The organism is Gluconobacter kanchanaburiensis NBRC 103587 (assembly GCF_007988905.1).
Taxonomy (GTDB): Bacteria; Pseudomonadota; Alphaproteobacteria; order Acetobacterales; family Acetobacteraceae; genus Gluconobacter; species Gluconobacter kanchanaburiensis.
Map to the genome: position 1 here is coordinate 1 of NZ_BJVA01000014.1, position 57671 is coordinate 57671.

50 protein-coding genes and 2 pseudogenes (1 of these 52 running past the window's edge) are annotated in these 57671 nt (G+C 56.9%); 20 read left to right on the top strand and 32 right to left on the bottom strand.

Annotation, left to right across the window (positions count from 1 at the left end):
• Positions 1 to 205: 205 nt before the first annotated feature.
• Positions 206 to 2557 carry a membrane-bound PQQ-dependent dehydrogenase, glucose/quinate/shikimate family gene (locus GKA01_RS10495; protein ID WP_208653410.1) on the bottom strand — a complete coding sequence of 784 codons (2352 nt, stop codon included), beginning with the start codon at positions 2555 to 2557 and terminating at the stop codon, positions 206 to 208.
• Positions 2558 to 2858: 301 nt separating this feature from the next.
• Between GKA01_RS10495 and GKA01_RS10500 the strand changes: the two genes are divergently transcribed.
• From GKA01_RS10500 to GKA01_RS10515, 3 genes are all read left to right on the top strand, one after another.
• Entirely contained in the window at positions 2859 to 3500 is a 642-nt protein-coding gene (locus tag GKA01_RS10500) for a TetR/AcrR family transcriptional regulator (RefSeq protein WP_146862615.1), read from the top strand.
• Between the two features lie 145 nt (positions 3501 to 3645).
• Complete coding sequence (locus GKA01_RS10505; protein ID WP_146862618.1) at positions 3646 to 5091, top strand: carbohydrate porin; 1446 nt, start codon at positions 3646 to 3648, stop codon at positions 5089 to 5091.
• 1878 nt (positions 5092 to 6969) lie between these two features.
• Positions 6970 to 7890: a LysR family transcriptional regulator gene (locus tag GKA01_RS10515; RefSeq protein ID WP_146862621.1), complete on the top strand. Its 921-nt coding sequence runs from the start codon at positions 6970 to 6972 to the stop codon at positions 7888 to 7890.
• A gap of 21 nt (positions 7891 to 7911) precedes the next feature.
• Here the strand turns inward: GKA01_RS10515 and GKA01_RS10520 are convergent, their stop codons facing one another.
• The 6 genes from GKA01_RS10520 to GKA01_RS10545 form a co-directional block, all read right to left on the bottom strand.
• Complete coding sequence (locus GKA01_RS10520) at positions 7912 to 8322, bottom strand: DoxX family protein (protein WP_146862624.1); 411 nt, start codon at positions 8320 to 8322, stop codon at positions 7912 to 7914.
• A 1142-nt stretch (positions 8323 to 9464) separates the two neighbouring features.
• Positions 9465 to 10052, bottom strand: coding sequence for a YceI family protein (locus GKA01_RS10525; protein WP_194265882.1), 588 nt, complete (start codon positions 10050 to 10052; stop codon positions 9465 to 9467).
• Between the two features lie 4 nt (positions 10053 to 10056).
• Positions 10057 to 10668: a cytochrome b gene (locus GKA01_RS10530; RefSeq protein WP_146862627.1), complete on the bottom strand. Its 612-nt coding sequence runs from the start codon at positions 10666 to 10668 to the stop codon at positions 10057 to 10059.
• A 4-nt stretch (positions 10669 to 10672) separates the two neighbouring features.
• Complete coding sequence (locus GKA01_RS10535; protein WP_141353504.1) at positions 10673 to 11290, bottom strand: YceI family protein; 618 nt, start codon at positions 11288 to 11290, stop codon at positions 10673 to 10675.
• Positions 11291 to 11434: 144 nt separating this feature from the next.
• On the bottom strand, positions 11435 to 13042 hold the full coding sequence (locus tag GKA01_RS10540; RefSeq protein ID WP_146862630.1) for a Na+/H+ antiporter: 1608 nt from the start codon (positions 13040 to 13042) through the stop codon (positions 11435 to 11437).
• A gap of 52 nt (positions 13043 to 13094) precedes the next feature.
• On the bottom strand, positions 13095 to 14003 hold the full coding sequence (locus GKA01_RS10545; protein WP_146862633.1) for a LysR family transcriptional regulator: 909 nt from the start codon (positions 14001 to 14003) through the stop codon (positions 13095 to 13097).
• 118 nt (positions 14004 to 14121) lie between these two features.
• On the opposite strand from GKA01_RS10545, the gene GKA01_RS10550 reads away from it, so the two are divergent.
• Complete coding sequence (locus tag GKA01_RS10550; RefSeq protein ID WP_141353510.1) at positions 14122 to 15210, top strand: alkene reductase; 1089 nt, start codon at positions 14122 to 14124, stop codon at positions 15208 to 15210.
• A 296-nt stretch (positions 15211 to 15506) separates the two neighbouring features.
• Here GKA01_RS10550 and GKA01_RS10560 read toward each other — a convergent pair.
• Positions 15507 to 16192 (bottom strand): annotated as a pseudogene (locus tag GKA01_RS10560) (IS5 family transposase).
• A 189-nt stretch (positions 16193 to 16381) separates the two neighbouring features.
• Between GKA01_RS10560 and GKA01_RS10565 the strand changes: the two are divergent.
• Positions 16382 to 17167 carry a meso-2,3-butanediol dehydrogenase gene (locus GKA01_RS10565; RefSeq protein WP_146862636.1) on the top strand — a complete coding sequence of 262 codons (786 nt, stop codon included), beginning with the start codon at positions 16382 to 16384 and terminating at the stop codon, positions 17165 to 17167.
• Between the two features lie 869 nt (positions 17168 to 18036).
• A pseudogene (locus GKA01_RS10580) lies at positions 18037 to 18232 on the top strand (transposase); the annotation flags it as partial.
• Positions 18233 to 18358: 126 nt separating this feature from the next.
• Here the strand turns inward: GKA01_RS10580 and acnA are convergent.
• Positions 18359 to 21052, bottom strand: coding sequence for an aconitate hydratase AcnA (gene acnA / locus GKA01_RS10585; protein WP_146862645.1), 2694 nt, complete (start codon positions 21050 to 21052; stop codon positions 18359 to 18361).
• A gap of 47 nt (positions 21053 to 21099) precedes the next feature.
• Positions 21100 to 22122 carry an isocitrate/isopropylmalate dehydrogenase family protein gene (locus GKA01_RS10590; RefSeq protein ID WP_146862648.1) on the bottom strand — a complete coding sequence of 341 codons (1023 nt, stop codon included), beginning with the start codon at positions 22120 to 22122 and terminating at the stop codon, positions 21100 to 21102.
• A 112-nt stretch (positions 22123 to 22234) separates the two neighbouring features.
• On the opposite strand from GKA01_RS10590, the gene GKA01_RS10595 reads away from it, so the two are divergent.
• Positions 22235 to 23161, top strand: a complete 927-nt coding sequence (locus GKA01_RS10595) for a LysR family transcriptional regulator (RefSeq protein WP_146862651.1) — start codon at positions 22235 to 22237, stop codon at positions 23159 to 23161.
• A gap of 9 nt (positions 23162 to 23170) precedes the next feature.
• Here GKA01_RS10595 and GKA01_RS10600 read toward each other — a convergent pair whose 3' ends face one another.
• Positions 23171 to 24262, bottom strand: a complete 1092-nt coding sequence (locus tag GKA01_RS10600; RefSeq protein ID WP_146862654.1) for an AI-2E family transporter — start codon at positions 24260 to 24262, stop codon at positions 23171 to 23173.
• A 70-nt stretch (positions 24263 to 24332) separates the two neighbouring features.
• Positions 24333 to 25250 carry a LysR family transcriptional regulator gene (locus tag GKA01_RS10605; protein ID WP_146862657.1) on the bottom strand — a complete coding sequence of 306 codons (918 nt, stop codon included), beginning with the start codon at positions 25248 to 25250 and terminating at the stop codon, positions 24333 to 24335.
• Positions 25251 to 25415: 165 nt separating this feature from the next.
• On the opposite strand from GKA01_RS10605, the gene GKA01_RS10610 reads away from it, so the two are divergent.
• Genes GKA01_RS10610 through GKA01_RS10620 form a run of 3 tightly spaced genes read left to right on the top strand, consistent with a single transcriptional unit; the run spans position 25416 to position 30275 of the window.
• A complete protein-coding gene (locus GKA01_RS10610; RefSeq protein ID WP_146862660.1) occupies positions 25416 to 27761 on the top strand; it encodes a TonB-dependent receptor in 2346 nt (781 codons plus the stop codon).
• Positions 27762 to 27812: 51 nt separating this feature from the next.
• Entirely contained in the window at positions 27813 to 29096 is a 1284-nt protein-coding gene (locus GKA01_RS10615) for an MFS transporter (protein WP_146862663.1), read from the top strand.
• Positions 29097 to 29138: 42 nt separating this feature from the next.
• Positions 29139 to 30275 (top strand): M20 family metallopeptidase, encoded by a 1137-nt coding sequence (locus tag GKA01_RS10620; protein ID WP_146862666.1) that lies wholly within the window; start codon positions 29139 to 29141, stop codon positions 30273 to 30275.
• A gap of 167 nt (positions 30276 to 30442) precedes the next feature.
• Here the strand turns inward: GKA01_RS10620 and GKA01_RS10625 are convergent, their stop codons facing one another.
• From GKA01_RS10625 to ahpC, 3 genes are all read right to left on the bottom strand, one after another.
• Positions 30443 to 31075, bottom strand: a complete 633-nt coding sequence (locus GKA01_RS10625) for a LysE family translocator (RefSeq protein WP_146862669.1) — start codon at positions 31073 to 31075, stop codon at positions 30443 to 30445.
• Between the two features lie 46 nt (positions 31076 to 31121).
• Positions 31122 to 32693 (bottom strand): alkyl hydroperoxide reductase subunit F, encoded by a 1572-nt coding sequence (ahpF, locus tag GKA01_RS10630; RefSeq protein WP_146862672.1) that lies wholly within the window; start codon positions 32691 to 32693, stop codon positions 31122 to 31124.
• Between the two features lie 124 nt (positions 32694 to 32817).
• A complete protein-coding gene (gene ahpC / locus GKA01_RS10635) occupies positions 32818 to 33381 on the bottom strand; it encodes an alkyl hydroperoxide reductase subunit C (RefSeq protein WP_141352581.1) in 564 nt (187 codons plus the stop codon).
• A gap of 246 nt (positions 33382 to 33627) precedes the next feature.
• Between ahpC and GKA01_RS10640 the strand changes: the two genes are divergently transcribed.
• Entirely contained in the window at positions 33628 to 34557 is a 930-nt protein-coding gene (locus tag GKA01_RS10640; protein ID WP_146862675.1) for a hydrogen peroxide-inducible genes activator, read from the top strand.
• Positions 34558 to 35029: 472 nt separating this feature from the next.
• Here GKA01_RS10640 and GKA01_RS10645 read toward each other — a convergent pair whose 3' ends face one another.
• The 3 genes from GKA01_RS10645 to GKA01_RS10655 form a co-directional block, all read right to left on the bottom strand.
• The gene (locus GKA01_RS10645) at positions 35030 to 35431 is read right to left on the bottom strand and encodes a hypothetical protein (protein WP_228120018.1); all 402 of its coding nucleotides are present in this window, start codon (positions 35429 to 35431) and stop codon (positions 35030 to 35032) included.
• Between the two features lie 191 nt (positions 35432 to 35622).
• Entirely contained in the window at positions 35623 to 36882 is a 1260-nt protein-coding gene (locus tag GKA01_RS10650; protein WP_146862758.1) for a cation:proton antiporter, read from the bottom strand.
• Positions 36883 to 36969: 87 nt separating this feature from the next.
• Complete coding sequence (locus tag GKA01_RS10655) at positions 36970 to 37362, bottom strand: hypothetical protein (RefSeq protein WP_146862681.1); 393 nt, start codon at positions 37360 to 37362, stop codon at positions 36970 to 36972.
• Positions 37363 to 37599: 237 nt separating this feature from the next.
• Here GKA01_RS10655 and GKA01_RS10660 point away from each other — a divergent pair, with 237 nt between their 5' ends.
• Positions 37600 to 37809 carry a hypothetical protein gene (locus GKA01_RS10660; protein WP_146862684.1) on the top strand — a complete coding sequence of 70 codons (210 nt, stop codon included), beginning with the start codon at positions 37600 to 37602 and terminating at the stop codon, positions 37807 to 37809.
• Positions 37810 to 37812: 3 nt separating this feature from the next.
• Here the strand turns inward: GKA01_RS10660 and GKA01_RS10665 are convergent, their stop codons facing one another.
• Genes GKA01_RS10665 through GKA01_RS10685 form a run of 5 tightly spaced genes read right to left on the bottom strand, consistent with a single transcriptional unit; the run spans position 37813 to position 42153 of the window.
• Positions 37813 to 38460 (bottom strand): glutathione S-transferase family protein, encoded by a 648-nt coding sequence (locus tag GKA01_RS10665; RefSeq protein ID WP_146862687.1) that lies wholly within the window; start codon positions 38458 to 38460, stop codon positions 37813 to 37815.
• Positions 38460 to 39545: a tRNA 2-thiouridine(34) synthase MnmA gene (mnmA, locus tag GKA01_RS10670; protein ID WP_146862690.1), complete on the bottom strand. Its 1086-nt coding sequence runs from the start codon at positions 39543 to 39545 to the stop codon at positions 38460 to 38462. The genes GKA01_RS10665 and mnmA overlap by 1 nt, the downstream gene beginning before the upstream one ends.
• A gap of 5 nt (positions 39546 to 39550) precedes the next feature.
• The gene (locus tag GKA01_RS10675) at positions 39551 to 39865 is read right to left on the bottom strand and encodes a ferredoxin family 2Fe-2S iron-sulfur cluster binding protein (RefSeq protein ID WP_146862694.1); all 315 of its coding nucleotides are present in this window, start codon (positions 39863 to 39865) and stop codon (positions 39551 to 39553) included.
• Between the two features lie 22 nt (positions 39866 to 39887).
• Positions 39888 to 41030 carry a cysteine desulfurase family protein gene (locus GKA01_RS10680; protein WP_146862696.1) on the bottom strand — a complete coding sequence of 381 codons (1143 nt, stop codon included), beginning with the start codon at positions 41028 to 41030 and terminating at the stop codon, positions 39888 to 39890.
• Positions 41031 to 41052: 22 nt separating this feature from the next.
• Positions 41053 to 42153, bottom strand: coding sequence for a cysteine desulfurase family protein (locus GKA01_RS10685; protein ID WP_228120017.1), 1101 nt, complete (start codon positions 42151 to 42153; stop codon positions 41053 to 41055).
• A 136-nt stretch (positions 42154 to 42289) separates the two neighbouring features.
• Between GKA01_RS10685 and GKA01_RS10690 the strand changes: the two genes are divergently transcribed.
• The 7 genes from GKA01_RS10690 (at position 42290) to GKA01_RS13645 (ending at position 47497) form a co-directional block, all read left to right on the top strand.
• Positions 42290 to 42955: an alpha/beta hydrolase gene (locus GKA01_RS10690; RefSeq protein ID WP_062511341.1), complete on the top strand. Its 666-nt coding sequence runs from the start codon at positions 42290 to 42292 to the stop codon at positions 42953 to 42955.
• A gap of 151 nt (positions 42956 to 43106) precedes the next feature.
• Complete coding sequence (gene tyrS, locus GKA01_RS10695; RefSeq protein WP_146862699.1) at positions 43107 to 44357, top strand: tyrosine--tRNA ligase; 1251 nt, start codon at positions 43107 to 43109, stop codon at positions 44355 to 44357.
• Between the two features lie 142 nt (positions 44358 to 44499).
• On the top strand, positions 44500 to 45051 hold the full coding sequence (locus GKA01_RS10700) for a hypothetical protein (protein WP_146862702.1): 552 nt from the start codon (positions 44500 to 44502) through the stop codon (positions 45049 to 45051).
• The gene (locus GKA01_RS10705) at positions 45051 to 46175 is read left to right on the top strand and encodes a sensor histidine kinase (RefSeq protein ID WP_146862705.1); all 1125 of its coding nucleotides are present in this window, start codon (positions 45051 to 45053) and stop codon (positions 46173 to 46175) included. The genes GKA01_RS10700 and GKA01_RS10705 overlap by 1 nt, the downstream gene beginning before the upstream one ends.
• Positions 46172 to 46777, top strand: a complete 606-nt coding sequence (locus GKA01_RS10710) for a response regulator transcription factor (RefSeq protein ID WP_146862708.1) — start codon at positions 46172 to 46174, stop codon at positions 46775 to 46777. Before GKA01_RS10705 ends, GKA01_RS10710 begins: the two co-directional genes overlap by 4 nt.
• 78 nt (positions 46778 to 46855) lie before the next feature.
• Positions 46856 to 47284, top strand: a complete 429-nt coding sequence (locus GKA01_RS13990; protein WP_146862711.1) for a J domain-containing protein — start codon at positions 46856 to 46858, stop codon at positions 47282 to 47284.
• Positions 47285 to 47350: 66 nt separating this feature from the next.
• Positions 47351 to 47497, top strand: coding sequence for a hypothetical protein (locus tag GKA01_RS13645; RefSeq protein WP_167506359.1), 147 nt, complete (start codon positions 47351 to 47353; stop codon positions 47495 to 47497).
• Here the strand turns inward: GKA01_RS13645 and GKA01_RS10720 are convergent.
• The 6 genes from GKA01_RS10720 to rpe form a co-directional block, all read right to left on the bottom strand.
• Positions 47482 to 48075, bottom strand: coding sequence for a LutC/YkgG family protein (locus GKA01_RS10720; protein ID WP_146862713.1), 594 nt, complete (start codon positions 48073 to 48075; stop codon positions 47482 to 47484). The two genes, GKA01_RS13645 and GKA01_RS10720, sit on opposite strands and share 16 nt — an antisense overlap.
• Complete coding sequence (locus GKA01_RS10725) at positions 48072 to 49595, bottom strand: lactate utilization protein B (RefSeq protein WP_146862716.1); 1524 nt, start codon at positions 49593 to 49595, stop codon at positions 48072 to 48074. Before GKA01_RS10725 ends, GKA01_RS10720 begins: the two co-directional genes overlap by 4 nt.
• Complete coding sequence (locus GKA01_RS10730; protein ID WP_146862719.1) at positions 49592 to 50335, bottom strand: (Fe-S)-binding protein; 744 nt, start codon at positions 50333 to 50335, stop codon at positions 49592 to 49594. Before GKA01_RS10730 ends, GKA01_RS10725 begins: the two co-directional genes overlap by 4 nt.
• A 323-nt stretch (positions 50336 to 50658) precedes the next feature.
• Positions 50659 to 51789, bottom strand: coding sequence for a glycosyltransferase family 4 protein (locus GKA01_RS10735; protein WP_146862722.1), 1131 nt, complete (start codon positions 51787 to 51789; stop codon positions 50659 to 50661).
• 25 nt (positions 51790 to 51814) lie between these two features.
• Positions 51815 to 53479 carry a heparinase II/III family protein gene (locus tag GKA01_RS10740; protein WP_146862725.1) on the bottom strand — a complete coding sequence of 555 codons (1665 nt, stop codon included), beginning with the start codon at positions 53477 to 53479 and terminating at the stop codon, positions 51815 to 51817.
• Positions 53479 to 54153, bottom strand: a complete 675-nt coding sequence (gene rpe, locus GKA01_RS10745; protein WP_146862728.1) for a ribulose-phosphate 3-epimerase — start codon at positions 54151 to 54153, stop codon at positions 53479 to 53481. Before rpe ends, GKA01_RS10740 begins: the two co-directional genes overlap by 1 nt.
• Positions 54154 to 54331: 178 nt before the next feature.
• Here rpe and GKA01_RS10750 point away from each other — a divergent pair, with 178 nt between their 5' ends.
• The gene (locus GKA01_RS10750; protein WP_146862731.1) at positions 54332 to 55591 is read left to right on the top strand and encodes an AGE family epimerase/isomerase; all 1260 of its coding nucleotides are present in this window, start codon (positions 54332 to 54334) and stop codon (positions 55589 to 55591) included.
• 4 nt (positions 55592 to 55595) lie between these two features.
• On the opposite strand, the gene GKA01_RS10755 is transcribed toward GKA01_RS10750, so the two are convergent.
• The 3 genes from GKA01_RS10755 to GKA01_RS10765 all read right to left on the bottom strand — a co-directional run.
• Entirely contained in the window at positions 55596 to 56186 is a 591-nt protein-coding gene (locus tag GKA01_RS10755; protein WP_194265881.1) for a YdcF family protein, read from the bottom strand.
• Entirely contained in the window at positions 56186 to 57424 is a 1239-nt protein-coding gene (locus GKA01_RS10760) for an MFS transporter (protein WP_208653411.1), read from the bottom strand. The genes GKA01_RS10755 and GKA01_RS10760 overlap by 1 nt, the downstream gene beginning before the upstream one ends.
• A gap of 137 nt (positions 57425 to 57561) precedes the next feature.
• Positions 57562 to 57671 carry the end of a methyl-accepting chemotaxis protein gene (locus tag GKA01_RS10765; protein ID WP_146862737.1) on the bottom strand. The gene runs 427 nt beyond the window's last position, so 110 of the gene's 537 nt are visible here — the last part of the coding sequence; its start codon lies off the right edge, out of view; it ends in the stop codon at positions 57562 to 57564.

The following is a 57671-nucleotide window of genomic DNA, read 5'->3' on the forward strand; positions in this document are numbered from 1 at the left end:
GGGGCCTGAGCCTAGTGATTCCTCTTCCCCAGCCTTTGGTAGCAATCCGCAAATGAGCGGTTTTGGGGCAATCTAACGCGCCTCAAGAGAAGTAACTTCTCTTGAGGCGTTCTCAACCGAACACAGTTTAATGTGTAGTACATGAGAGATATGGGACAAAATAACCATATTATCTACCTAAAGCGTCAACCTTAGGTATTTTTCGCTATTTTTGGTTCAACGAAAAGGCAATTACATAATCACCTCTATCCGGTGATTGTCGAGCTCCTCCAACAGAAACAACCACATACTGCCGGTGTGTTACTGGTGAGATGTACGACATGGGTCCACCCTGACTTCCAACCGGTAGGCGTGCTTTCCAAACTTCCTTTCCGGTCGAGCTATCAAACGCACGGAGATAGTAATCCTGCGTTCCCGCTATGAATACAAGACCACCCTTCGTCGCAAGAGTTCCCCCTAATGTAGGCATGCCAATAGGCATTTTCATATGCATTTTAACGCCAAATGGACCAGTATCCTGCACAGTTCCAACGGGGACCTGCCAAAGGATTTTATGCGTCTTCAAGCTCACTGCTGACAAAGTACCAAAAGGCGGCTTCTGGCAGGGAATTTGTAATGGTGACATGAAGCGATTCTTAACAACCGAATAGGGAGTGCCACCAAGAGGAACAGCTCCCATGCCAGCATTGACTGATTCACCACCATCAGACTCTTTTTGCGAATTGTGAGGATCAGTCCCACTTTTTGGCGCGTTTGGAACCATCCGCACCCATAGACCCAGACGCATATCATTTACAAAAATAAGATCATTATTAGGATCTGAGGAGATGCTGCCCCAGTTCATACCGCCCAATGAACCTGGAAAGCTTAGCGAGGTATCGGTACCTGGAGCAGTAAACAATCCTGTATATCGCATTGAGCGGAAATTAATCCGACATACGAGTTGATCAAATGGCGTTGCTCCCCACATATCAGATTCATGCAACGGACCGGCGCCAATCTGAGGCATTCCTACAGAGAAAGGCTGTGTAGCAGAATATTGTTCGTTCGGGATATCAGCTTTTGGAACTGGAATTTCTTTTACTGTAGTAATCGGTTTTCCAGTCAGACGATCTAAAACAAAAATTTGTCCGGATTTGGTTCCGAAAACGACTGCCGGTTTTTGTCCATCCTTAGTCGGAACATTGATAAGAGAAGGCTGCATGGGAATATCAAAATCCCATAGATCATTATGCACTGTCTGATATACCCAGCGCAGATGGCCCGTCGTGGCGTCTAGCGCAAGAATCGATGTAGCATATTTATGGTCTTCGGGAAGGCGGTTAGCGCCCCACAAATCCACCGAAGAACTACCCATCGGAATAAAAACCGTATTCATTGCGGCATCATAGGACATGGGAGCCCATGAGTTTGCTGAACTTCGACGGTAAGTCTCCCCCGGCGCCAGAACATGATTAGGATCGGGGTTGCGAGGATCAAAAGCCCAGCGCAGCGCACCCGTTATGACATCATAGCCCCGAATGACACCACCAGGCATGTCGGTTTTAACGTTATCCGCAACGCGTCCGCCAACGACAACGGTCGTGCCGGCTACGGTGGGAGCAGATGTGAGCTGATATTGAGGGTCGGGCGCATTACCCAGTCCTGCTAGAAGATTAACAGTTCCGTTATTTCCAAACTCTGTACAAAGTTTACCATTATCAGCATTTATCGCGATCAAACGACCATCTGGTGTGTTGGTAAAGAGCCGCTTCTGACATGAAACAGAAGGATCATAAGTAACAGGAGCAGGATCTGAGACCGCATTCAGTGTCGCAGGACGCTCCGCAGCCGCATCAAAATACCCCAACCCTCGGCAACGTTGCCAAACCTTTGACTGTGAATTTACCTTTGCTTCCCAGCGAGTTTTACCAGTATCAACGTCTACTGAAATGACATTGTTATGTGGAGTACACAGATATAGGCTTGTGTCTATCTGTAATGGAGTCTCCTGATCTTCCGCACCATTGCCACCCGGACTAATAGGGATATCACCAGTATGCATGACCCATGCTTGGTGCAGATGAGAAATATTATTCCGATTAATTTCAGAAAAGGGTGCGAAGCGCGTCCCTGCAGCCGTGCGACCGTAAGCCTCCCAATCACCATGACCATCCTGCGTACTCGCAAGAGGCAACTCTGCATCAGAACCTACCACCGGCGCATGAGGCATAAACATTTCTACAAACGCTACAGCGATACCCGCAAAGGTGATCCCCGATAGTCCATAAAACACCGGGCGCAAAGCGGTTTTACCGTTAAGCTGTCGAAGATATGGAACCAGGACTAGAAAAATAAGCAAAAAAACAGAAGGCACCATTAATCGTGAGAGTAATGGCCAAAAATCCCAACCGGCATCCCAGAAAGACCATAAAACAGTTGTCGCATAAAAGGTTATAAAAAGAGGAAAAGCCAGTATCTGACGGCGTACCAGGAAATATGCCGAAGACAGTAGCAACAGACCTTCAAGAACAAAATAAGGGCTGCCTCGCAAAGATAGTAGCCAAGCCCCCCCCAACAAAAAAATATAATCCTGTTATCGTCAAAATGGCACTAAGCAACCACGTTAGTGCCAGCCCAAGCCGGCTATCAGGCCTATCAATCCGATACATAGCACCCTCCTAATCGCAACAATACGCTGCTGCCATAAAAGTATTTTTACACTAACTAGATAGTCAGTTGATTCGTCGAATAAGCTAAACAGCACACCTAACCCAACCGTCAATTGCCTTTTAGTAGGTCAACTCCTCGTGATAAGCTCGCTTCAGCGCTTCGTAACGCAGAAAATTTCGGACAAACCACGAAAAATAGGAGTTTTTATGAGTGGCGACATAACGACATCACGCGATGCGGACCAGACAAGACAAAACATTCTTGAGGTAGCCCTTAAAGAATTTTCTGAATACGGCCTAACCGGAGCCCGCGTTGATAGGATTGCCAAAGGAACCCGCACTACAAAAGGTATGATTTACTATCATTTCGGTGACAAAGATGGCTTATATAAAGCGGTATTGGAAGAAATATACCCAAAACTTAGAAAATCAGAAGAAAAACTAGATAAATCAAATCTTAGCCCCATAGAAGAGCTCGAAAAAATAATAGATTTTACATTTGAATATCACAAGAATAACGAAAATTTTGTAAGAATGGTGATGATAGAAAACATAAACAACGGAGAAACCCTAAGAAAAACAGACGTAGATACTGGAGTAAGCCAGAATATTCTTATGGAATTAAGTTCAATACTAATTAGAGGTCAAAAAGAAAAAGTATTTAATAGAAATATTTCACCCATTGACCTGCATTTGTTATATACATCCTTCTGTTTTTATAGGGTCAGCAATCATCATACGGTGTCAACTGTACTTGGAATGAATATGTTAAGCTCATCGAATAGCATAAGGCATAAACGCTTAGTGAAAGATGTGATAATCGCGTATTTGTTATCATCGGAGCCATAATTGGGCGTTCGTAGTCACTTTCCCGTCATCCCTGCGCTAATCTCAAAAGCGTGATTTTTGTGGAATTTATTTTCATCCTATCGGCTTAAAAATCATACTGACTGACTAGTTGGTTATCATTCACGAGATTTAAGTTGAATAGTCGATGCCTCGCATTTACCTTGCCCCTCGTTATTCCGTAGCTCGCATAATCCTGTTTTGCGTGGTGATGTGCTCCTGGGGCGTCTTGTTCCCGGCAGATGCCGCTACGGAAAATAGCACATACACCCCCGCAGAGCCCCCTAACTCTGATCCGGGAAATGTTTTTGTAAAGCCTCCGAAGGCTCCTATTGAGCTATCAACCAATAAGTCTCCTTTCAGCAATAAAGCCTTGGGAGATCCTTTTGGCGCCCGTACATGGCTTCATAAAAAAGGAGTAGATTTAACATTAACTTATTTGACTGAAACACTAGCTAACGTTTCTGGCGGGCGGCGAAAAGGCATAGCCTATGATCATCAAATTACAATGGGTATTGATATTGATCTGCAAAAATTAATCGGCGCTAAAGGGCTTAGCTTCCGAATGCTTGGCGTACAACGCGCTGGACGTGATGTCGCCAAAAACTACGTTGGAGACCTAACATTGCTTGAGCCGCAGCAAAGCTTTGGTGTGGGTGGCAATGTTCTCTACCATCTTGTGCAGCTTTATTTGCAGCAGAAGCTCGCGAACGATCGTGTCACAATTACAGCTGGTTTTTATCCACCGAATATGAGTTTTGGTTCATTTCCACTTGGATGTTATGCACTCGACAACGTAACATGCTCGCACCCAACAGCTGTTTCGGTTTCGTCTCATTGGCGCTCTTGGCCATATGCAGAGCTCGGAACTCAAATAGAGTATGATCCAATAAAATCGGTTTATACCCGCGTGGGATTATTTCAAGACACAAAAAAAGACGGCGGGATTGCTGGATTTACAATTACTACGGCATCACTTGGGATCATGATCCCCATGGAAATCGGCTGGAATCCCCAATGGGGGCGAGATAAATTACCCGGACATTATAAGATCGGTGGCTATATTGATACATCAAACAATAAAGACCTCTATAGATCTGTTACTGGAGAACCAATCGTCCTTTCACATGCTCCAGCCCGCATAGAGCGCCAAAGAGGAGCCGCCTATATTGGTGGTGATCAAATGCTATTTCGATTTGGTCCGGGACCACGAGATGGTCTAATTGTGATGGGGATTGCGACTGACGCAACAGGGTCATCTCTGCCTTTCAGACACCAATATACCGCGGGATTGGTTGCTCAGCACTTCATCCCAGGCAGAGATGCGGATTATGCATCAATTTTCTTTTCAAATCTTCAAGTTAACCCCAACCTTACCAGAACGCAGGAACTTCAACAGGATCTCGGCATTAAATTACAAAATGGCGTTCACGCCGTAGAAACCAATATTCAGGTCTTAGAAATGGACTATTCCTTTAAATTATATTCTGGAATATCCATAGTTCCCGATTTGCAAATTATATTTCGTCCAGACGCTGGAAGTTATTACAACAATGCACTTGTAACCGGATTTAGAATTTTAGCGGACCTATGAACCTTTATGGATTTCTTCAAACGGGCTTCGAATAGTCGTCATATCAAAGATGGAAAGACTGTTTGAAAATCCTCTGATAAAATCGTCTCGCACCTGTTCTCAATGACACAAGCCATAATGGCGCACGGTAGTCAGGCTTATGATGTCAGGGACCAGTTCCCCGACATCATCTAAAGAAAGTTTTGTTGCATAAATGGTTTGTAGAGATTTTGATTTTTTGTTCAGTTTGTTAACTGCGCGTGATGAGCAAACCAAAGGCTAAACGTTACCACACGACAAACTGGTCCTCCCCCGGCTTCTTGCAGGAGATCCCTGAAGATGAAGGCGTCGTCAACCGTGGCGCGCAGACTGTCATACCTTTCAGAAACAACTCAAAGCTATGCCCCCCACATCAGTAGGAGGCATAGCCTGAAATGAAGCTCAGCAAGCTTGCGCGCATCTCGGACGGGCGAGCTGGAAGCGATAGAGCGAATATGCCGCGTCGAGACAAAAGGCTCTGTATCAAGCTTCTGGGACAGAGCCTAATAGATCGGAATTTCAATCGTCAACTCATCGAAATTTATATCCGCGCCGGCATTGTCACGTCATCACAGTAAATTACGCAATAAAACCGTACGTTTTCGAGAGCAGATCGGAACTAAGGACAGGACTTACCGCATGGATAACGTATTACAACCGAGAGGGCCCCGCATTGAACATTGGCGGGAGGTACGCCTGATGAAACGATCATGACTTACCGACGCCATTGTCGTCCGGGGGTAATTCCAGACCCAATAGCCAACAGAAACACCCTCAAAATGGCGGCATAACAATAACCAGCCATAGATTATTACGATAATAAAACCATCAAAAAGGATGGATCAAACCAAATATCCGACAATAAATTCCAGAATGTCCAAATTGATAATGTCTGCATGTGCCGTGTGCATGTCACGCGAATAATTCTGCAGGAGCTAATCCCGGAGAATGGCTGCACTCCTATAGCGGACCACCTACCCTGAAGAACGAAAGTCAGTACGGTTATGACCTTCAGGTCCTCGCTCTGATCCGTTTCTAAAAGCACTTTTATCCCGTCATAATGGGCCTTTGCACTTCCCATGTTCCCCTGACGCCACCAATTATGGATCGTGCCTTCTGAAACCTGTGCTCCCGGACGGTTGAAACCGTAGAACGGACTGGTCGGGACATTGAGGAAGAACTACGCGCGATTGGCAGTCATTGCGTCACGCAGGTCATTCAAAACCTCAATGCGCGTTTCTTCAACGCTGCGCTTTATTTTTAAGCATGAACAACTCTACGGCATTACTGAGCACAGTTTTGGCAACACGTTTCCGAGACTGCCCATACCTTGCGACATGGCGATCCACTTCGCCACCTTCCGTGAAAGGTCCGATATGAATAGCGCTTTTCAACTCCAGATATTCGATTAACAGAGCAATATCAGAAGCATAATGATCCATATCATGAGCGTGGCTACCCTAAGCCGAGCGTCCATGTCCGCGACGGTCATGCGCAATCACACGAAACCTTTTATTCAAGAAAAAGAGCATCTAAGCGTCTCAGTCATACGCACCAAGAGACCAGCCATTATGGAAAACAATTGGCTAAGCCTCTTTCGATCTCCAGTATTTGGAAAAAATCTGCATGCTGTCGGATGTAGTGACAAATAGCATGAATGTATTCCTTTACTGACTTCTGCCTTCAAAATTTCAGTGCCGGCACCATGTTCGGTACCTGATAGGAACTTTAAGGCGGAGAATAAGGAGCTTATATAGAAATAATAAAAATTAATTGTTTCCCGTTTTTATCTATTTCACATATGCCTTAATAAGATTCACTCGTTCCCGTGTAGCGAAATCTCTTCTGAGGACTGTTGATATGAGATTGCCGGATTTTGAAGCCTGGGCCATTTTTGCCAAAGTCTCTGAACGCGGGTCTTTCGTGCGAGCTGCCGAAGAGCTTCAGCTTTCCAAACCAACGATCTCCAAAGCCATCAATCGTCTGGAGCAGTCTCTGGGCATTGCATTATTCAATCGGAATTCCCGGCAGATGTCCGTAACGGAAACGGGCCGCATGCTGCTTGGACATGCCAACCGAATTCTTGCTGAAGCAGAAGCGGCCGAAAGCGAAGCCCGCGGAGGCACCCACCGTCCTTCAGGCCTGATCCGGGTCGCTGCTCCCATGGCGTTTGGAATCCGGCATCTCTCACCCGCGCTCCCAGCTTTTCTGGAGAAATATCCAGATATCGACATCACTGTCGATTTCAGCGATTCCCTCGTCGATCTCGTGGCTGAAGGTTATGATCTGGCTTTAAGGATTGCGTCTCTGGCCGATTCATCTCTGCGTGCCCGGCATCTTTGTGGAGTCCGCCTGCTTCTGGTCGCAACTCCAGAATATCTGGATCGTATCGGGCGCCCAACGCATCCACGTGATCTCGAAGGGCAGAAAAGCTTCGTTTATACGAATACCTCCGCTCCTGGTACACTGCGCCTCACCTCCATAGAAACCGATGAGGATTATGTGCTGTCGCAGGCTTCGCGCTTTAGGGCCGATAATGCAGAAGCATTTCTTCCGGCCTTGAAAGCGCATCTGGGGTTTGGCCTGTTTCCAGAATTCATGGTCTGGGACGGCCTACAGGACGGGCGTTTCGAACAGATCCTGCCGGACTGGGATGCCGCAAGTATTGCACTTTATCTCGTGACATCCAGTAGTACGCTCCGCCCCTTCCGTGTCAATGCCTTGATGGAGCATCTGGTCTCTACATTTGAACATCCGCCCTGGGCCAAAACGGGCACCTGAGGTCCGATCAAAAAAGTACTCTTATCGACGCAGGGCATCTACAGAGAAACGACCCGCTCCAGAACCAGCGAGGGAAAGAAGACCGCCTGCGATACTAAAGTTCTTGTAGAAATGAATCCACATATCATAACGAACCATACCATCAAACGCCCAGTAATGATGCCCGATAAACGCTGTAACGATTGTATAGATAGCTAGTATGATCGACAGCGGTTTTGTCAAGAAGCCGGCGACAAGTGCCAGACCGATACCCAGTTCGGTAACGATAGCGATGATGGCCGATAAAGTCGGGACCGGAGCACCCGTGCTGGCCATGTAGCCTACGGTGCCCTCAAAACCCATTAGTTTGCTCCATCCCATCAGGACAAACAAAAGAGCCAGAAGAATGCGTGAGGCGAGAAGAAGCTGATCGCGAGGGAAGAACGTGTTCATTGGTTTATCTTTCGTCTTTGGAAAGTATCTGACGTTCGGCTGGAAGCTTGCGCTTTTGCGTTCCGGGACCGTTGATGTCTGTTTTATCTCCGCCGCATAAACAAATAAATGGAAATGATAGAAACTATATGTTTCTTTTTTTTATCGTAATACGTATTTTCTGAGCGACAAATTTCTCAACAGAATCCAATCTGAAGACTCGTCCCGAGAACAATCGCATGATGATAAACACCGGCTGCGCCAGGGGCGGGCGATAACGTACTGGATGTCAGGCGTCGGAAACGTACCCGAAGCGAGATGCACACCATATTGAGCTTCCAGAACACCAGTATGGTTCTGGGCGTCCCGATGTTCCAGTGGCGCCCCTTTCGACAGAGTGAAAAGATTTCCCTATCAATTCAGGACGATATCCGAAGCCTATGCAGTACAGGCGTAAAAACTTGCCCTCAGATGAAGCGGCTTCTGACTCTTTCCCCAATGATGAGCCCAACCCGTCTCAACGGGAAGCAATCGCAGAAGATCGGCGCAGCATTGAAAAGCATCACAGCGCCCACCCGGCCTGCCATAGAGAGGGGTGCCGAAGCCATTCAAACCGGCCAGAAGTTCCCAGCCTGCATCAGCGTCAACAGATGTCTTCCCTGCATAATCCGCGCATTTCTGCATTCCGCCGGAAACATTTCCAACGGCCATGCCAAAGTAATTCATTCTCAGAACAATCCCTTAGCGTGCAAGAAATGGACGGATGCCCCACCAGTCGCCCGGAAGAGCCTCATCATGTTGTGCGCCGGGCGTGTGGCGGGAGTGGTCGATACTTACAGAACAGGCCATGCCGAATAAGCGATGGCCATTTTCTGGTCGGCTTGTGCAGATCGTTTCTAACGCTCTTCTTCAGCTTTTATCGACCGGAGAAAAGAAGAAGAAAACTTCCACTTTTACGCCGATATAGAGCTTTCTGGACGCTTTCGTTGGTAATGCAGTATCCAGCTATTCATAAAACGTGACGATACTCTCATCTGACGAACTCTCGGGCTTCACTTGGTCTTTCAAGGACGAAGCAACACGAGATGACAGACCTGTCAGCCCAATACCAAACGCAAATACCACGATCACCCATCTGGCTAAAACCGCTATTAAAGTCGTCATTATGGACGCGGTGATGACCCAGACGTCTGGTTTGCGATAACATCGATGTTTACACCCGCCTGAAGCGCAACCCACTGCCCAGTAGCCCACGGGCCCTGACCAACGCCGAAGGTGGAGCGGATCAGATCAAGATGGCCTTTGGCGTGAGCTGTCTGGCCATTGATATCGAGTGTGAAAGGCAGGGTTTCGGGCCTGCTGACACCACGGATCGTCAGCGTGCCCACAGCTTCGTACGCATTCCCACCTTTGGCCCGGAAGCTACGGGCTTCAAACGTCGCAGTCGGGAAACTGGCCACACTGAACCAGTCGCTTCCCGGCATAGCCCCATCACGCTGCTTGTCCGCTGTCGTGGCGCTGGCAGTATCGATCGTGATTTTTGCATGTCCTTCTTCAGGGTGAGCAGGGTCGAAAGAAATGGTTCCGTCGAATTTTCCGAAATGCCCCGTAAAAGCATTTCCGGTCTGCGTTCCCGAAAAACCGATCGTGCTGTGAGCAGAATCAATCGTCCAGTCTGCGGCGAAAACAGGTGTAGCGGCCAGAAAGCTCATGGCGAACGCTGAAAAGGCTGCTTTTTTAAGGAAAGCCATGATGTCAGTCTCCGTGTCTGGAAGCAGATTTCCTGCCAATGGCAGGAAGCATCTGTCGCATGATGTTATCGTTCAGAACGAAATGGTGACGAAGGGCAGCGGCGACATGCAGCCCAATCAACGCCAGCAGAAACCAGCCGCCCCAGTGATGAACCGCTTTCAGTGCGACTTCGACGGGGGCCTTGTTCTGCAACGTTGAAAGCACTGGCAGATCAGGCCAGAGGATAGTGCCGTACAGAAGAGTTGGGATCCCAAGAGTGGACACCGACACCATGGCCCATCCGCTGAGCGGCATGAACATTTGAAGGCTGTATAGAGCTGCATGCGTCAGATGGGCTGCCATGCGCTCGAACCCCTTCATGTCACCGGGAAGCTCTGGCGGCCTGTGCGTCAGGCGCCAAATAATCCGCAGGGCAATCAGGACCATGACCGTAATGCCGATCGACTTGTGAAGCTGGTACAGCTGAAAAACACGCATCGGATCGAGAGACAGGTGATCCATGACCAGCCCCATGACGATCAGGATCAGGATCCCCGCAGCGATCAACCAGTGAAGGATGATCGCCACGCCCGTATATCGCGTGATCCCGCGGCTCTGCTTTGCGGGCGCTGTCATGAACTCAGTCCTGCTTTTCGAAAGCGCCAGCAATCCGCAGCTGCACGGCATCGCTGACATACGGGACATACATCTTCACACCAAAATCGCTGCGCTTGATGGTACCTGTTGCTTCAAAACCGGCTGTATATTTCTTGTCAAGCGCATTCACACCTGCGCCGATGAAATGAACCTTGAGCGTCTCAGGTTTCGTCACACCATGAAGCGTCAGATTACCTGTGACAATGGCGTCAGCCTTGCCCGTACGGCGGACGGAGGTGGATTCAAACGTGGCGTTCGGATACTGCGCCGCGTTGAACCACTGGTCGCCCTTGAGTTCTTCGGTCAGCTTGGCGCTGGTCGTCTGAACTGACCCAACCGGAATGCTCACGGAAAGATGGGACGCAGCCGGATTTTTGTCATTGAGGTCCAACGTGCCGGAAACGTCCGAAAAGACGCCCTGATAATTGGTGAACCCAAAATGCAGAACGGAAAAGCCAACCTGCGTGTGGCCGGGCTCAACATTATAGGTGCCGGACTGAACTTGTTCAGGGGCAGTGACGACCTGAGCTGTTGCCGGATGCGGAACGACAGATGCAAATGTCAGGGCGGTAAGGGAAAGCAGAAAGAAGGAGGATTTCATGTCGGGTTCTCTGGTCAGAATGAAAAAGCAGGGACAGAGCAACAGGTTCTAAAAGAGCCTGTTGTGCATCCTTGTTGATCAGAAAACTAAGCGAGAATTGCCGAGGAATATATATAAACAACGGAAACTCATTGTTTCCTGTTTTTATGCCATTCCTTCTTCTGAAGCTCCCAGATAACCAGAAGCCTCGATTTCCTGCATATCCATGGCCTGTTCCATTTCCCGCAGAACCCGGTCATGGATCTGCCCTGCATGATGCAGGCGCAGGATTTCCTCCCGCCCCGCTCCTATGGCTTTTAGAACAGCTTCATAATGGGCAATTTCCTCAGGGCGATGCTTCGCAGTATCCTCCGCATACTGAAGTGTCACATCCAGACGATAGCGGTATTGTTCGAGAAGACGCGGATGGCGCTCACTTCCGTCCGGAAGACGGGACGCCTCTTCAATGGCACGAAGCTGCGCCTCCGCAACCGCAATCCAGGCCCGGTTTTCATCCGACTGGATAACACGCAGTTCTGACGCTCCATTAATCCTGAGCAACCCAATCAAAGGCGCCAGCGTTGTCCCCTGAACCAGGACGGTGACCAGAATTGAGGCAAAGGCGCAGGCAAGCGCCAGATCACGTCCGGGGAACCCTTCCGGAAGCGAAAGAGCCGCTGTCAGAGTCACGACCCCTCTCATGGCTGCCCATCCCATAATCGTTGAAATGGCCACAGACGGACGCGCAAACCGTTCCGGCCAGCGCCGACGCAACAGACCGACAATGCCGTCCGATGCGAACAACCAGACAAACCGGGAAAACACCATCGCTACCAGCACGATCCCGACGGGATAGACAAGATGATGCAGAATATCGGGCGTGCCCCGAAGGCGGCCCAGAACACCCCGAAGGGATAGCCCGATCAGAATGAACAGAACGGATTCCAGCAGAAAGACAAGCACTTTCCAGAATGCATGAGACTGAAGACGTGTCTCCGCATCAAAATCCCTGTGCTGATGCCAGCCCAGAACCAGCCCCGTGGCGACGGTAGCCAGAACACCCGAAACATGAAGATGGTCCGCACCAATATAAGATACTTCGGCCAGAAGAACTGTCGTAATGATAACCATGTCGCTGTCGCGTAACCGGCGGATGACAAACAATCCCAGGAACCCGACGACAAGACCAATCAGCACCCCGCCCACAGAAACAACACAGAATGTTGTCAGGGCCTGAAGCGGGCGAAAGATTCCTGTCAGAGCCGCAACAACCCCAAAGCGGAAAAGAACCAGCCCCGTCGCATCATTCAGCAGACTCTCCCCCTGAAGCAGGGACGTCACACGACCGGGTAACGACAGGCGCTCCAGAGCCGCTTCGGCCGCAACTGCATCGGGCGGAGAAACGATCGCGCCCAACGTGAAACACGCGGCCCATGGAAGAGCGGGCACCACCAGATGCGCCGCCACCCCTACGGCTGCGGTCGTGAACGTCGTGGTACCAACAGCCAGAAGAAGGATACCGGACAGGTTTTTCCGGAACTCCCGCCAGGCTGTAAACCACGCACTGCTCATCAGCAGGGGCGGAAGAAAGACAACCATGACCAGTTCGGGGTCGATCGTGACTTCAGGTGACCAGGGCGAAAGAGCAAGCCCCGTACCTCCCAAAATGAACGCTGCCGCAGGAGGGAGCTTCAGTTTCCGCGATAACAGCTCCAGAATCAGGATGACAGTCAGAAGAAACAGAAAATACTCGTAACGCGCCGTATCAGACATGTTGCGTCCAGTGCTGCAACCTGCTCAGGAAGAGAGGGATGTGACTCCGGATCTAGCACATCGAACGCGACACTGTTTCCAGTTCTCTGACTACTCCGGCAACGAAATCCGAAAAAGCTCGCGCCTTGGCACTCGTCAGCCTGCCAGAAGGATAGACGACCCACAGATCAACAGGCGGCAAAGACCAGCCCGTCAGACAGCGGACCACCGTTCCGCGTTCCAGTTCCGGCAGGAACATCCAGTCCGCCGCAATGGTCAGACCCAGATCCGCAAGCACGGCAGCCCGGATCCCTTCGGCCGCACTCAGGTTCAGACGCGAACTCAGTGTTGCGCTTACGTCTCTTCCCTTCTGGTGGAAAACATATCTTTCTCCATCGTCCCGCGCATAGGTGACAGCCTGATGCTGAACCAGGTCTTCCGGTGTTTCCAGAGCCAGGGACTGTTCCAGATACCGGGGCGTAGCAAGAACAGAGCGCCGCCCTCTTGCCATGCGCTTTGCAATCATCGTGCTGTCGTTCAGAGGCCCCACGCGAATGGCAACATCAATTCCTTCCGCCACCAGATCCACACGCCGGTCATCAAGTTCGATATCCATTTTCAGTCGGGGATGTTCCTTCAGAAACTCACCAAGACGGGGCACTATCTGAATTCGCCCGAAGGTTGTCGGAACTGCAACCCGGAGCCTTCCCTGCAAACTGAACGTACTGTCACGCGCCGCAGTATCGGCATCCTCCGCATCGGACACGATCCGGGCCACACGCTCGAAATAACGCTGCCCTGCATCCGTCGGTGTCAGACCATGTGCAGAGCGAAGCAGAAGCTGCACGCCCAACTGGCGCTCAAGCTGTGCAACGGCCTTTGAGACCGCTGGCTGCCCAAGATGCATCAGCCGCGCCGCCGCAGAAAAAGAGCCACTTTCAACGACCCGTACGAAAACGGTCATGGCCTGAAGACGATCCATTTTATTATTCCATTATGGAATTCTCTCTATACTAAAATGATAACTGCCAATCCAATACGGAAATCTTCATCCTCAGGAACACAGCGCAGCTAGCGCGTTTCACACAGGATTTTTTCCCATGGCCGATCTTCTCTTTTCCCCGAAATTCGTAGGGCCCATGCGGCTCGAACATCGCATCGTCATGGCACCCCTGACCAGAATGCGTTCCAGCATCGGCAATCTGCCCAACGACCTGATGCGCGAATACTATACCCAGCGCGCCACGCCGGGCGGTCTGCTTATTTCAGAGGCCTCTCCGGTTGCCCTGACCGGATATGGCTTTGAACGCGCCGCTGGAATTTACGATGATGCACAAATCCCCGGCTGGAAACGCATCACGGATGCTGTTCACGCCAAAGGGGGACGTATGTTCCTGCAACTCTGGCATGTCGGTCGTCAGTCCGCACGCAGTCTTCAGCCCGACGGCGCTGCACCTCTTGCTCCTTCCGCTATCCGAGCCGACGGCACAGCATGGACGCTCAACGGCACAGTCCCCTATGACATGCCCCGCGCCCTGGAACTCAATGAAATTCCATCTCTGATCGATGCCTATCGTCAAGCCGCAGCACGCGCCCTTCAGGCAGGATTCGACGGTGTGGAAATCCACGGTGCCAACGGCTATCTGCCCGACCAGTTTTTGCAAGACGGCACGAACAAGCGCATTGACGCCTATGGCGGCCCGCTCGAAAACCGCGCGCGCTTTCTTCGGGAAATTACTCAGGCGGCGATTGACGTATGGGGTGCCAATCGCGTCGGTGTCCGACTCACGCCAAGTGGATCTTACGGATCAATGTCCGACAGCAACCGACACGCCACATTCAGCTATGTCGCCACGATGCTGGAGACAATGGGGGTTGCCTATCTGCACATCGTTCAACCACGGGTCGGCGTAGATGCAGAACCCGACCCGGTCGATGTGTCTGTCCTGCGTCCCCTCTTTTCCCGAACCATCATCGCCGCAGGCGGTTTCACAGCCGAGAGCGCCGAAAGGCTTCTGGCATCCGGGAACGCAGACCTGATCGCATTCGGACGCGCCTTCATCGCCAATCCGGATCTGGTCTTGCGATTACGGAATCATTGGCCGTTGAACCGATACGACCGTTCAACTTTCTATGGCGGTGATTTTCATGGATATACGGACTATCCGACGTTCAGTGGAAATTTGTAGATGACGTGCTCCCCAGGAATGTAACCATTTAAAAATAAACCCGAAAGGAAATTGTTGGCAAAAGTGGTAACGCCTGTCGCCAAGTGACAGAAATGGCCCCCATTTTTCAGACAGAGTGGCAGGCTATAAGCCGGCCTGAGAGAGAACATTGGCAGAGTTTTTGTCAAAGCACAGTGTGCATCAGGCCATTGAGAGCATGGCGGGCATTTTTCCGGCACACAGGCGCCAAAAATAACGGCCAGTTTCTGGAGACGCCGTATCGCGGGTCGTGGCAAATGACACGACATCTTCGTAGGCTAGGGCATGATGTTAGCCACAAACGCGTGCGGCGCCTCATGCCGCCAGCCCTTGATCCTTCCAAACATGATTTCGATAGGGTTGCGACGTTTATATTTTCGCCTGTCGTATTTGACTGGTTTTCCGCGGGATCTCCGCCCCGGAATGTAGGGCCTGATCCCCTTCAGAGCATCTCGGAACCAGTCAGAAAGTCAGCATCATAGCACCCGTCCGCCAGAATCCACTGTGCCATGGACAAACTGTCCAGCAGAGCAGAGGCACCGGTGTAATCGCTGAACCTGTCCTGCCGTCGTGAAAAGGCTCAGCGGTGGTCCGTTCTGGATCGGCCGCCGACATGGCGTCAGGTATTCATTCCGCCTTTGGTGCGACCGATCAGACGGCATGGATCCCCTTTTTTGGCCGCAGGCTCGAAGCTATGCGGTGCGCCTTGAGATACGTCGCATCAATCATGATGGTCCGGGGCTCGGCCTTTGCAGCAGATAAGCCATCCATCATCCGCATGAAAATGGCCATGTCGCCCCAACGCTTCCAGCTGTTGTAGAGCGTCTTGTGTGGGCCGTATTCCCGGGGTGCATCCCGCCAGCGCAGGCCATTACGGTTCACAAAGATGATGCCGCTCAGCACACGGCGATCACCAACCCGAGATTTACCGTGGCTTTGGGGAAAACGGCCGCAGACGATCCATCTGGTCATCCGTCAGCCAGTACAGATCGCTCCTCTTCAGTCTCCTTGTGGGAGACTGAATCAGACTTCCACAATCAAATCAAAGGATCCTGAGCCTAGCATCCTCAACCAAGGCGACCTGTTCCCCTATTATGGAAACCATCCGGCACGACGAGACTTTATTCTCTTGAACTTTGCAGGAGAAGCATTCATGCCCATCAACGGACTATCGCGTTTCAAAGGTCAGAAGGTTCTCGTTACGGGCGCTGCTTCAGGAATTGGCCACGCCACCGCGGTCCGGTTTCTTGACGAAGGCGCTCATGTGATCCTTGTTGATCGAGACAAGGCAAAACTCGATGACGTCATGAAAGCACTGAATCCCAAATACGCTATTCCGTCTTTGATGGACATCTCTTCTCCAGAGCAGGTTAAGGCTCTTTTTCATTTTGTAGAACAGAAGTTCGGGACACTCGATATTCTGGTCAACAATGCCGGCGTGACGGCCATGGGAACCGTTCTGGACTGCGATCTGGCAACCTGGAGCACGGTCTGTGCAACCACCCTCACCGGCACTCTGAACATCAGTCGAACATTCTTGCCTATGCTCATCAAAACTAAGGGTAACATTGTCAACACCGCCTCAGTTTCTGGGATGCGAGGAGACTGGAATACCGCCTATTACGATGTCGCCAAGGGGGGCGTGGTGAACCTAACCCGCGTGATGGCCATGGATCACGGCAAGAGTGGTGTGCGCGTTAACGCAATCTGCCCCGCTGTCACACGCACCGGCATGACCGCAGAAGCTGTTAAAGACGAAGCCTTTGTCAAAAGTGTTGAAGATCGGGTGCCGTTGCAGCGACTGGGAGAGCCGGAAGATATGGCTGCAGCCATCACATTTTTAGCCAGCGCTGACGCGACGTTCATCACAGGCCTAATCATGCCCGTAGATGGTGGCGTGACCGCGTCCAACGGTCAGCCACCATTCCCAATGCCATAAGACCAGTCCACCTTCAGGCAGCGTGCAAGGATCTCGCACTTTTATAAAAACCGGAAAAGTTGGGAGAACGTCATGCGCCTCATTCTCGTATCGCTGATTGCCGTATTTCTTACTGGCTGCGCTTGTCATTCACATACGCTACCGAAGCATGAAACGACAGCTTGCATGAACTACCGGGCTATGATGGCCGCGCCGATGCCGCCAGACGCTATGCATCGGCTGCAGGAAAAATGCACGGCCTCACGGCAATAATGGGATTGGGGTTTTCTAGCCCCAACCTGGACCAAAACCATAAGCTGTTTCGAAATTTCAGAACAGAGCGAGACTGGAAAGTATGGCGCCGAAACGCACCGTTGCCATTCCTTACTGGCAATTTAAGGGGGGGCATTTCAAGAGTGAGGCATCATACCTCGGGAAGATGTCTATGAGCCTTCGAATTGTAGCTGTGACCATTTTGGCCGTTAGTATCATGCCTTTGCCTCTCTTGGCTCAGAGCAAAACCGTTTATAACGGCCAGACCTATACAACCCTTAGCACCGCAGCACCGTCTTACAACGAGACCGAGCAACGGGAGCGGAGCGGTGATGCAAAGTCACACCACAGATGCGGGCCGCCTCCAGACGGCTTCGGTCACAGGCCGCCGCCGGGAATGGACAAGGACGGCAATCGACCGCCGCCTATGGACAGCAATGGCCGGCCACTACCGCCACCAGACGGATGCCGCCCACCGCCACCGCCACGGACACCACCTGAAAATTCTTCAGAAAAATTCCGTGGGGCGAACCAGTATCCGAACTGAGGTCCCTTAGGCTCAGGGCTCATTGATTTGATTTCGGAAATCTGATTCAGGCTCTGCAAGGAGACAGAAGATGAGCGACCTGTATTCGCTAAGGGATGACCAAATGGAGCGTCTGTAGCCAACTCTTCCCCAATAACCACAGCAAAACCCGCGTTGATGACCGCCGCATGCTGGGCAGCATCATTTTTGTCAACCGCAATGGCCTGCGCTGGCGTGATGCGCCCCCGAAATACGGCCCACACAAGACGCTCTACAAACACTGGAAGCATCGGAGCTATGATACTGACTGCTTCAGGGACACTCTGAAGGAAAAAGGGATCAGGGCCTGCCTGATCCTCTCCCTGACCTTGAAAAGTCTCTAAAGCCGGCTGAGAATCAGGAAATCCAGTGTCTCAGTCTCCTGAAGCCATCCCGCGCAAGACGTAAGGCAGGATACCTCCGTTGCGATAATATTCCGCTTCATCGACCGTATCGACACGACACAGCAGCGGGACATCCAACGTGCTGCCATCCTGACGGGTGACCGTCATGGTCAGGGTCGCGCGTGGTGTGAGGGTTTCGATGCCGTGGATGGCAATCGTCTCCGTTCCATCCAGCCCTAGCGTCGTGCGTGTTGTGCCCGGCTCAAAGGTCAGGGGCAGGACGCCCATGCCGACGAGATTGGAGCGGTGGATGCGCTCGAAGCTTTCGGCGACGACGGCCTTGATGCCCAGGAGACGCGTGCCCTTTGCGGCCCAGTCACGAGACGAGCCCATTCCGTATTCCTTGCCGCCGAACACCACGAGCGGTACGTCGTCCTGAGCGTAACGGCTGGCGGCATCATAGATGGACATTTGTACGCCGTCCGGCTGATGCAGCGTGACGCCGCCTTCAGTTCCCGGTGCCATCTCGTTGCGGATGCGGATATTGGCGAAAGTCCCCCGAACCATGACGCGGTCATTGCCGCGGCGTGAGCCGTAGGAATTGAAATCCTTCACCGCGACCTGCCCTTCCTGAAGATAGACGCCTGCAGGCGAAGAGGCCGCAATCGCACCAGCCGGGGAGATGTGGTCGGTCGTGATGTTATCGCCCAGAAGCGCCAGAATCCGCGCGCCGGCAATGTCCTTGGTCGGCGCGGGCTCGGCGGTCAGACCATCGAAATAGGGCGGGTTCTGCACATAGGTTGAGCCCGGCTGCCAGTTATAGGTCGCCGAAGTGCTGGCCGAGGCTAGAGCCTGCCACTCCTTGGTACCTTCCGTGATGTGGCTGTAACGCTCGACGAAGGCTTCGCGCGTGACGGCAGAGCCGACGAGTTCTGCGATTTCGTGATTGGTTGGCCAGATATCGCGCAGATGAACCGGTGTGCCGTCAGGTGCATGTCCCAGTACGGCCGTCGTGATATCTTCGCGCATCGTCCCCAGCAGCGCATAGGCGACAACGAGCGGAGGGCTTGCGAGATAATTGGCGCGGACGTTGGGCGAAATGCGGCCCTCGAAGTTCCGGTTGCCGGACAGGACGGAGGTTGCGACCAGACCATTGCCTTCAATGGCGTCCACAAGTTCCTTCGCCAGCGGGCCGGAATTGCCGATGCAGGTCGTGCAGCCATAGCCGACTGTCTCGAAGCCCAGCGCGTCCAGATCGGCGCTCAGATTGGCGCGATCCAGATAATCCGTGACGACCTGCGATCCCGGCGCGAGCGACGTCTTCACCCAGGGTTTCGGCATCAGGCCAAGCGCGCGGGCCTTGCGGGCGACCAGTCCGGCGGCAACCAGAACGGCCGGGTTGGACGTGTTGGTGCAGGACGTGATGGCGGCAATGACAATGGAGCCATGCCCGACCGCATACTCCGTCCCAGCGACAGGAGCGGTCTTGTGGATATCGCCTGGCTTGACGCCGAGCGTCTCCGTCAGGGCTTTTTCAAAAGCCGGGGTGGCGGCGGCGAGTTCAATCCGGTCCTGCGGGCGCTTGGGTCCGGAAATGCATGGCGTAACCGTAGCCAGATCCAGCGTCAGAACGTCCGAGAACACCGGCTCCGGCGTGGAGGCATCGCGGAACATGCCCTGTGCGCGCAGCCATGCTTCGGTCAGCGCAATGCGATGCTCGTCACGGCCGGTCTGGCGCAGATAGTCCAGCGCCAGCGCATCCACGGGGAAAAAGCCGCAGGTCGCGCCATATTCCGGGGCCATGTTTGCGATGGTCGCACGATCCGCGACGGGCAGATGATCCAGCGCCGGGCCGAAAAACTCTACAAACTTGCCGACCACGCCCTTGGTCCGCAGCATCTGCGTGACCGTCAGCACCAGATCGGTCGCGGTCGTGCCTTCCGGCAGACGCCCGTCCATGCGGAAGCCTACGACATCGGGGATGAGCATGGAAATCGGCTGTCCGAGCATGGCAGCTTCGGCCTCGATCCCACCAACGCCCCAGCCCAGAACGCCCAGACCATTGACCATGGTCGTGTGGGAATCCGTGCCATACAGCGTATCGGGATAGGCGTAGGTGACGTCGCCGACCGTTCCAGTCCAGACGACCTGGGACAGATATTCCAGATTGACCTGATGACAGATGCCAGCACCCGGCGGGACGACGCGGAACTGGTCAAACGCCTCCTGCCCCCAGCGCAGGAACGCATAACGTTCGCTATTACGCTCGAATTCCAGCGCGACGTTCTGCTGGAGCGCGTCCTTGCGTCCGGCGACGTCCACCATCACGGAATGATCGATCACCAGATCGACGGGGACGAGGGGATTGACCTTCTGCGGATCACCACCAAGTGAGACGATGCCGTCGCGCATGGCCGCCAGATCGACGACGGCCGGAACGCCGGTGAAATCCTGCATCAGGATGCGCGCGGGCTTGAACGGGACTTCCTGCGTCGAGTGCGCGGTTTTCGTCCAGTCTACGATCGCCTGCGCGTCCTCGACGCGATAGGTCGAGCCATCCGTAAAACGCAGGACATTTTCGAGCAGCACCTTCAGGCTGACGGGTAGGCGCGAAATGTCGCCCAGCTTTTCAGCGGCGACAGGCAGAGAAAAATAGCGATAGGAGCGCCCCTCAATCGAGATGTCGCGCTGGCAGTCCAGAAGGTCGTGTCCAACCTGTTTCATGATGGGAATGTTCCTCGGAGGGCTGTCATTAGAGTGGGGGCAGAAAATTACTGGATGGCACGTAGAAGGGCCTGCGTGACGTCCTGCGTGGTGGCCTTGCCGCCCAGATCGCGCGTGCGAAGACCCTCGACCTGAAGGATCTGCTTCATGCCGCCGTCCAGCCGCTTGGACAGATCCTGCCGTCCGACATGCGCCAGCATCATGCTACCGGCCATCATCAGCGCCAGCGGATTGGCGATGCCCTGTCCGGCAATGTCCGGCGCAGAGCCATGGACGGCTTCGAAAATGCCCATTTTCTCGCCAATATTCGCGCCAGGCGCCATGCCCAGGCCGCCCACGAGACCCGCCGTCAGATCGGACAGGATATCACCAAACAGATTGGTCGTAACGATAACGTCATAATTCTCCGGACGGATGACGAGTTCCATCGCGCAGGCGTCAACGATGCGTTCTTCTAGGGCCACGCGGCCTTCATATTCCGCAGCGACCTTGCGACCTTCATGCAGGAACAGACCGCTCAGGATTTTCAGGATATTCGCCTTGTGGACGAGCGTGACCTTCTTACGGTTGTTCTTGATGGCATATTCGAAGGCGAAGCGGACAATCCGATTGCATTCGGCGCGGGTATTGAACCCGGCGCCATACGCCACGGCTTCCGGGTCCCCATCCACGGCCATATAATGCTCCATCGCGGCATACAGGCCTTCGATGTTCTCGCGGATCACGACCAGATCGACGTTCTCGTAACGGCCGCCGGGCACGATCGTCTGGGTCGGGCGCACGTTGGCATACAGATCGAACGCCTGACGCAGCGTGACATTGATGGAGCGGAAACCCTTGCCGACGGGGGTGGTCAGCGGACCTTTCAGCACAAGGCCAGTACGGCGGATACTATCGAGCGTAGCTTCGGGAAGGGCGGTTCCGTACTGATCGAACGCACCTACGCCTGCGCTCTGGTGATCCCAGAGAAAGGGGGCTTCAAGGGCCTCCATGACGGTCGTGACCGACTGCATGATTTCCGGGCCAATTCCGTCACCGGCGATGAGTGTGGCGGGAATGGTCTTGGTCATGGCGCGTTCCTGTTCGGTCAAGGGATGTGTCTGTGACGCGGCGGACCTTAAAGAAGTTTCGTGTCAGCACCAATGTTTGCCGAAAGGTTTCATCATACTTTAAAGGTATGGAATGATCGAACTTCGCCACCTTCATGCTGTTGTCGCCATTGCGGAAGAACGCAACCTGACACGCGCCGCAGAGCGTCTCGGAATCCAGCAGCCTCCCCTCACCCGCCTCCTTCGGGGCATGGAACAGGAACTTGGGGTCCAGCTTTTCGAGCGCCATGCAAGAGGAATGCGCCTGACCACAGCGGGACGGAGCATGCTCAAAGGGGCGTATGATGTCATCGCGCGTATGAATGAGACGGTGGAGGATGTCCGACGTATTGTAAGAGGCGAAGCAGGCGAACTCTCGATCGGCTTCACCAACTCCGCACTCTGTCACCCCAGCCTACCGGACATGCTGGGGCAGTTCCGTGAAACATGGCCGGATGTGGGGCTGACGCTGACGGAAGGCAATTCCAGCCAGCTTCTCGAAGCCCTGCGCGACGATACAGTAGATGTCGCTTTTGTCAGAACGTCTATCCCCTATGTTTCGGACGTCATGGTCGAACTGATCGTCGAAGAGCCAATGGTAGTCGCGGTCCCCCGCACCCATCCGCTTGCAAACAAGGCTTTGACAGAGGGGATCAGACTTACCGAACTCGAAAACGAGGACTTCATCCTGTATCAGAGCCAGTACAATAACGGGCTTTACAAAACGATCGTCGATGCGTGTCTGGGAGCGGGTTTTACACCACGCATCCGGCAGAAAGGCCCGCAGCTTCTCGCGGCTCTCAACCTCGTGGCGGGCGGTCTCGGCCTCTCCCTCGTCCCGCAATCCATGCAGCAGCACCATGCCGGACAGATCGCCTATCTACCCCTTTCATCCCGTACGGCTCTGACGGCTCCACTCTATCTTGTGTTCCGTTCCGTGCGGATGACGGGCGCCAAACTTTATTTCATCCATCAGGCCCGGCGCATCCGGCAGACTTACGGTCCGGGTAAAGCGCAATAACGTCTGGGATCAGGAGTTCGGCGGCAAAGACGGAGTCTCCGTCCGGGAATCACTGATCCAGCTCTTGGTCAGGGTATAGGCCACGGACAGGACCAGCGGACCGATGAAAATTCCGACCAGTCCGAGGCCCCCAAGACCGCCAATGACGCCGAGCATGATGAGAATGAGCGGAATATCAGCCTGCTTGCGGATCAGGAACGGGCGCAGGACGTTATCAATGATGATCGTTATGATCGTCACAACCAACAGAAGCACCGCAGGCATCAGCCCCTGATCAAAATAGACCCAGATCACGGCCGGGATCAGGATGACCCCCGGACCGGCCTGTAGCAGGCAGACCATGAAAGTGAGCGCTGTCAGAATACTGACCCATGGTGCACCCGCGAGTTTCAGTCCGATCCCCGCAACCACGGCCTCCACAACCGCAGTTACCGTAACACCGAATGCAACACCCCGGATGGTATAAGCGGCGAGCTGAAGCATCTCCCGCCCCCGGCTACCCGCCAGAATGGTCACCAGACTGTCTGCCACCCCAATCGCCGATTCAGCGCGCATAAGAAGCACGCCCAGAATGATCAGTGTAAGCACGAACTGAAGAGCAAGAAGGCTGAAACTTCCCGCATAGGCCAGAAATGTGTGGATCAGGGTCTCCGGAGACGGCACGACCTGCCTGACCATTTCCGGAAACTGCATATGTTGCATCCGTGTCCAGAACGGACCGACATGCGGTCCGATCAACGGCAGCCGCGCAAGCCATGCGGGTTCATCCGGTAGACGAAGAGTGGGCAAAGACGAAACAAGGGCGGCAATATCGCCGAAATGACTTGAAACCGTTGTGATGGCAAGCCAGAGCGGCAGGATGAACAGCACCATCGCAATCAGAATGGTCAGGGAAACGGCGGCTCGCCGGCTGTTTCCAACACAGGCCTGAAGCCGGCGCAGCATGGGCCAGGTCGTAACCGCGATCGTGACGGCCCAGATCGTTGCTGGCAGGAATGGCCGGAGGATCCAGATCGCGCTGATAACAATACCGCAGGCCAGCAGGGCGACCAGAACGGAGCGGGTGCTGTCCTGCGGACCGTTCTGGAAAAGATCTGACATGTCATCGCCCTCGGGTCTGAAAATGAAATCCTATGAAACATGTATCAGGGATATGGCCCGGGGCGAACCGTCAGGGTGCAACCGAATTTGCGCTGAGAATATCGCGCCACAGATCGAACGCCGCAGGCATCAGCCGACGTCCAGCCCGGATCGCAACATAACGCTCGAATGTATTGGCAATCGGATGATCTAGCGGGACGGCGCAGACACGGTTGAGATCGACATAATCCTGCGCGGCCCCTTTCGTCATGAAGGCAACCCCAAGATTATGCGCCACAAGCGACAGGGCGGTTCCAAACAGATCACAGCGGAACGCTGGGAAATAGGTGAGCTGCCGGTCTTCGAGAATGGCATCTACATAGGTCTGGGCGGCAAAATGCGGCTGAAAGAAAATCAGCGGACTGGCCACCACGTCTTCCATCGTAACTTTTTCCCTCCGGGCTAGAGGATGAGTTACGGGCAAAATCGCACATAACGGTTCAGTCTGGAACGGGCGGGCATTCAGAATGGGATCCCGTGCCGCCCCGGCATAGATACAGACATCCACTTCATCATCGCGGACCATCTGGACAAGTCGCGGAAGGGGAGCTGTACGAATTTCGATCGTAACGCCGGGATGACTGGCAGCAAACCTGTGCAGGACCGTCTTGACCAGCACGCTCACAATGCCCTCGCCGCTCCCGATCGTCACATGCCCGCGTTCGAGATTACGGTATTCCTGAAGACTGCTCTGGAAGCGGCGCGTAAGACGGGCCCGTTCCCGGGCGTAGTTACAGACGACTTCACCCATTTCCGTAAGCGCGGTTACACGTCCCCTTTTCATCAGGAGACTGAGGGCAAGCTGGTTTTCCAGAGCCGCGATCTGACGACTGATGGTCGAAGCGTTGACGCCGGTCGCTGTCGCTGCGGACCGGATGCTGCCAAAGCGCGCCACCGCGTCCAGATACTCCAGGGTCCGTTCACTCAGTTCGTGACCGCCAAACATCATGTCTCTCCGTTGCATGGAACGCAACATTCTTGTTCTTCATACGGTATGGATTCAATCGATTTTTTAATATTCCAATTAGGCAACGAGTTGAGGTTCCCTTCCATTCCGGCGGGAGCAGTCACAACCCACTCGTTGAAACCGATGGGCCCGTAAAGGAGGCTTTTCATGGTGCTGCGTGCTCTTTCCCGGACTTACAAACTGACAACCGCGCTGGCATTCGGCACAGTCAGCACGACTCTTTTTCCCGCTGAGGCTGCACAGAGACATTCCGTGCATCCCCTGCGACACGCCTCCGCAAAAGGGGCGACAAATACGACTGCTGCTGCGCGGCACAGAAATGCGGGCCATGCAACATCACGAGCGGCAACTGACACCGAAACAATCCGGGTCTCGGTTCGCAGGTTGCCAACACGTTTCAACACCGAACAACATGTCGGTTCGTCAACGACGATGATCAGTTCAGAGACCCTTCAGCAGCGCGCTGTGATCACCACGACTGATATCCAGAAACTCGCGCCCAATCTCCAGATCGAAAGTCAGTACGGCTCCAGCGCCCTGAATTTCCATCTTCGCGGGGTGGGTTTCAATGACCTGACCATGAACAATACACCATCCGTCATGCCTTATATCGATGGCGTGGCTTACTCCATCTCTTCCATGACTTCAGGACCGCTCTTCGATATCGACAGCATTGGCGTCGATCCGGGACCTTCAGGTTTCACGCACGGCCAGACCACGACAGGCGGCGAGGTCCGCATCACGACAAAGGCTCCGGAGAAACAGTTTCACGCCGGCATTTCCGAAGATTTCGCGTCTTATAACAGAAGCAAAACGGATGCCTTCGTCACCGGTTCCATCACGCATAACCTGCAATACCGTCTTGCGGCGGAACTACTCGAGGATGGCGGCTATTACCGGAACCGCGATACCGGACAGTCGCTTGGCAACCAGCATACCGGAGCAATTCGCGGCAAACTCGCCTGGCAGCCGGATGAAAATACCGATGTCAATCTGACCGGATACTGGTCCCTGAACCGTTCAGAAGCACCCGGCTTTCGCATCAACAACAATCTTTCGGCCTATGCCGGACAGTACGGACGTGATCTCGGCTATTACCAGACAGGCTGGGACATCAAACCCGCTTTCGCAAAGCTCATCGGCTATCACGACACGAAACCAGATTTTAATGACCTGAACTGGGGCTTTCATCTGGCGATGGCGCACCGTTTCCGCTTCGGACAGCTCGACGTTTCCAGCGCCTATGATGCCGTGCAACTGCACGAATATCAGGATCAGGACGGCATGCTCTATGCAACGGCGGACAATTACCGCACCCAGGTCGCAAACTCCTTCACGCAGGAAGTCAGCCTGCATAACCTCAAAGACAGCCCGAGCCGTTTCACATGGGACGCCGGTCTGTATTACAACCGGGTGATGCAGAAGCAGAACAATTACTACGACTTCACCGATTATGCTCTGCGTGGATATCTGTCGGAAACGAGCTTCAGTTCGCCACAGGAAACATTCAACCAGTATGTAACTCTGGGCTACAAGGTTCTGAAGAACCTGCGCTTCGTGGGAAGCATTGCCCATGAATCGGACTCAAGGCAGCTTGTCGATCTGACGACAATCCATGTCGGACACAACGATCTCAACTTCGGAACCCATGGGGCGCTGGCCAACCAGTTCACCGGCAAGATCGGTGTCGAATATCAGGCAACACCGACCAGTCTGTTCTACGCGGATATCCGCAAAGGCATGAAGCCGGGTGGTTTTACCGCCAACAATACGGTCGTGGCGCAACAGGCCCAGCCCATCAAGCCCGAGACAATTCTGGCGTATGAGATCGGCACGAAGAACGACTTCTTCTCCCACCGTCTCCGTCTGAATGCCGCCGCCTTCTATTACGATTATCGCGACCAGCAGGTCCTCGGGAACATCGTCGTTCCCAGCTATGGCTCCGTCGGCTCCTATGTCAGCGTTCCGCGCTCGACGATCTGGGGTGTTGAAGGCTCCATGGAGGCACATCCGACCCGGGACCTGACCCTGACGCAGGTCGTAGGATACCAGCGCGGCGTCTATGACCAGTTCCATTCGATCAACGCGACACAGGTGAACGCCTATTACGCCAAGACCGGCATCTGGCAGGCCTTTTACAGCGACTATCATGGCGTCGACAGCGGCATCCCGAAAATTTCGATGAACGGATCCGCCATTTACACCTTCCATGTTCTTCCGCGGTATCATGTCCTGTTCGACGTCGATTACTCCTATCGCGGCGCCGAAGGTCTCATTCCCGGAAATCCACCGTACAGGACCGTTCCGGCCTATTTCCTTCTGAATTCTTTCCTGACCTTCGAGCCCAATTCAAAAAAATGGTCCGCCACGATCTATTCGACCAATCTCGCCAACCGGAAATATGATCTGACGCGCTCCCAGGCCACGAACGTCCAGACCGCCATTTCGGGTCCGCCTCGTTTCATTGGCGGCCGTGTGAATTACAATTTCTGATGCTGCAGAACACACCACGGAACACAGTCGCCAACCAGAAGGCCCCCCTGAATGACGGATAAGAAAGCTGTCAGGACAATCGCCGCCGCAACCGTTGGCAACGCACTGGAATTCTTCGACTTTACCGTCTTTACGGCCTATGCGGTCTATATCGGCGACTATTTCTTCGGAAGTACGGACGATTATGTCCGGATTCTTCAGGCTGTTTCCGTCTTCGGTCTCGGTTTCGTCGCCCGCCCCCTGGGCGCTCTTCTGATCGGCTATTACGCCGATACGCGGGGCCGGAAGGCAGCGATGACCCTGACCCTGCTGTCCATGTGCATCGGCTCGCTGCTCATTGCGATCCTTCCGGGGTACAGGTCGATCGGCATCGCCGCTCCGGCCCTGCTGCTCGTAGCGCGCCTGCTTCAGGGATTTTCAGTAGGCGGCGAAATGGGGCCAGCCACGGCCTTTCTGGTCGAAGCCGCACCCGATACGAAAACATCACGCCGGGCCGCATCCTGGCAACTGGCCAGCCAGTCCTTCGCCACCATCGCTTCCGGCCTTCTAGGAGCGCTCCTGAGCATTCTCCTGACCCGTCAGGAACTTGCGGGCTGGGGATGGCGCATTCCCTTTGCGATCGGGGCGATGATCGGCCCCATTGGCCTCTGGCTCCGGGGCGCCCTGGAAGAGACACTCGTCCCTGCCGAAAACGATACACCGCCTCCGCATATCCTATCAGTCTTCACGCGAATGCCCGTGGAAGTGCTGTCCGGAATGCTGATTACCGCAGGCGGAACCGTCCTTCAGTATTTCTTCCTGTACTGCGCCCTGTTTGCCGGTAAGAATCTGCATTTTCATGCGCTACCCGCCCTTTCGGTCAATATCGCGATCGGTGCGGGAACGGCTTTCGGGGCAATTGCGAGCGGCTATCTGGTCTCAAGAGTCGGGCAAACGGCCATCGTCGTAACATGCCGCATCATTCTGGCCTGCACCATCGTGCCGGTCTTCGTCCTGTTCTCTCACGGCGCGGGCTTCGTCACCGTCTTCGCCCTGCTTGGTTTTCTCGCCATTTTCCACGGCGCAGCCTCCGGGACCGGGACGGGAATTCTTGCGCGCCTCTTTCCCATGCCCGTCAGAACCATCGGCGTCGGATGCGCCTATTCACTGGCAGTCACGGTGTTTGGCGGCTCGGCCCAGCCAATCTTCACCGTCATCATCAACCACACCGGTAGCTCAGTCTCGTGGTGCTTCTACGTCGTGGTCATGGCGCTCCTGTCCACGGTGCCCTTTCTGTGGATGAGAAAACGTCTGCGCGACACCCCGACCATGCTGTCCACAGCGTCTGACACCTGATTTTCATCACCCTGATCTTTCCAGCCATCTGAAAGCATTTTCATGAAGATGTCCTCCGAAGACCTGTCGTCCTTCCTCGCCGAACTCAAGGACTGGGTCAGCATCGAGACACCGACCACAAGCCCCGAAAAGGTGAACGAACTGGGACGGCTGATCATGTCCCGCGCCGAGGAGGCGGGCCTTGCCACCGAAATCCACACTGGAAACACGGATACCCGCGGCGCGGCCCTCGGCGACCACATCGTGCTGTACGACCCGCAAAGACGGTCGAACGAAAAGGGCATCCTGCTTCTCAGCCATATCGACACCGTCCATCCGATCGGAACACTTGCCTACACCCTTCCCTGGAAAGAAGAGGGCGACCGGATCTATGGCCCCGGTATTGCCGACATGAAAGCAGGCGTCCTGCTCGCCTTCAGGGCGCTTGCGCGTCTGGCGCGGACATCACCGCTGCCGATCCGGATGCTGATCGTCTCCGACGAGGAAATCGGCAGCCCATCCTCCCGTCGGCTGATCGAGGAAGAAGCCGCAAAGGCAAAATATGTTCTCGTGACGGAGCCCGGGCGGCCGGGCAACGGGATCGTCAGCGGTCGCAAGGGTGTCGGGCGCTATTTTCTGTCCTGTCACGGACGACCCGCCCATTCCGGCCGGGCGCACGCCGAGGGACGCAGCGCCATCCGCGAACTGGCCCATCAGATCCTTGCCCTTGAAGCCATGACGGATGAAAGCCGGGGCATTACGGTCAATGTCGGTCTCATTACCGGCGGCACGGGGGCCAATGTCGTGGCGGAACATGCCTCTGCCGTCGTTGACCTCCGCGTGCCGGACCGTAAAACCGGAGCGGAAATGAACGCGCGTATTCTTGGTCTCAAGTCGGTTGATCCGGATGTTGCATTCACGGTGGAAGGCGATCTCAACCGTCCCGGTTACGTCAAGGATCAGGGCATTTCCGATCTGGTCCTGAAAGCCGAAAGCATTTCGAAGGCCGCTGGCCAGACCGTTTTCGATCTATCCAGCGGCGGCGGATCGGACGGAAATTTCTCCGCCGCCATGGGTGTCCCCACACTCGATGCACTCGGGATCGTCGGGGACGGTGCCCATACATTGCAGGAGTACATCGAAGTCTCCAGCATCCCGGTACGATGGAATCTTCTGACGGAACTAATCCTGCAAGGCTGACTGAAAATGGCGCGCCTCAGAACAGGCGCGCCCGTTTCCTGACTTTCAGGAAAATCTGCGCATATCGGCGGGGCGTGCCTTCAGTGATGGGCAATGCCGTAAGACACGATGGCGCAGGTTGCTCCTACGACGAAGCAGATCATGAAGAGAGAGGTTCTGGTCATCGGTCAGGCCCTCCGGCTCAGCGCCAGTTTAAGGCTGAACGCCAGAAAAATGCTACCCGTCAGCCGGTCCATGCGCCGCACGACCGTCGCACTCGACAAAAACCGGCCCAAAGGCACCGTCAGCACAACGAGCAGCGCCAGCCACGAGAACGACAACAGCGCCTGAATGGCCGTCAGCAGGAGCGAAAACTCCTTCACGTTCACATGCGGCGGAATGAACTGCGGCATGAACGTCATATAGAAAATGCCGACCTTGGGATTGAGCAGATTCGTCAGCAATCCTCGGCTGAAGGCCGCACGGGCATCGGCCTGCACCGGCACCGCTTCCGCTGCCCCGAGCGACGTCCGGGGACGCAGGATCAATCCGATCCCGAGCCAGGCCAGATACAGCGCACCAGCCCATTTGACGACCGTAAACGCCGTTTCCGACGCGGCCAGCAGAGCCGTGAGACCAAATGCCGCCGCCAGCCCCCAGATCCCAAGCCCAAGACAGATCCCGACAACCGCCGCCAAACCAGCCTTCCAGCCCGACGTCGTGGCGGTGCGCAATGTCATGGCCGTATCGAGGCCCGGCGTAATCGTGAAGACAGCAGCGGCGGCCGCAAAAGTAAGAAGAGGGATCAGGTAAGGATGCATGATCAGAATCTACACCCCGCCCTGAAAATCCCCAATCCTCTTTTCTTTATCCGACCTTTGCAGCCACTGGCAGACGAATCAGGTAATCGAAAGCCGACAGGGACGCCTTTGCCCCCTCACCCATAGCAATGACGATCTGCTTGTATGGAACAGTCGTCGCATCACCGGCCGCGAAAACGCCTGGAACAGATGTCGCGCAATGATCATCAATGATGATTTCTCCGTAAGGGCTGAGCGTCAACGCGCCCTTGAGCCATTCGGTATTCGGCAGCAGGCCAATCTGAATGAACACGCCGTCCGTCCTGATCTGATGTAGCCCACCATCACCGTCGCTATAGGCCAGGGCCGTGACCTCCTTGCCATTCCCTTCGATCTTCGTGGTGAGGGCATTGGTCAGGACCGTCACATTGGACAGACTCAGCAGCTTGTCCTGCAACACCTTGTCCGCCTTCAGATGCGCGCCACGCTGCAGCAACGTGACATGCGAGACGATGCCGGCAAGATCGATTGCCGCTTCCACACCGCTATTGCCACCGCCGGTGACAACAACCGGACGCCCCTTGTAGAATGGACCATCACAATGCGGGCAGTAAGCGACGCCCTTCGTGCGATATTCCTCTTCGCCCGGAACCCCCAGATGCCGCCAGCGCGCGCCGGTCGCAATGATGACCGTCTTCGAACGCAACGTCGCACCGCTTTCCAGAACGATCTGGTGCAGACCACCGACTTCCTCAGCCGGGATCAGCTTCGCTGCAAGCTGGGATGCAATGATCTGCACGTCATACTGACGCACATGGGCTTCGAGCGCTGCCGAGAGTTTCGGCCCTTCCGTTTCCTGCACGGAAATGAAGTTCTCGATCCCGGCCGTATCCATGACCTGACCGCCAAACCGCTCCGCCACAAGACCAGTCCGCAGCCCCTTACGCGCGGAATAGATCGCCGCCGCATCGCCCGCAGGCCCAGCGCCAAGTACCAGCACGTCAAACGGTGCCATGTCGTTCAGCTTTTCCGCCGAACGTGCGACCGAAGCCGTATCCAGCTTGGCCAGAATATCCGCCACTTCCATCCGACCCGACGCAAAAGGCTCGCCATTCAGATAGACCTGCGGGACAGAACGAATGCCAAGACGCTCCACCTCGTCCTGAAAATCCGCGCCATCAATAGCGGTGTGACGGATCTTCGGATTCAGCACACTCATGGCATTGAGCGCCTGCACTACGTCCGGGCAGTTCTGGCAGGACTGCGAGAAATACGTCTCGAAATGGAACTCCCCGTCCAGTGCGCGGATCTGCTCGACCACATCTGCCTCGATTTTCGGCGGATGGCCGCTGACCTGAAGCAACGCCAGAACCAGAGACGTGAACTCATGCCCCATCGGCAGACCCGCAAAGCAGACCTGAATATCCGTATCGGGGCGGCGGATGACGAAGGACGGCGTGCGGGAACCCTGCCCTTTGTCCGAAAACGTCACCTTGGGGGACAGGCTTGCAATGTCTTCCAGCAAGCCGCGCACTTCTGCCGAACGAGCATCCGCGCCAAGGGTCGCCTCAAGCACGACCGCATCACGCAGGTACTCCATATAGGCGCGCATCTGGGTTTTCAGGTCGTCCTGAAGCATCTTTTTTCTCCGGATTTCGGGACTGGAAAATTTCGAACCGGAAGACTGTCCGGCTCAGCCGCCCCCTAAGGAGGCGGAAGCGGGTGGCGCCCGAAAGCCCCACCCTGATCAGATCCGGGAAAGATCAGATCTTGCCGACGAGGTCGAGGGACGGCTTCAGCGTTTCGCCGCCTTCCTTCCACTTGGCCGGGCAGACTTCGCCCGGATGGCTTGCGACATACTGCGCAGCCTGAATCTTCTCCAGAAGTTCGGTCGCGCTGCGGCCGACACCACCGGCGGTGATCTCAATGTACTGGATCTTGCCTTCCGGATCGATCAGGAACGTGCCGCGATCGGCCATGCCGGCTTCTTCTATCAGCACATCAAAGTTGCGTGCAATCGCACCCGTCGGATCGCCCAGCATCGTGTACTTGATCTTGCCGATAGCCGGGGACGTGTCGTGCCAGGCCTTGTGCGTGAAATGCTTGTCCGTGGAGACGGAGAAAATTTCCACGCCCAGCTTGTCGAAAGCGGCCTGATTGTCGGCGAGGTCTTCGAGTTCCGTCGGACAGACGAACGTGAAATCGGCCGGATAGAAGAAGAAGACGGACCACTTGCCGCGAACGTCGGAGTCCGTGACCGTGAGGAACTCACCGTTGCGGAAAGCATCGGTAGAGAAGGGCTTCAGCGGGGAGTTGATGCGTACCATCAGACTGTCTCCTGACCTTGGGTTGGTGTTGTGTTGCGGACTCTGTGTCACACAGAAAGAGAGAGACAGGAAACAGTTCCTGTCAATATGACTGATCGCTAAAACCGAACTTATGAGATGAAGATATCAAGCATCCCGATCATGATATGAACCCTGCCCTTAGGAAACAGCCTCTTCCGACGTTATTTTCCTTTAACAGGCAGAACCGCACTTCCCCATGACGTTATTCGATCCTATCTATGAAATATGAGCTATGTTCCCCTTTCCGGCCTGTCCCTCCGCGATATTGAATATGTGGTTGCGGTCGATGACCTGCGCAACTTCTCTCGCGCGGCTGAACGCTGCGGCGTCAGTCAGGCCGGACTGTCCGAACAGGTCCGCAAGCTCGAACAGCTTCTGGACGTCACCCTTTTCGAACGCTCACGACGTCACGTTGCGCCAACTCCCGATGGTGAGCGCCTGCTCGCACTGGGTCGCGAGGTGCTGGCGGCGGCGCGTAATCTGCTCGAAGTCGCCCGGGCGCAGACCGGCCCGATGGACGGCGCGTTGCGCCTCGGCGTCATCCCCACACTTGGCCCATATTACATTCCCGGCCTTCTCCCCCGGCTGCGGGAACATTATCCCTCCCTTAGCCTTCGTCTGCGCGAGAGCATGACGAATACGCTCATTCACGCTCTGCGCAACAGCGAACTCGACGTTGCCCTGATGGCGCTACCCGTCCCTTCGGACTCCCTGGAAAGCGCGCCGATCTTCGAGGAATCCTTCCTCGCCGTTTTCCCGAGCACGCATGAGTTAGCACAAAAGCCGAAACTCTCCCTCAGCCAGCTTGGACGCCCGGACCTGCTCCTGCTGGAAGACGGCCACTGCCTGCGCGATCAGGCCCTGTCCGTCTGTCCGACCGTCCCCCGCGACGGCGAGCAGCGACTGGCCACCAGCCTTGAAATGCTATGGTACATGATCGGCGCCGGAGAAGGCTTTTCCCTTATTCCTCAACTAGCCCTGCGCAACCGAACCGATTTCGAGGACCTGATCACCGTCCGCACTCTCCCCGAGCGTGAGGCGCGCCGGACCATCGGCCTCACATGGCGCGCCTCCGATCCACGTGCACCCGTGTTCCGAGAATTTGCCGCCTATCTGCGCAGTATCACGCCGGAACACTGCCACCCACGTTCCTAAATCCAGAATTCCATGAACAGACGAAATATCGCGATCCTGATATAGCCGGAACGGTTTACAGCGTAGTGCTGAGCTTTATGATCTTAGGAATCGCGGTGCAGACCTTCATCCTCCCGTCCACTGTCTGGCAGGGCTGCTGGATTTTGTCGTGTGGACAGCCCGGTGTGGCGATGAGCGGACCTTTCCCTGGCCATCGCGGGGAAAATTCCTAGACGAGAGCGCCCATTTCCGGAGCTGGACTTCCGGACTACTGCCCGGTCCGGACATGACATACTGGCGGGGTACGGCCTCTTCTGCCTCTTATTACGCACACTGGGAGCCGGGCACTTATCATCCCACCTATCCCGGTTAAGAGACACAATCCGCCCTGCAATATTTCGGCAAAACGACGTTTCATTTCCGGCCAGCCGTCAGCACCTAGGTCCTCCGGCCTCCCCTTAAGCGTGAAGCCGTAAAGACCTGAGACTTATTTTCACTGAACTGCGTTACAGCGACGGGTTGAACCCGGGAAATCGGAGCATTCGCCCTTCGCAGCTTCCCAGCCAAAGTCCATTTCGGGCCCTGCCATTCCGTTGTTCTGGAATTCGGTCGTCACCGCATTCACCTTGGTCACGCGTCCCTGGCCATACACCAGATCGACATACCCGTTATGGAAACCCGGAACCTTTCCAACCCCTTCAAAATAGGTCGGTTTGCCGTCCTTGCCCGGCACGCCGAACAGCTTAACCACCTGCGCGGGCGTTGCATGTTCAAGCTTTCTGAGAAAATCCGGAGAGAGACTCTGACAACTGATTTCAGGTCGCGGATCCTCACCCACATTCGACTGCCAGCAGGCTCTCTGCCCCTTCAGGGGGGTCGCCCGCGCGTCCTGCATTCCTACAAACCCGGTACCCGCTAGCCCGCATCCAAAAACTACGGCTACCAAGAAACCCTTCGAATACCGCAAACGTACCATATGTGAACACTCCACCAGAATTCTGTGTTTTCCAAACCTATCACAGCCGGCTTCACAGACCGACAGGGAGAACCGAACACCTTTTCCTGAAGTCTTTCTTCCCGACGGCGTCAGGCAGGAGGCGCGGTTTCGGGATAAAGACGCCGCACCACACGCTCCATCGTCAGGCCCTGCACGATGATCGTAAAGACAACCACGCCATAACAGACGGGAAGGAGCGTATCGCGCAGCTCGCCCGCAGGCAGCCCAAGCGCCAGCGCTACGGAAATGCCGCCCCGCAGCCCACCCCATGTCAGAACACCCAGCGCACGACCGCGCTCCCCCGGCCGCAGATGGACCGGCATCGTGGACAGGAAAACACTTGCCCCGCGAACCAGCACAGAAAGCGGAATCACCACCAGCATTGTCAGGAACGGAGGCAGATGAGGCCTGATTTCCAGCAGTTCAAAACCAATCAGCAGGAACAGCAGCGCATTGAGGATTTCGTCGATCAGGTTCCAGAAAAGGACCATTTCCTCGCGGGATTTCGCAGGGATCGACCGGTGCCCCGTTTTGCTGGCCAGACTCATTCCAGCCACCACCACAGCGATAGGGCCTGACATATGCAGCCCATTCGCCAGGCTGTACGTCCCCGTGGCCAGCGCCAGAGACCCCAGAAGGTCGATCTGCATGTCGTCCACGCCCCGCAGCAGCAGGAGCGTCAGCCAGCCCGTGACAGCACCAAGTAGTCCTCCGCCCACGGCCTCAACCAGAAACCGCACAACGAAGTCCCCCATGGAAACAGACTCCGCCTCCCCCGTCGCCAATCCGATCATGGTTCCGAAAATAACGACCCCCACGCCGTCATTGAAAAGGCTCTCACCCGCGAAAGTCGCCTGAAGCGCGGGGGGCAGACCAAGACGCCGAAGCATCCCCACAACAGAAACGGGATCGGTCGGTGCCAGCATGGCACCTAAAAGCACACACCAGCTAAAGGGAACGGCAAGCCCGAAGACCGGAAAAATCAGCCAGACCGGCACAGCCAGCAGCCCCACGGCAAGCGATGTTCCCAGAATCGCAAGGGCGGCAACAGACTTTCCACGCGATACCAGCAATCCGAGATCCACCTGCATCGCGCCCGCAAAAAGCAGGAAGGACAGTGCGCCGTCCAGCAAGGTGCGCGGAAGGTTGATCGTCCCGAGAAGGGTCTGGGGAACCTGTTGCAGGTCGTAGCCTGGAAACAGCGGATTCAGGAGCATGACAATCAGGGAAATCAGCATCGAGATCAGCAGGATCCCGATGGTCAGCGGAAGCTTCAACGTCCGGTAATTGATAATCCCGAACAACGTCGCCACAGCCAGCAACAGAGCAAACAGCCCCAGAGAGTTCATATCCGCAGGCCTCTCCCAGTTTTGCGCTCGGCCGTCCCGGTCGCGCCTCACGATATCGCAGGCTGGCGACACATTACCGCCCTTCTCCTAACTCCTTACAACAGGGCGAAGTTTCCTGCGAAAGCTCTCCTGCCCCATACTATCAGCGCCACCAGCCCTTCCGCCCCTGATCACAGACAGCCGTGGCAGCAGTCCCCTCGACATTGAGATCCGACAGACGACTGACCAGAAAGCCCACAATCGCTGAGTCCTCCGCCGCCAGACCGTAACCTTCATGATCCAGAACATCCTGCGCACGCCTTTTGAAGCCTCGCGCAGGTTGCCCTCCAGCACACAGGGATTGATGTAGCTGCGCTTGCAGGCCGCAGGTGTGTTGCCAAGCTTGACCGCCATGGATTTGACGGCCGTGACGAGCTGTTTCTTGGTCTTGGTGTCGTACTGGGTGAATACACAAAACGTCACGGCAACAAGCTGTGTCACGGCCCAGGTGCATGAGCCCGCGTCTTTGCATTCATTCCGTGCATCCCATCCCTATTTCGGGACATAGAGCGTTGAGCAACGGCCGCAGTTTCTGAAGAAGGATGACCACCCCCCTCTTTCCTGCCACGTGACGGTAGACCTGTGTATCTGCAATTACGCTTTCTTACCGTTCCTGACATGACAGTCATACGGTCCCGACGCATGACTTTTACGACGCATCCAAAGGAACCGGGCATCGTGAAACACACAGGCGCCGTCGCGCTCTTCGTCCTACTCGCAGCCTGCGCCTCCAGAGGGCCGGCTGACATGGCGACCACAACCAACGACGACGACCCGGGTTACAGCGTCCGAAGCCATCAGGGCGGCGGAATGGGCGGCAATGGCAGTATCTGGAGCGAAGTCCTGCGGACTGCACTCCAAACCGGCATGGGCTTCGTCCATCACTGAGCGTCAGTAAATCAGACGCCACTCCGGCGGCTCTGCTATTGCAAGATCGTACCATTCCCGCATCAACGGATGATCGAGCATCATCCGGACCCATACCTTTACGACAGGATCGACATCCAGTTCGAACGTGTGAATGCGGATGGCGATCGGCGCATACATGCAGTCCGCAACCGTCATCCGCTCTCCGAACAGGAAGGGCGTCGGCTGCCCCGAACGCAGAAGCGCGCCTTTGAGTGTACGGCTCAGCAGCGCCACATCGGCCGCGAGCTCCTCACTGATCTCCGGCAGAGGCGCGGGAGTGCGCTCGACATCCATGGAGCAGTTCTGGCGGATCGGACGGAAACCGGCATGCATCTGCGCGCTGATGCTACGGGCATGTGCCCGCACGACCCGGTCTTCGGGCCACAGGGACGGCGCAATTTCCGCGCAATACTCGCAGACCGCCAGACTTTCCCAGACATCCGCACCGTCATGCTGAAGATACGGCACCATCCGGTTGGGCGAACGCGCATGAATCTCGGTCGTCCGGCCAGCACCCTTGAGCGCAATGACCTCTTCCGTCACGTCCAGCCCGGCCAGCCGCACTGCCAGCCAGCCCCTCAGGGACCAGGACGAATACCGGCGCGACCCCAAAAGCAGCACACCCGCCATCAGGCCTCTCCCGCAGTAATAAAACCGCCACCCAGCACGCGGCTTCCATCATACAGCACACAGGCCTGACCGGGCGCGGGCATCGCGGCCTCGTTCAGCTCAACCAGTGCGCCACCATTCTCCAATGGCTTTACGACAGCCTCGCGCAGCTTCTCCCGCGCGCGGATCTGTACGCCACAGCGCACACCCTCGGCAGGGGCATCAATCAGCCAGTTCATGTCGCGCAGACGCACCGTACGGCGGCTATCAGCTTCCGAAGCCTGCACGCGCGGCCCGACCACGATGCGACGCTTCGGCACATCAATGCGCGTCACCATCTGGCGCTCGCCGGTTGCGGTGTGGATATCGCCCAGACGCTTGCTCTGCCCGACCGTATAACGCGCCACGCCTTCGTGACGACCTAGAACCCTGCCGTCCTCGTCTACAATCTCGCCCTCGCCCCGTACTTCCGGACGCAGCTTCTCGACCAGTTCCGCATAGGAGCCGGTGGGGACGAAACAGATATCCTGACTGTCCGGCTTGGCCGCAATCGACAGCCCGAGCTCTTCGGCGAGCGCACGGACATGCGCCTTGTCCGGCATCTCGCCCAACGGAAAGCGCAGATAATCGAGCTGATCTTTGGTCGTGGCGAACAGAAACCAGGTCTGGTCCCGCTCGGCATCGACAGGGCGGTGCATTTCCGCCCCGTCCGGCCCTTCGACACGGCGGACGTAATGCCCGGTCGCCATGGCCTCGCAGCCCAGATCCCGCGCCATGCCCAAAAGGTCCGTGAACTTCACGCCCTGATTGCAGGCCACGCAGGGAACAGGCGTTTCGCCACGCGCATAGGCGTCCGCGAAGCTCTCGACCACACTGTCACGGAAGCGGCTTTCCGCATCAATGACGTAGTGCGGAAAGCCCAGACGGTCCGCCACGGCGCGCGCATCCATGATGTCACGCCCCGCACAGCACGCGCCTGGCTTGGCCGCCTGTCCGTGGTCGTAGAGCTGAAGAGTCGCACCAATCACCTCGTGGCCCTGCCGTTTGAGCAGCGCGGCCACTACGGAACTGTCCACGCCTCCCGACATGGCAACGAGGATCCGCATGGTGCTCAGCCCGCCTTCGGAAGGCGGACGGTCAGGCCATCCAGCGCATCCGTCATAACAATCTGGCAGCCCAGACGGGAGGTCTTTTCCAGACCGAACGCCAGGTCGAGCATGTCTTCCTCGTCATCCGTCGGCGCGCTCAGTTTCGCAGCCCATTCCGGATCGACAACCACATGGCAGGTCGCGCAGGCCAGCGAGCCTTCGCAGGCACCCTCAAGATCGAGGTCGTGCTTATGCGCAATTTCCAGCACCGACAGGCCGACAGGCGCGTCCACGTCACGACGGGTTCCGTCACGCTCGATAAAAGTCATCTTGGGCATAGGTCGTCCGTTTTTTCCGGTTTCAGTTGTGGTGGCACGCCCGGGCGGCTGCGATCAGAAAAGAGGCCGCACGGTCAATATCGGCCTTGGAGGTAAAGCGTCCGACCGACAGGCGCAAGCATCGCGATGCATCCTGTGCAGAAAGTCCTATTGCGGTCAGAACATAGGACGGCGCAATTTCCGCTGCCGTACAGGCGGATCCGGTCGAGGCGGCGATGTCCGGACAGGCTTCCAGCATATCCAGCGCTGCCAATCCTTCCGGTAGACACACATTCAGCGCGCCCGCCAGACGCGGCGCTCCAGCGCCGTTCAGAACAGTTCCCGGGAGGCCGTCCCGAAGCTGCGCCCACAGATCGTCCCGCAAAAACACCTGACGCGCGACCTCATCCGCCAGAGTGGCCGCAGCCAGTTCCGCAGCGACTCCGAACCCAACCACGAGAGGCGTCGGAACTGTTCCTGATCGGAATCCCCGCTCCTGGCCGCCGCCGGACAACAGAGGCTCCAGACGCACACGCGGACGCCGCCGGACATACAGCGCACCAATCCCTTTTGGCCCATACATCTTGTGTGCGGAAACAGATGCTAGATCCACATTGTGCAAGGACATCGGCATTTTCCCGGCCATCTGCGCCAGATCGACATGCATCAGCGCACCCGCCTCCTTCACGATTGCCGCAAGCCGGGGAATATCCTGCAACACGCCCGTCTCGTTGTTCGCGGCCATGATACTGACCAGCAGCGTCGGCACCTTCAGCGCCTCCCGCAGGGCCTCAGGATCAACCCGCCCCTCACCATCCACGCCCAGCACGACCGCCTCAAAGCCTTCGCCCATCAGCGCACGCACCGATTCCAGAACGCACTTATGCTCGGTAGCGACCGTGACGATCCGCCGTCTCGGGTCCCCCAGTCGCGCCAGATGCCGCGCCGCCCCCTTGATGGCGAGGTTGTTCGCCTCCGTCGCCCCGGACGTGAACACAATCTCCCGCGCCTCCACGCCCAAAAGCTTCGCCACGCTTTCCCGCGCCCGCTCCACGGCCTGCGCCGCCTTCCGCCCCGGCCCATGCACACTGTGCGGATTGCCAAAATCTTCCCCGAACCACGGCAACATGGCCTTCACAACCGCCGGATCACACGGCGTTGTCGAAAGATAATCGAGATAGATCATACCTACTGCCTCTTTGCCCGTCTCACTTCCGCAAACGTCGTGCCATGGCCTCATAGGCCTCACAGAACGCCTCGACCTGGGCTTCCTGCACATTCCAGGGCAGCGACACGCGAATGGCCTGCGACGCGCCGTCCGTCTCCCCCATCGCCCGCAGGACATGCGAGGACGACACTTTTCCTGACGAACAGGCCGAGCCCGCCGAAACGCAGAATCCAGACAGATCCAGCGCCATAAGCTGGACCTGAGCCGCTACCCCGTCCAGAATCAAACAGCTCGTGTTCGGCAACCGCGCCACAGCCTCACCCGCAATCCGCGCGCCAACGCTTTTCGCAGCCGCTTCGACACGCCCCCGAAGACGCTGCACCGGAGCCCAGTCCTGAGCACGGGCAGCATCGAATGCTGCCGCCATTCCCAGAATAGCTGGAAGCGCCTGCGTCCCGCCCCGGCGCCCCCGCTCCTGACCGCCACCAGCCACCAGCGCATCCATAGGCTCGTCTTCCGCCAGCAGGAGCGCGCCCGCCCCTTTTGGGCCACCCATCTTGTGCCCGGACACCGCAACACTACACCCGCCCAGCGCAAACGGCATCCGCCCCGCACTCTGCACGGCATCGACATGCAGATGTGCTCCCGAGTCGCGACAGACCACCAACACCTCCTCCAGCGGCGAAAGCACCCCCGTCTCGTTATTGGCGGACATCACGCAGACCAGCGCCGGACCGGTGTCCCGCAACCGCGAGCGCAAGTGTTCCACGTCCAGAATCCCGTCCCTGTTTACGGGCAGGATTTCAGCCTCTGGTGCAGCCCTGAGAATAGCATCATGTTCCGTAGTCCCAACGAAAATCCGGCGCTCCTGTCCAAACGCATGAACCGCCATCGCATCGGCTTCCGTCGCCCCCGATGTAAACACACAGGTGCCGGAAATCCGCCCGAAACCCGAGGCAACCCGGCTGCGGGCATCCTCCAGAAACCGGCGAGCTTCCCGCCCCTCGGCATGCACCGAAGACGGGTTCCCGGACAGCAGCATCCCCTCCAGCGCCGCCTCCTTCGCGCCGGGACGTAGAGGCTCGGTGGCATTGGCATCCAAATAGGTCGTCCCGGAGACGGTCTTGAGTGCAGTCATCATGTTTTCCAGATTGGACAAACTGGCGGAAATCGCAACGCCATGTCGATTTTGGTGGAAATCAGGTTTTGCGAATCGATATACACAGCACCACCGGACGGCAGAGTTCCAATTCTGCCTGACACAGTGCGAGAGTATTATGCCTGAAGTGATGTTCGCCGGCCCAGACGGCCGGCTTGAGGGTCGTTACCACCACTCCAGCGAACCCAACGCTCCGCTTGCCCTGGTGCTGCATCCCCATCCGCTCCACGGCGGCACCATGAACAACCGTATCACCTACACGATGTATCGTAGCTTCGAGAAGATGGGCTTCTCGGTCATGCGTTACAATTCACGTGGCGTAGGCCGCTCCCAAGGCCGTTACGATGGCGGTATCGGCGAGATTTCCGATGCAGCTGCAGCCCTCGACTGGATGCAGATGGTCAATCCGAACTCCACCGAACTGTGGATCTCGGGCTATTCCTTCGGTGCCTTCGTCGGCATGCAGCTTCTTATGCGCCGTCCCGAGATCAGCGGCTGGATCAGCGTGGCCCCGCCGGCCAACGACTACGATTTCGGCTTCCTCGCACCCTGCCCCTGCGGCGGCCTGATGATCGCTGGCGGCAAGGACGAACTGGCCCCGGAGCCAGGAATCCGCAAGCTGGTGGACAAGCTGAACACCCAGAAGAATGTGACCGTTGACTATCGCATCTTCGAAGACGCCGACCACATTTTCGCCAAACAGGCAGACCGGGTCGCTGAAGCACTTGAAGACCACGTCAATACGATGCGTGGCCGCAAAGCCCTGGCTCTGGCCGCCGACTGATCTGAAAAATCTTCTTCCATCAGATGTTTTTTCAGAAAGGCTCTCCTCAATGGAGAGCCTTTCTGCTTTCGGGCCGGAGTTTCCGCCCGCCCATCGGTCATGCTAGGGTCCGCATCCCTTCTTTTCAGCAGCAGCGTAGCAAGACCGATCCATGCCAAAGAGTCCGTTCCTCCTTGAAGCCCAGGCCCGTGACCTGATCTTCCAGTGCACCGACCTCGACGCCCTCGACGAGGCCATGCTGGCCGGACCGATCACCGCTTATGTAGGCTTCGACCCGACAGCGGACTCCCTTCATGTCGGCAACGCGCTCTCCATCATGGCACTGCGCCTGCTCCAGAAGCACGGCCATCGCCCGATCGCCCTGATGGGTGGCGGTACGGCCAAGATCGGCGATCCGTCCTTCCGCGACGAGGCCCGGTCTCTGATTACAAACGAAACCATCGCGCACAACATCGCCGGAATCGAGAAATCCCTGCGCCAGTTCATCACCTTCAGCGACGAAGACCCGTCCAGCGGCGCCATCCTCGCCAACAACGCTGACTGGCTGGACAAGCTCTCCTACATCAACCTGCTTCAGGACGTTGGCGCACATTTCTCCATCAGCCGCATGCTCTCCTTCGACAGCGTGAAGCAGCGTCTGGAGCGGGAACAGGGACTGACATTCCTGGAATTCAACTATTCCATCCTCCAGTCCTACGATTTCCGCGAACTGAACCGCCGCCACGGTGCCGTCCTCCAAATGGGCGGCTCGGACCAATGGGGCAACATCGTCTCCGGCATCGACCTCGCCCGTCGCACAGACGGAAAACAGATCTTCGGTCTGACCACACCGCTCGTCACCACGTCCTCGGGCGCAAAAATGGGCAAGTCCGCCAACGGCGCGACATGGGTCCGGGCAGAGCGTCTGCCAGTTTTTGAATACTGGCAGTTCTGGCGCAACACCGAAGACGCCGATGTCGGCCGTTTCCTCAAGCTTTTCACGGATCTTCCGATCGAGGAGTGCGAACGTCTCGGCGCGCTCGAAGGCGCGGACATCAACGACGCCAAGAAGATCCTCGCCACCGAGGCCACTGCCATCTGCCACGGTCGCGCCGCCGCCGAAGACGCCGCTGAAACAGCCCGACGCGTTTTCGAGCAGGGCTCTGCACAGGCCGCGCTACCGGAAATCGACCTGCCCGCTACCCTGATCGCGGAAGGGCTGCCTGCTTTCCGGGTCTTTCAGGAAGCCGGACTGGCCGCGAGCGGTGGAGAAGCGCGCCGTCTGATCCGGGGCGGCGGCGGGCGCGTCAACGATGTGGTGATCTCGGACGAAAACCAGACCTTCACACTCGACGATCTGCGGGACGGTACCCTGAAAGTCTCGTCTGGGAAAAAGAAGCACATCCTCCTCCGTCCGGTCTGAGCGCCTCACGCGCGCGCCATGACGGCTGTCATCCAAGACACCTGACACTGCGCCCTGTTTTTTCTGTCCCGAAACGGGCATCCTTACAGCGGGTTGCTCCCCCACGGAGATACGGGGGAGATGAGGCGGAGATGCAGTACGGATGACGACGGAACGGAAAAACTGGCGTGGCCTTCTGACCGACTGCGGAGGACTGGCATTCGCCATCGTCTGGGCGGCAAGGGGCGCACATGCGGGCAGACTTCCCATCTCTTTGACCGTCGCACTCATCGCGATCCCGACACTCCTACTGCTCCTTGGTTTCATACGGCGTGACCTCGTTCTGCGACGTCCTGAAATTTCTCTCGACCCCAAACTGACGCGGCGGATCAAAATCCTACGCTTCGCAGGGATTTTCGCTGCCGTCTCCTGGACGCAGGCCCATCACCGAGTGGATCTTTTCTATCCCATGCTCGGCGCCATCATCGGGCTGTCTTACATTCCGCTGGGCCGCGCCATGAAAGAGCCGATCCATATCGGGATGGGCGCTGCCATCATCGTGATTTCGGGCCTTTCCCTGCTTCTGCCTGAACCTGGCCATCTCGAGGTCGCAGGCTTCGGAACTGCTCTGGCGATCTGGGTGGGAAGCATGCTGCGACTGCACCGTTCGAGCCTTTCGCCCGGCGTAGAGCCCTCACCAGCCACGCTCTCCTGATGGCCACAGACTCCCTTTCCCGCCATCTCGCCGACCGTCGTACGCCTTGGCCGCACTTCAATCACTATCTGGTGGCCTATCTGAGCTACCTGCTCTTCTATCCGGTTCCATGGCTGCTGGGCTATCACCGCCCCACACTTTCAGGCGTCATGTTCTCAGCGGCGGCAATGCTGCTGTTCCTGCTTGTCTATTTCGCGCCCTACCGCAAAGACCGCTATTACGGCTACGGCGAAATCATCCTCACCGATCTGATCGGCTATGCCTGTGCCTGGACGCGTGGCGACTGGCAAGTCTACTGCATTTTCGCAGCCGGAATGTGCGCCCGATTACCTGGAAAGCGGCAGTCCATCACGATGGTCATCCTGCTACAGGTCGTCCTGATTATTTCCGGCCATTTCCGGCACAAGACCACACTGGAAGTCATCCCCGGCGCCTTTTTCAGCATCATCACCTATATGGGCACGCTGGTGCAGTGGCAGCTCGGCATCCGCAATTTCGAACTTCGCGAAGCCCAGAACGAGATCCGTACCCTCGCCACCACAGCAGAGCGCGAACGCATCGCCCGCGACCTGCACGATCTTCTGGGCCATTCCCTGACTGTCATTTCCGTCAAAGCCGAACTCTCAGAACGGCTGTTTATGGCTGATCCCCCCCGCGCCCGGCAGGAAATCAACGAAATCAGTCAGATCGCCCGCACATCCCTGCGCGAGGTGCGCGAAGCCGTATCCGGCATGAACGGCGCGTCCCTCCTACGGGAACTGGACCGTGCCCGTAGAGCTCTCCACACCGCTGGCATTACCCTTATACTGAACGACCCTAAACCGTCCGCTGAACAGCCACCGAACAGCGTTCTGGCCCTTGCGCTACGGGAAGCCGTTACGAATGTCATCCGTCATTCCGAAGCCCGGACCTGCACCTTGACCTTCGGATACGATGCAAAAGGCCAGATCCATACGTTCAGCCTTGAAGACGACGGCCCGATCCAAACGCCCAGGCCGGGAAGCGCGCTCGTTGAAGGTAATGGTCTGCGCGGCATGCGCGCGAGGCTCGCCGCGTCTGGCGGCACACTCACAATTTCTCACCGCTCCCAGAGTTTCAAACTGACTGCGACGACACTGCCATGATCCGCCTCATCCTTGCCGAAGACCAGACCATGCTCCTCGATGCCTTTGAGGCGCTCCTGCAACTTGAAGACGACATCAAAATCGTCGGTCGCGCCACCGATGGTCGCGAAGCGCTGGCGATGATTCGCGAACACCGCCCCGATGTCGTTCTGACCGATATCGAAATGCCGCATGTCACGGGTATCGAACTGGCGGAAAAAATCCTTGAGGAAGGTCTCCCCAGCCGCGTCATGATCGTGACGACCTTTGGCCGCTCCGGCTATCTACGCCGCGCGCTTCAGGCTGGCGTCCGGGGCTACATGCTCAAGGACGCGCCCATCACACAGCTTGCGGCCGCCATCCGCAAGGTCGCGGCAGGTGGACGCGCCATCGCGCCCGATCTGGCCGAGGCCGTCTGGGACGCACTGCCCGACCCGCTCTCCGAACGCGAACGCGCCATGCTCCGCCTCGCCGAGGCCGGACGCACCAACCGCGAGATCGCCGAGGCACTGTCCCTATCCTCCGGCACGGTCCGCAACTATTTTTCGGAAATCGTCCAGAAACTGGATGCCCGAAACCGGATCGAAGCAGGACGCATCGCCCGCTCCAACGGGTGGCTCTGATCGGCAAGACAGGGAAAGCTCCCGGAGACGGATCACATCATGATATGATGAGACGACAAGACCGTTGAAAGGCCTTCCATGCAGGTTCTCGCGCTGATCGGGGCGGCATTCGTCGTCTACTGGCTCCTGACACATCTCGGCTTCGTGCTCGGCCTCCTGTTTGCATTCGCGAAATTCATCGTCCTGGCGCTGGGAGCGCTCGTTCTGCTGGGATTTGTCATGCAGCGCTTCTTTGGGAAGACGGAGACACAAAACGAAGACGCGCGGCAGGAAACCCCTGAAGACCCCATTGACGAACCATCTGCGGAACGGACCTGGTTCGAAGTTCTCGGTGTCAGCGAATTCGCCTCTCCAGAAGATATCAAACGCGCCTATCGGGACCTGATCAGACAGTATCATCCGGACAAGGTCGGCGCGATGGGGGAGAAAATCCGTGAACTGGCGATGCGGGAGACACAGATCATCAACGCCGCCTTTCAGGAGGCCCGTCTCAGCAGAGGCTTCTGAAAGGCCTCCCTGTACTCCGTCTCCCCCTATGCCAGACGCCTGTTCGACCCAATACCGGCCCCGATCGTGGCGTCCATCGAAGGACTACCGCCATCCGTCGCTTTTCAGCAGAAGCGCGGCAGATATATCCTCTATGTTCTGGACAAACCCACAACCGGCCTGCATCCCATCGTTATCGGCCGACTGATGCTTCTGCTTCAGGACGCGGGATGAAACAGCACGCTCAGGGAGCGCACACCCTGTGCACCATGGACCAGTACGCCTTCGATATCCGCCGTCGCTGACGGGCCGCTCTGAAACACGACATAATGCGCCTGCGTCCATTCCGGACGTTGATAGGCATTATGCAGATTGTAGACGATCTGCGCCGGATCCAGCAGGATCACCAGATGCTGCGGCAGAAAACCCGTCGTGTTCACGAGAAGCTGCTTTTCAGTGAAACAGAGCGATCCCGTCTCCGCCACGCCGAACGCCGCGCGCAGAATGGCATATTCCACTGGCGCGATATCCGTCGGCTTCGTCTGGGGCGTGATCTGCATGTCACCCTGAAATTCTGAAACGCAGGACACGACCGGACCCGGCTTGACGAACGCCTGCCGCACCGGCGCCATCGGATCAGCCGCATCAGGGGTCAGCATTTTCCCACCCATTCGCTCCAGGGACTTCTGGAATAGCGCTCTTAGATCGGCCGGGACCGCCTGATCGAACAAGGGCACCACGGGGCGCGGGCGCTCACCCTGAACATGGTTTTTGCGGATTGCCCCCAGAATGGCCTCGCGTGAGCCACTCATGATTTTTCTCCCTCAACCTGCGACTTGCGGTTCTTGCGATACCACTCATTGAACGTCTGTTTGGGTGTCTCAGGGACATCGCGCTTGCGGCCCCATGTGTTGAGCTTGTTGTACAGCATGAAATGCGGCAGATGCCGCAACGCGCTGCGACCAAGCGGCAGACTTGCCCGATAGACCATAGGCGATGCCAGAACTTCGCCGGCGGCCTTCATCATGACTTTCTTGACCGGGGAGATTTCCCCCTCGCCCGCCAGCGTCTTGCGCCAGTCGGCGATCTGTTCGTGAATATTGATCTTCACCGGACAAACATTGGTGCAACTGCCATTCATCGTCGAAGAGTATGGCAGGTTGCGATATTTATGGACGTTGAAGGTCGGATCGATAATCAGCCCGATCGGCCCGGCATAGGTCGCGCCATAGCTCAGACCACCGCTGCGCCGGAACACCGGGCAGGTGTTCATGCAGGCGCCACAGCGGATACATTTCAGCCCCGGCCAGAACTTCTCCATTCCCAGACGCTCGGAACGCCCGTTATCCACGAGCACGACATGCATTTCGCCACCCTCACGCGGGCCGCGGAAATGCGACGTATACTGCGTGATCGGGGACCCCAGCGCGCTCCGCGACAGCAGCCGGATAAAGACCGGCAGTTCATTCAGGCCGGGAATGAGCTTCTCGATCCCGATGGACGCGATATGCAGCGGCGGCGTATTGGCGGACAGATCCGCATTGCCCTCATTGGTGCAGACAACGAATGTTCCCGTTTCCGCAACCACGAAATTACCGCCCGTCATCCCGGCCTGCGCCGAGAGAATCAGCGGGCGCGTAGCCTCGCGCTGACATTCCGTCAGGTAACGCGCATCGGCATTGTCAGGGTCGGAGCCGATCGTTTTGGCAAAAACACTGGCGACATCGGTGCGCAGCTTGTGCACGGCCGGAACCACCACATGGCTCGGCGCTTCGTCATCAAGCTGCTGGATGCGTTCGCCAAGATCGGTTTCGATGACCTCGACATTATTGTGGGCCATGAACTCCCGGAAGCCACACTCCTCCGTCAGCATGGACTTGCTCTTGATCAACAGCTCGACGCCCTTGCTCCGCAGGATCTCCAGAACGATCGCGTTATGCTCCGCGCCATCCTTTGCCCAGTGGACCTTGATCCCGTTGGCCGTCGCATTTTTCTCAAACAGCTCAAGATAATAATCGAGCTTGGAAAGCGTGTGCTCCTTGATGCCCGAGGCGAGGTCCCTCAACTCTTCCCATTCCTCGATCCCATGCATTTCCTTGTCACGTTTCTGGCGCAGATCCCACAGACGCGCATCATGCATGGCCTCATGCTCGGTCGCGGCCATGAAGCGGTTCGCGGCTTCGGACTGATCAACCGGCCGGTTGCCACGGATCTTGGCACCGCGGGGCTGGGGTTCCGAAATCCGGGATTTAAGGGGCTGGGACGAGGCGCCACCGTGATCAAGCTGCTCGGCATGGGGGTCCGTCAGCTCTTCATGCAGTTCGGCGGTCATGCGCGTGCTCCATTCAGGATCTGGGCGATGTGGATATATTTGAGGTTGGCGCCCATCCGCCGGGCACAGCCTTCCTGATGCATCATGCAGGAGCTGTCAGACGACGTGACATATTCCGCGCCGGATTTAAGCTGATCCGTGACCTTGTCCTGACCCATCTTGGCCGAAACGCCTTCCTCGAAAACGGAGAACGTGCCGCCGAACCCGCAACATTCGTCAGGCCGCGTGAGGTCGGTGAACTCGATACCCTTGACCATCTTCAGCAGCGCTTTCGGCTTGGAAAACGGCTCTTCCCGGCGCTCGGTCATACTAGCGATCCGCAGGTTCCGCAGCGTGTTGCAGTTGTTGTGAAGTGCAACACGATGCGGAAACTCGGCCCAAGGGAAAGCATCGACTTTCAAGACATCGTGCAGAAACTCGACCAGCTCATAGGTCCGGCTGCGAACATGTTTGACAGCGTCGGTCTGATCGATGGCCGTCATGTTGTTGCGAACCTGGTTGGTACAGCTTCCGGAAGGTGTGACGATATAATCGTATTTTTCAAAATTCCGGACGAACAGTTCTTCCGTCTTCGCCGCCTCACGCTCGCAGCCCGTATTGGTCATGGGCTGACCACAGCATGTCTGGTCAACGGGATATTCAACGGACATCCCAAAACGCTCCAGCAGTTCGAGCGTCGCAATCCCTGTCTCGGGGTGAAACATATCCACGTAACATGGAATAAAAAGACCGACCTTCATGGGGAATACCTTTGTCTTCAATAATCTCGTGCGCGGGGTACTGTCTCCAAAACAGTACATAAACAAAAGACAAGTTTATGGGATATTTTCAGTCATGATAAAAAGAGTATTCCAGTCCGGAAAATAACACCAAAAACAAATCGTAGATTCATACTCCGAAAAACCCAATAAAACTCACCATGACGGATGTCTTTCAGTATCCAATCACCTTCAGAACGCTTTTTATTGAGAAGGGTTATCATCTCCAACCCATGCCGACACATCACGCAAAAGGCTGTTTGGCAGCAGGGCGGATAGACCCAGTGCCCCGATTGCTTTCTGGGTCAGGAAGAAATGCGCCGAAAAGACTCTTCCATAAGCGCAACGACACGCCTGAGAATACGGCGTTCATCATACGACTCGACCGCAATTTTCCGCCCCGAACACCCCATTTCTTCTCTCAGGGCCCTGTCCTGCGTCAAACGGCACAGCGCGCGCGCCAGCGGTGCGGAAAGTCCCGGCGGAACCAGAAAACCGGTTTTCCCGTCGACCACCTGCTCGCGAGGTCCGCGCACATTCGCAGCCACGACCGGCAGCCCCGTCAGCATCGCTTCGATGACCGACATGGGCAGACCTTCGAAATGACTGGGCAGCGCAAAAATATCCGCCGCCGTCAGAAGTTCGGCGACATCGTCCCTGTACCCGAGCAGCCGCAGCCGGGACCCCAGCCGCTCTGTGGCTCGCGCAAAAGCTGCGGTCATGTCCGCTCCGTGATCCGAAGGCAGCCGCTCACCGACGACCCAGAGTTCCGCGTCCGGGACGTCTTCCATGGCCCGTAGCAATTCAGGATGTCCCTTGTGCCGTACCAGACGGGACACCACGATCACCACAGGACGCGTCTCCGGCACGCCAAGCTCCGCACGCAACCGGGCCCGCGTTTCAGGCGAAGGGCGATAATGCTCCGGATTGCGGCCGTTGCCGATGGCGATCGGGATTCGGTTGAGGTGAAGCCTGCGTGCATCGCGTGCTTCTTCGCTTGAGACGGTCATGTAAAGGTCGGTGATGCGCCCCGCTGCCCATTCCAGAACCAGCGAAAGCGTGCGTCGATTCCATGAACCCGGCTGATTGAACAGGAAGCCGTGACAGGTATAGGCGACGACACGCACGCCGCAGACCCGTGCGGCAAAACGCGCCAGAATACCACTGATCGGCATATGTCCGTGCACAAGGTCAGGTTTTTCCTTCCGGATCAGCCGGACCAGCGCCATAAACGCCCGATACTGGGCCACCGGCGAAAGCGAGCGCGCCATGGGAACGCCATGTACCGTGAAGCCCTCGGCCCTTACCGGCTCCAGATGCGTGCCTTCCGCACAGGCCCCCTGGACCTCATGACCAGCGTCCCGGAGGTCACGCATCAGGGGCAGCAGAAACTGTCTGAGCGCGAAGTCAACATTGGTGATTTCAAGGATCTTCACGATCGCACCTTCAGTCCGGAAACCGTTATTCCGGAATACGTTCGAGAAGCCATGTCACGCTCTGATGGACGCGTCCGGCAGTTTTGGGCGTGTCGGAGGCTACTGGCATGGCTTCACTTTGCCCATCCGGCAACACGGCATCGGCCTGCGCTGGCGGCGATGGCAACGGTGTGATGATGATCTGCTGACCGGATTCGCGCTTTCCGCGCCCGAGATAGACGTCGCTTTCGAGACGAACGACACCCCCGCGCTGCCTGAAACGCCAAATCATCCCACCTGCCTGAAGAATGATGTCTTCATCATCCTGCGTCACCATGACATCGGGATGAATATGGAAGCGGATCGCAAAGTCGATGTTCCGTTCGCCGTCGATCAGTTCCTGCCCGCGGAAATCCTCACCGTCCGACCCGAAATAGAGACGGCGCGTCCATTTCGCACCCAGCGGCGCATGGTAGCCGTCATGCGCCATGTCCAGCCAGTGCGCGGAACCGTCGGTCTGGTGTTCACAGGAGACGGTGACCGGCCGGCGGGTCATGCCACCATCAGGACCGAAATCCGCCGAAGACAGTCCATCCGCCACGAGGACTGTGTGCGCAGCACTACACCGCATAGCGTCCCGCCACGCTCCGACCACCGCGCTGCCGCAGTTGACGAACAGACGATGCCGCTGATGCGAAAATTCAAAGGACATCGTTCCAGCATGCGCCATATGATCGAACCCGGCCGCGGCGGGTGCACCGCTGTCCACAATCAGCAGCGATTTTCCGAGCGCAAGGCGCGTAAATTTCCCCTGCGGCATGGCTGGCGCAATCAACTTCTGCCGGGAGCCCTGAGCCAGTACGTCCTCGACGGCAGCACTGTACCGCTCGTTCGCTCCATTGAAAACGGCAAGCCCTCCGTCACCGTGGCGCATGGCTCGCAGGACGGGACAGACCCTGTCCAGCGCCCGGTCGATGAAGGGAGGAACGCTGGCATGCGCCGTACGGAACATGACGGACATCTCAGCCAATTCGCGCGCCACGAGAAACTGGGCCTCGGGGCTGCGCTCGATCACCGTGCCATCCGCAAGGATGAGGCGTTCCAGTTCGGCGGGGAGATAACGCAGATAGCGCGACATGAAACCCGTATGGTCCGGCATCGCCATTGCCGCGGCGAGAAGCCCTCTGAACGCCATCAGTCCGCGTGCGCCCTGCGGCGGAAGGGGCAGAAGGGCAGCGATAGTCCGTCCCTCCACCAGCATCCGGTCCATCAGGCGCTTCTGCAGAGCCAGGTCGGCGGACGCGAGACAGAATTCATGATTCGACAGCCATGAGGCCAGCCGGGATCCGGTGACGCAGGCATCGCCGACCAGCGGATCGGTGGGCGGATGCGCCAGCCAGTCACTGACAAGCATCCGCGCCGTCATTCTCGCCCGGTCGCTTCCCAGCGTCCGCAAATCCCGAAGCCAGCTGAAACCATGCAGCCATTCCCGCACAGGCCCCGGCCAAGGCCCGCGCTCCCAGCTCCCCTTTGGCAGGGCATAATCCTGCCGGTCGAAACAGAAATGCCCGGCAATCAGACGCGCCCCCTGTTCCGGATCGCCCTTCCATGGGTCCCGGAAAGCATGAACAGGCTCCTGAGACGTCTGCCCCCCCAGCGGGAGACGAGCGAGGGAGAGACGAAGACCGCGAAGCCAGCGACTGCCTGTCATCAGGGCATCTGTTCCACGAACGGCCCTTCAAGAGACCGGATCGCAGCGGCGCGGTCTTCTTTTCCAAATACCGCGGAGCCCGCGACAAGCATGGTTGCTCCCGCTTCCACGACAAGGGGAGCGGTCTGCGGATCGATTCCGCCATCCACGGCCAGAACAATGTCCCGCCCGCTTTCGCGGATCATGGCCGCCAGCGTCCGGATTTTGGCCAACTGGCTGTGCAGGAAGCTTTGACCGCCAAATCCCGGATTGACCGTCATGACGAGAATGATGTCCACCAGATCCAAGACTTCGGACAGCGCCACCGCAGGCGTTGCCGGACAGATCGCCACACCCGGGCGACAGCCCAGCGCCCGGATGGTCTGCAGCGAGCGATGCAGATGAAGGGCATTCTCGACATGGACAGTGATATGGTCGGCGCCCGCCTTTGCCGTCGCCTCCAGATACGGATCCACAGGATCGATCATCAGGTGAACGTCGAACTTCGCGTCCGTATGGTTTCGCAACGCGGCGATGACAGGCGGGCCGAATGAGATGTTGGGCACGAAATGCCCGTCCATCACATCCAGGTGAAGCCAGGGGGCGCGCGCAACGGAAGCGACCTCTTCACCAAGGCGGGAAAAGTCGGCAGCCAGAAGGCTCGGGGCGACAATGATCGAGGGACGGTCAGTCATACTGTCATGTATCGGCAAACCCATCGCGCGACGCAAGCCACATCCGCATGGACGCGCATCTTCGTGAGCAGACAGGCTGCCCGCAGGTGTTCCCGACAGGCTCCTGAACAGTCTCCGGAACCCCGACCCTCCTGAAACGTCCTGATGCCGACACCTCTCGACCTGCCCGGAGTGCTTCATGACCGATCGCCTTTCGCCCACCCTGCTCAGCCGTGACAGCTGGATCCGTCGCCCCTCCCACCGGGCATGGCTGGAAATGCAGGGGCGCCGGCTTCTGGACTTCAGCAAGGCCGGCTGCGTCGATGGCGGCTTTACCGGCCTTGATCTCGAAGGAATGCTTCCCGAAAATGCACGACCCGAGGCAACCCTCACTGCGCGCTGCGTTCACGCCTATGCAGTCGCGGAACTTCAGGGCCTTCCCGGAAGCGCTCCTTTGGTCACGCACGGCATCCACGCCCTGCGCGCGAACTTCCGGGATGATGCCCATGGCGGCTGGCAGCATTTCGCGGACAAGGACAACGACCGCAAACAGGCCTATCTGCATGCTTTCGTCGCTCTTGCAGCCTCTTCAGCTGTGTTGATCGGAGCGGAAGGTGCCGGAGAACTCCTTCAGGACGCCATCCATCAGATCGAAACGCATTTCTGGAGCGAGGAAGAAGGAGTCATGCGCGAAAGTTTCGCGCCGGACTGGTCCGACGAGGAGGACTATCGGGGGGCGAACAGCAACATGCACTCCACCGAAGCCTTCATGGCTCTGGCCGATGTCACGGGGGACGTAAAATGGCTCCATCGGGCGCGAAGGATCGTCACGCGCTTCGTCCACGAACTGGCTGCGGGAGAAGGATTTGCGATGCCCGAACACTTCAATCGCAACTGGAATCTTCTGCGCGACTATCACAAAGACAAGCCAAACGACGACCTGCGCCCATATGGCATGACGCCCGGACATTTCGTGGAGTGGTCACATCTGACCGTGAAGCTTGAAGCCGCTCTCCTGCGACATGGACTTACGACCCCCGAATGGATGCTGCATGACGCACAAGCCCTGTTCGAGACGGGCATGAACACCGGATGGAACGCCGATGGCCGCCCGGGCATGCTTTATACCATCAACTGGGAGCACGGCCCTCACAACCGCAGCCGTATCCACTGGGCTCAGGCGGAGGCGTTGACAGCCTCCATCAATCTCTACAAACGTACGGGAAACCCCCATTACGAACACTGGTACCGGACGATCTGGGACTATATCGACACTACCCTGATCGACCGCGACTTCGGAAGCTGGTTCAACGAGGTCAGTCCTGAAGGAGAGCCGACCGAAACGATCTACAAAGGCAAAGGCGACCTGTATCATGCCTATCAGTCGACGCTTGCGCCCATGATGCCACTCGCCCCGTCCCTCGCCACGGCGATCGAACAGATCGGGGTTCCCTACTAATCCGTCAGCCTGACGGCGCTTTCGTCAGAGCATAGACAGGAAGCGCCACACATTCCCGGAACAGGTACCAGAGCTGGGTCGAACGGAACCGGGAAGGCGCCGCTCCTGAGACCGGATGCACGCCAACGCGGTGCAGGGCCCATTCGGCACGCGGAACATGAAACCATTGCGTCACGACGACCGCACCTGCCGGATGCAGCCGGGCAACATGCAGAGCCGTCAGCCAGGTGTTGTTACCATGCGAGTCGGTAATAATAGCTCTTGCCGGAACCCCCCGCGCAGTCAGCCAGTCAGCCATGATCCGCGCCTCATCCTGATTGTTACCGCTCTCGATCGCACCACTCACCATCACCCTGCGCACCAATCCGGCGCGCCAGAGCCGAAGGCCTTCTTCCAGCCGCTCCCGCAGCGCGGGATGTGGATGCCCTTTCGCATCCACTGCCGTCCCGAAAACGACTGCCATGTCAGAGGAGGCCGGAACCGCGGAGGCTCCGAGAGCAGCGACACAGCCCATCCAAAGAACAAGCCCCACCGTCAGAATGCCCCAGATGATCAGTCCTTTCATGACTGCCCGACACCACAGACCGGATGTCATCAGATCACTTTTCCCTGACCATCACGTTGCCGGCGCAGGTACAGAAAGGCGACTGCCGCAGCACAGACTCCTGACAGACCTCCGACGCCCAGAGCCCAGCGCGGACCAAGACAGTTCGCAATCATACCTACCAAGGGCGCTCCCAGCGGAGACGACCCGGCGAACACAGCAAAACGGATCGAGACCACACGTCCGCGCAGACCGGGATCGGTCGCGAGTTGCATGTAACTGTTGCTTACAGCCGTAAACGTCAGGGAGGCCATGCCCGCCATGACCAGAGAAACCGCAAAAGCCCAATACCCCGGAGAAAGCGCGCCAAGGAAACAGGCAATACTAAACACCACGGCTCCCTGCGGCAGCGCCGAAAATTTCATGGTCTTGCGACTGGCGGCAAAGAGCGCGCCTGAGATCGTTCCGACAGCCATGGCGGAATTGAGAATGCCATAGCCATGCGCCCCCACATGAAAGACGCTCACGGCCATGGTCGAAATATAGATTGGGAAATTAAGACCGAAGGCGCCCAGCAGAAACAGCATGAACAGAATGGTGCGGAGGTCGTCGCGCTGCCAGACATACCGGATGCCTGTCAGCAGATCCTGTTTTTCCCGCTCCGCGCGCCCGGATTTTGCGGGTCCAAGGTGATGCAGTTCCTGTGTTCGCAGAGAGAGGAGTGACATCAGCACGCCGTAGAACGACAGCCCGTTCAGGATGAATGACCATCCCGAACCCAGTTCCGCGATACAGAACCCTGCTACGGCCGGTCCGATCATACGCCCCGCATTATAGGAGACCGAATTAAGCGCCACCGCATTGGCCAGGTCTTTTTCACCGACCAGTTCGCCTGCGAAAATCTGTCGCACCGGACTATCGAACGCTGCCACACAGCCGCTCAGAAACGCGAACAGATCAACCTGCCACAATCGCACCATACCCGTTACGACGAGAAGACCCAGACCAACAGCCAGTGTTCCGAGGGCAGCCTGCGTCAGAAGCAGAAAACGGTGCTTCTCAACCCGATCGGCGATACTTCCCGTCCAAAGAATCAGCAGAAGGGGCGGCGCGAGCTGAAGAGCCGTAACGATACCCACAGCCGTGGCGTCGTACCGGGTCAGTTCCGTCAGCACGAGCCAGTCCTGCGTCGTCATCTGCATCCATGTCCCGATATTCGAGACCAGAGCGCCCATGGCCCAGATGCGATAATTGCGCCTCCCAAGAGACCGGAAGGCCTGTCCCATCACGGGCAGACCCTCTCAATCAGGAGGAAAAAGCGAGAGAAACCGGAAAACATACCATCAGTGTCGGGAATATCCGATCCGATGTCGAGACATGTCTCGAAAATGTTCCCTCAATGCCTTCCAAAAGCCTGTCTCTGCCGTCAGGAGACGGCACCTGTGAGCGCGGCCGCGAAGGATGCACCATATGACGACGAAGACTGCGACTGGCCGAAACGGAATTGCAGCGGACTACACTCACCTGCTCTACCAT

Bases quoted from the DNA above. Each gene is read 5' to 3' on its own strand.
- GKA01_RS10730 (WP_146862719.1), bottom strand. From the start codon at position 50,335: ATGAAGGTCGGTCTTTTTATTCCATGTTACGTGGATATGTTTCACCCC.
- GKA01_RS10690 (WP_062511341.1), top strand. From the start codon at position 42,290: ATGCCTGAAGTGATGTTCGCCGGCCCAGACGGCCGGCTTGAGGGTCGT.
- GKA01_RS10595 (WP_146862651.1), top strand. From the start codon at position 22,235: ATGATCGAACTTCGCCACCTTCATGCTGTTGTCGCCATTGCGGAAGAA.
- acnA (WP_146862645.1), bottom strand. From the start codon at position 21,052: ATGAAACAGGTTGGACACGACCTTCTGGACTGCCAGCGCGACATCTCG.
- GKA01_RS10500 (WP_146862615.1), top strand. From the start codon at position 2,859: ATGAGTGGCGACATAACGACATCACGCGATGCGGACCAGACAAGACAA.
- GKA01_RS10530 (WP_146862627.1), bottom strand. From the start codon at position 10,668: ATGACAGCGCCCGCAAAGCAGAGCCGCGGGATCACGCGATATACGGGC.
- GKA01_RS10620 (WP_146862666.1), top strand. From the start codon at position 29,139: ATGAAGATGTCCTCCGAAGACCTGTCGTCCTTCCTCGCCGAACTCAAG.
- GKA01_RS10645 (WP_228120018.1), bottom strand. From the start codon at position 35,431: ATGCAGGACGCGCGGGCGACCCCCCTGAAGGGGCAGAGAGCCTGCTGG.
- GKA01_RS10755 (WP_194265881.1), bottom strand. From the start codon at position 56,186: ATGACATCCGGTCTGTGGTGTCGGGCAGTCATGAAAGGACTGATCATC.
- GKA01_RS13990 (WP_146862711.1), top strand. From the start codon at position 46,856: ATGCAGGTTCTCGCGCTGATCGGGGCGGCATTCGTCGTCTACTGGCTC.
- GKA01_RS10710 (WP_146862708.1), top strand. From the start codon at position 46,172: ATGATCCGCCTCATCCTTGCCGAAGACCAGACCATGCTCCTCGATGCC.
- GKA01_RS10550 (WP_141353510.1), top strand. From the start codon at position 14,122: ATGGCCGATCTTCTCTTTTCCCCGAAATTCGTAGGGCCCATGCGGCTC.
- ahpC (WP_141352581.1), bottom strand. From the start codon at position 33,381: ATGGTACGCATCAACTCCCCGCTGAAGCCCTTCTCTACCGATGCTTTC.
- ahpF (WP_146862672.1), bottom strand. From the start codon at position 32,693: ATGCTTCAGGACGACCTGAAAACCCAGATGCGCGCCTATATGGAGTAC.
- GKA01_RS10650 (WP_146862758.1), bottom strand. From the start codon at position 36,882: ATGAACTCTCTGGGGCTGTTTGCTCTGTTGCTGGCTGTGGCGACGTTG.
- GKA01_RS10625 (WP_146862669.1), bottom strand. From the start codon at position 31,075: ATGCATCCTTACCTGATCCCTCTTCTTACTTTTGCGGCCGCCGCTGCT.
- GKA01_RS10615 (WP_146862663.1), top strand. From the start codon at position 27,813: ATGACGGATAAGAAAGCTGTCAGGACAATCGCCGCCGCAACCGTTGGC.
- GKA01_RS10565 (WP_146862636.1), top strand. From the start codon at position 16,382: ATGCCCATCAACGGACTATCGCGTTTCAAAGGTCAGAAGGTTCTCGTT.
- GKA01_RS10700 (WP_146862702.1), top strand. From the start codon at position 44,500: ATGACGACGGAACGGAAAAACTGGCGTGGCCTTCTGACCGACTGCGGA.
- GKA01_RS10750 (WP_146862731.1), top strand. From the start codon at position 54,332: ATGACCGATCGCCTTTCGCCCACCCTGCTCAGCCGTGACAGCTGGATC.
- GKA01_RS10705 (WP_146862705.1), top strand. From the start codon at position 45,051: ATGGCCACAGACTCCCTTTCCCGCCATCTCGCCGACCGTCGTACGCCT.
- GKA01_RS10610 (WP_146862660.1), top strand. From the start codon at position 25,416: ATGGTGCTGCGTGCTCTTTCCCGGACTTACAAACTGACAACCGCGCTG.
- tyrS (WP_146862699.1), top strand. From the start codon at position 43,107: ATGCCAAAGAGTCCGTTCCTCCTTGAAGCCCAGGCCCGTGACCTGATC.
- GKA01_RS10725 (WP_146862716.1), bottom strand. From the start codon at position 49,595: ATGACCGCCGAACTGCATGAAGAGCTGACGGACCCCCATGCCGAGCAG.
- GKA01_RS10505 (WP_146862618.1), top strand. From the start codon at position 3,646: ATGCCTCGCATTTACCTTGCCCCTCGTTATTCCGTAGCTCGCATAATC.
- GKA01_RS10545 (WP_146862633.1), bottom strand. From the start codon at position 14,003: ATGGATCGTCTTCAGGCCATGACCGTTTTCGTACGGGTCGTTGAAAGT.
- GKA01_RS10675 (WP_146862694.1), bottom strand. From the start codon at position 39,865: ATGCCCAAGATGACTTTTATCGAGCGTGACGGAACCCGTCGTGACGTG.
- GKA01_RS10590 (WP_146862648.1), bottom strand. From the start codon at position 22,122: ATGACCAAGACCATTCCCGCCACACTCATCGCCGGTGACGGAATTGGC.
- GKA01_RS10520 (WP_146862624.1), bottom strand. From the start codon at position 8,322: ATGAACACGTTCTTCCCTCGCGATCAGCTTCTTCTCGCCTCACGCATT.
- GKA01_RS10665 (WP_146862687.1), bottom strand. From the start codon at position 38,460: ATGGCGGGTGTGCTGCTTTTGGGGTCGCGCCGGTATTCGTCCTGGTCC.
- GKA01_RS10640 (WP_146862675.1), top strand. From the start codon at position 33,628: ATGAGCTATGTTCCCCTTTCCGGCCTGTCCCTCCGCGATATTGAATAT.
- mnmA (WP_146862690.1), bottom strand. From the start codon at position 39,545: ATGCGGATCCTCGTTGCCATGTCGGGAGGCGTGGACAGTTCCGTAGTG.
- GKA01_RS10685 (WP_228120017.1), bottom strand. From the start codon at position 42,153: ATGATGACTGCACTCAAGACCGTCTCCGGGACGACCTATTTGGATGCC.
- GKA01_RS10740 (WP_146862725.1), bottom strand. From the start codon at position 53,479: ATGACAGGCAGTCGCTGGCTTCGCGGTCTTCGTCTCTCCCTCGCTCGT.
- GKA01_RS10535 (WP_141353504.1), bottom strand. From the start codon at position 11,290: ATGAAATCCTCCTTCTTTCTGCTTTCCCTTACCGCCCTGACATTTGCA.
- GKA01_RS10525 (WP_194265882.1), bottom strand. From the start codon at position 10,052: ATGGCTTTCCTTAAAAAAGCAGCCTTTTCAGCGTTCGCCATGAGCTTT.
- rpe (WP_146862728.1), bottom strand. From the start codon at position 54,153: ATGACTGACCGTCCCTCGATCATTGTCGCCCCGAGCCTTCTGGCTGCC.
- GKA01_RS10720 (WP_146862713.1), bottom strand. From the start codon at position 48,075: ATGAGTGGCTCACGCGAGGCCATTCTGGGGGCAATCCGCAAAAACCAT.
- GKA01_RS10605 (WP_146862657.1), bottom strand. From the start codon at position 25,250: ATGATGTTTGGCGGTCACGAACTGAGTGAACGGACCCTGGAGTATCTG.
- GKA01_RS10515 (WP_146862621.1), top strand. From the start codon at position 6,970: ATGAGATTGCCGGATTTTGAAGCCTGGGCCATTTTTGCCAAAGTCTCT.
- GKA01_RS10680 (WP_146862696.1), bottom strand. From the start codon at position 41,030: ATGATCTATCTCGATTATCTTTCGACAACGCCGTGTGATCCGGCGGTT.
- GKA01_RS10600 (WP_146862654.1), bottom strand. From the start codon at position 24,262: ATGTCAGATCTTTTCCAGAACGGTCCGCAGGACAGCACCCGCTCCGTT.
- GKA01_RS10540 (WP_146862630.1), bottom strand. From the start codon at position 13,042: ATGTCTGATACGGCGCGTTACGAGTATTTTCTGTTTCTTCTGACTGTC.